Origin of the sequence: Nesterenkonia sedimenti (genome assembly GCF_012641515.1) — a bacterium.
GTDB lineage: Bacteria > Actinomycetota > Actinomycetes > Actinomycetales > Micrococcaceae > Nesterenkonia > Nesterenkonia sedimenti.
Window position 1 is genome coordinate 57,672 of the sequence record NZ_JABAHY010000010.1, and the last position, 42,516, is coordinate 100,187.

At 64.1% G+C, this 42,516-nt stretch carries 42 protein-coding genes and 1 pseudogene (1 of these 43 cut by a window edge); 35 read left to right on the forward strand and 8 right to left on the reverse strand.

Going from position 1 to position 42,516, the window contains the following annotated elements:
• Positions 1-34 (forward strand): annotated as a pseudogene (locus HGQ17_RS10820) (replicative DNA helicase); it begins 1,354 nt to the left of the window's first position.
• 2 nt (positions 35-36) lie between these two features.
• On the opposite strand, the gene HGQ17_RS10825 reads toward HGQ17_RS10820, so the two are convergent.
• The 5 genes from HGQ17_RS10825 to HGQ17_RS10845 form a co-directional block, all read right to left on the reverse strand.
• Entirely contained in the window at positions 37-972 is a 936-nt protein-coding gene (locus tag HGQ17_RS10825) for an alpha/beta fold hydrolase (protein ID WP_168887956.1), read from the reverse strand.
• Between the two features lie 18 nt (positions 973-990).
• The gene (locus HGQ17_RS10830) at positions 991-1,929 is read right to left on the reverse strand and encodes a hypothetical protein (protein ID WP_168887957.1); all 939 of its coding nucleotides are present in this window, start codon (positions 1,927-1,929) and stop codon (positions 991-993) included.
• Between the two features lie 103 nt (positions 1,930-2,032).
• Entirely contained in the window at positions 2,033-2,455 is a 423-nt protein-coding gene (locus tag HGQ17_RS10835) for a hypothetical protein (RefSeq protein ID WP_168887958.1), read from the reverse strand.
• Between the two features lie 81 nt (positions 2,456-2,536).
• A complete protein-coding gene (locus HGQ17_RS10840; protein ID WP_168887959.1) occupies positions 2,537-2,740 on the reverse strand; it encodes a hypothetical protein in 204 nt (67 codons plus the stop codon).
• Between the two features lie 276 nt (positions 2,741-3,016).
• On the reverse strand, positions 3,017-3,223 hold the full coding sequence (locus tag HGQ17_RS10845; protein WP_168887960.1) for a hypothetical protein: 207 nt from the start codon (positions 3,221-3,223) through the stop codon (positions 3,017-3,019).
• Positions 3,224-3,292: 69 nt separating this feature from the next.
• Between HGQ17_RS10845 and HGQ17_RS10850 the strand changes: the two genes are divergently transcribed.
• The 14 genes from HGQ17_RS10850 (at position 3,293) to HGQ17_RS10915 (ending at position 19,771) form a co-directional block, all read left to right on the forward strand.
• A complete protein-coding gene (locus HGQ17_RS10850; protein WP_168887961.1) occupies positions 3,293-4,447 on the forward strand; it encodes a M20 family metallopeptidase in 1,155 nt (384 codons plus the stop codon).
• Entirely contained in the window at positions 4,444-5,268 is an 825-nt protein-coding gene (locus HGQ17_RS10855) for a hypothetical protein (protein WP_168887962.1), read from the forward strand. The genes HGQ17_RS10850 and HGQ17_RS10855 overlap by 4 nt, the downstream gene beginning before the upstream one ends.
• A gap of 130 nt (positions 5,269-5,398) precedes the next feature.
• Positions 5,399-6,901: a CoA-acylating methylmalonate-semialdehyde dehydrogenase gene (locus tag HGQ17_RS10860; RefSeq protein ID WP_168887963.1), complete on the forward strand. Its 1,503-nt coding sequence runs from the start codon at positions 5,399-5,401 to the stop codon at positions 6,899-6,901.
• A 29-nt stretch (positions 6,902-6,930) separates the two neighbouring features.
• Positions 6,931-8,061 carry a zinc-binding dehydrogenase gene (locus HGQ17_RS10865; protein WP_168887964.1) on the forward strand — a complete coding sequence of 377 codons (1,131 nt, stop codon included), beginning with the start codon at positions 6,931-6,933 and terminating at the stop codon, positions 8,059-8,061.
• Between the two features lie 79 nt (positions 8,062-8,140).
• On the forward strand, positions 8,141-8,962 hold the full coding sequence (locus tag HGQ17_RS10870; protein WP_168887965.1) for an IclR family transcriptional regulator domain-containing protein: 822 nt from the start codon (positions 8,141-8,143) through the stop codon (positions 8,960-8,962).
• A gap of 145 nt (positions 8,963-9,107) precedes the next feature.
• Positions 9,108-9,854 (forward strand): 3-oxoacid CoA-transferase subunit A, encoded by a 747-nt coding sequence (locus HGQ17_RS10875; RefSeq protein ID WP_168887966.1) that lies wholly within the window; start codon positions 9,108-9,110, stop codon positions 9,852-9,854.
• Positions 9,855-9,856: 2 nt separating this feature from the next.
• Positions 9,857-10,501: a 3-oxoacid CoA-transferase subunit B gene (locus tag HGQ17_RS10880; protein WP_168887967.1), complete on the forward strand. Its 645-nt coding sequence runs from the start codon at positions 9,857-9,859 to the stop codon at positions 10,499-10,501.
• Positions 10,502-10,542: 41 nt separating this feature from the next.
• Positions 10,543-11,691 (forward strand): glycerate kinase, encoded by a 1,149-nt coding sequence (locus tag HGQ17_RS10885; RefSeq protein ID WP_168887968.1) that lies wholly within the window; start codon positions 10,543-10,545, stop codon positions 11,689-11,691.
• A gap of 211 nt (positions 11,692-11,902) precedes the next feature.
• Positions 11,903-13,462: an ABC transporter substrate-binding protein gene (locus HGQ17_RS10890; protein ID WP_229503492.1), complete on the forward strand. Its 1,560-nt coding sequence runs from the start codon at positions 11,903-11,905 to the stop codon at positions 13,460-13,462.
• A 4-nt stretch (positions 13,463-13,466) separates the two neighbouring features.
• Positions 13,467-14,450: an ABC transporter permease gene (locus HGQ17_RS10895; protein WP_168887969.1), complete on the forward strand. Its 984-nt coding sequence runs from the start codon at positions 13,467-13,469 to the stop codon at positions 14,448-14,450.
• Complete coding sequence (locus tag HGQ17_RS10900; RefSeq protein WP_168887970.1) at positions 14,450-15,331, forward strand: ABC transporter permease; 882 nt, start codon at positions 14,450-14,452, stop codon at positions 15,329-15,331. The genes HGQ17_RS10895 and HGQ17_RS10900 overlap by 1 nt, the downstream gene beginning before the upstream one ends.
• Before the next feature lie 20 nt (positions 15,332-15,351).
• Complete coding sequence (locus HGQ17_RS10905; protein ID WP_168887971.1) at positions 15,352-17,001, forward strand: dipeptide ABC transporter ATP-binding protein; 1,650 nt, start codon at positions 15,352-15,354, stop codon at positions 16,999-17,001.
• Positions 17,002-17,059: 58 nt separating this feature from the next.
• Complete coding sequence (locus tag HGQ17_RS10910; protein ID WP_229503493.1) at positions 17,060-19,138, forward strand: CocE/NonD family hydrolase; 2,079 nt, start codon at positions 17,060-17,062, stop codon at positions 19,136-19,138.
• Positions 19,139-19,168: 30 nt separating this feature from the next.
• The gene (locus HGQ17_RS10915) at positions 19,169-19,771 is read left to right on the forward strand and encodes a TetR/AcrR family transcriptional regulator (protein ID WP_168887972.1); all 603 of its coding nucleotides are present in this window, start codon (positions 19,169-19,171) and stop codon (positions 19,769-19,771) included.
• Between the two features lie 42 nt (positions 19,772-19,813).
• Here the strand turns inward: HGQ17_RS10915 and HGQ17_RS10920 are convergent, their stop codons facing one another.
• A complete protein-coding gene (locus HGQ17_RS10920; RefSeq protein ID WP_168887973.1) occupies positions 19,814-20,551 on the reverse strand; it encodes a GntR family transcriptional regulator in 738 nt (245 codons plus the stop codon).
• A 93-nt stretch (positions 20,552-20,644) separates the two neighbouring features.
• On the opposite strand from HGQ17_RS10920, the gene HGQ17_RS10925 reads away from it, so the two are divergent.
• Together HGQ17_RS10925 and HGQ17_RS10930 are read left to right on the forward strand one after the other, a co-directional pair.
• On the forward strand, positions 20,645-20,884 hold the full coding sequence (locus HGQ17_RS10925; RefSeq protein WP_168887974.1) for a CopG family transcriptional regulator: 240 nt from the start codon (positions 20,645-20,647) through the stop codon (positions 20,882-20,884).
• Positions 20,885-20,893: 9 nt separating this feature from the next.
• Entirely contained in the window at positions 20,894-21,337 is a 444-nt protein-coding gene (locus HGQ17_RS10930) for a PIN domain-containing protein (protein ID WP_168887975.1), read from the forward strand.
• On the opposite strand, the gene HGQ17_RS10935 is transcribed toward HGQ17_RS10930, so the two are convergent.
• Positions 21,334-24,543, reverse strand: coding sequence for a beta-phosphoglucomutase family hydrolase (locus HGQ17_RS10935; protein WP_168887976.1), 3,210 nt, complete (start codon positions 24,541-24,543; stop codon positions 21,334-21,336). The genes HGQ17_RS10930 and HGQ17_RS10935 overlap by 4 nt on opposite strands.
• 97 nt (positions 24,544-24,640) lie before the next feature.
• On the opposite strand from HGQ17_RS10935, the gene HGQ17_RS10940 reads away from it, so the two are divergent.
• The 11 genes from HGQ17_RS10940 to HGQ17_RS10990 all read left to right on the forward strand — a co-directional run bounded on the left by HGQ17_RS10940 (position 24,641) and on the right by HGQ17_RS10990 (position 34,254).
• The gene (locus HGQ17_RS10940) at positions 24,641-25,624 is read left to right on the forward strand and encodes an acyl-CoA thioesterase (protein ID WP_168887977.1); all 984 of its coding nucleotides are present in this window, start codon (positions 24,641-24,643) and stop codon (positions 25,622-25,624) included.
• A gap of 17 nt (positions 25,625-25,641) precedes the next feature.
• Positions 25,642-26,547 (forward strand): CPBP family intramembrane glutamic endopeptidase, encoded by a 906-nt coding sequence (locus HGQ17_RS10945; RefSeq protein WP_168887978.1) that lies wholly within the window; start codon positions 25,642-25,644, stop codon positions 26,545-26,547.
• A 13-nt stretch (positions 26,548-26,560) separates the two neighbouring features.
• On the forward strand, positions 26,561-27,952 hold the full coding sequence (locus HGQ17_RS10950) for an MATE family efflux transporter (RefSeq protein ID WP_324615262.1): 1,392 nt from the start codon (positions 26,561-26,563) through the stop codon (positions 27,950-27,952).
• Between the two features lie 24 nt (positions 27,953-27,976).
• Positions 27,977-28,534, forward strand: a complete 558-nt coding sequence (locus tag HGQ17_RS10955) for a hypothetical protein (RefSeq protein ID WP_168887980.1) — start codon at positions 27,977-27,979, stop codon at positions 28,532-28,534.
• Positions 28,535-28,610: 76 nt separating this feature from the next.
• Positions 28,611-29,006, forward strand: a complete 396-nt coding sequence (locus tag HGQ17_RS15090) for a hypothetical protein (protein WP_211090603.1) — start codon at positions 28,611-28,613, stop codon at positions 29,004-29,006.
• 51 nt (positions 29,007-29,057) lie between these two features.
• Positions 29,058-30,035: an NAD(P)H-dependent flavin oxidoreductase gene (locus tag HGQ17_RS10965; protein WP_168887981.1), complete on the forward strand. Its 978-nt coding sequence runs from the start codon at positions 29,058-29,060 to the stop codon at positions 30,033-30,035.
• Positions 30,036-30,103: 68 nt separating this feature from the next.
• Positions 30,104-31,192, forward strand: a complete 1,089-nt coding sequence (locus HGQ17_RS10970) for a phosphotransferase family protein (RefSeq protein WP_168887982.1) — start codon at positions 30,104-30,106, stop codon at positions 31,190-31,192.
• Positions 31,193-31,285: 93 nt separating this feature from the next.
• On the forward strand, positions 31,286-32,239 hold the full coding sequence (locus tag HGQ17_RS10975) for an NADPH:quinone oxidoreductase family protein (protein WP_168887983.1): 954 nt from the start codon (positions 31,286-31,288) through the stop codon (positions 32,237-32,239).
• Positions 32,236-32,772: a thioesterase family protein gene (locus tag HGQ17_RS10980; RefSeq protein WP_168887984.1), complete on the forward strand. Its 537-nt coding sequence runs from the start codon at positions 32,236-32,238 to the stop codon at positions 32,770-32,772. The genes HGQ17_RS10975 and HGQ17_RS10980 overlap by 4 nt, the downstream gene beginning before the upstream one ends.
• Before the next feature lie 75 nt (positions 32,773-32,847).
• Positions 32,848-33,603 carry an SDR family oxidoreductase gene (locus HGQ17_RS10985; protein WP_168887985.1) on the forward strand — a complete coding sequence of 252 codons (756 nt, stop codon included), beginning with the start codon at positions 32,848-32,850 and terminating at the stop codon, positions 33,601-33,603.
• Positions 33,604-33,621: 18 nt separating this feature from the next.
• The gene (locus HGQ17_RS10990) at positions 33,622-34,254 is read left to right on the forward strand and encodes an HAD family hydrolase (RefSeq protein WP_168887986.1); all 633 of its coding nucleotides are present in this window, start codon (positions 33,622-33,624) and stop codon (positions 34,252-34,254) included.
• On the opposite strand, the gene HGQ17_RS10995 is transcribed toward HGQ17_RS10990, so the two are convergent.
• Positions 34,232-34,708, reverse strand: a complete 477-nt coding sequence (locus tag HGQ17_RS10995; protein ID WP_168887987.1) for a MaoC family dehydratase — start codon at positions 34,706-34,708, stop codon at positions 34,232-34,234. The genes HGQ17_RS10990 and HGQ17_RS10995 overlap by 23 nt on opposite strands.
• 179 nt (positions 34,709-34,887) lie before the next feature.
• Between HGQ17_RS10995 and HGQ17_RS11000 the strand changes: the two genes are divergently transcribed.
• From HGQ17_RS11000 to HGQ17_RS11025, 7 genes are all read left to right on the forward strand, one after another.
• Positions 34,888-36,483 (forward strand): class I adenylate-forming enzyme family protein, encoded by a 1,596-nt coding sequence (locus tag HGQ17_RS11000; RefSeq protein WP_168887988.1) that lies wholly within the window; start codon positions 34,888-34,890, stop codon positions 36,481-36,483.
• The gene (locus HGQ17_RS11005; RefSeq protein WP_324615263.1) at positions 36,476-37,657 is read left to right on the forward strand and encodes an acyl-CoA dehydrogenase family protein; all 1,182 of its coding nucleotides are present in this window, start codon (positions 36,476-36,478) and stop codon (positions 37,655-37,657) included. The genes HGQ17_RS11000 and HGQ17_RS11005 overlap by 8 nt, the downstream gene beginning before the upstream one ends.
• Positions 37,654-38,721: an acyl-CoA dehydrogenase family protein gene (locus HGQ17_RS11010; protein WP_168887989.1), complete on the forward strand. Its 1,068-nt coding sequence runs from the start codon at positions 37,654-37,656 to the stop codon at positions 38,719-38,721. The genes HGQ17_RS11005 and HGQ17_RS11010 overlap by 4 nt, the downstream gene beginning before the upstream one ends.
• A gap of 59 nt (positions 38,722-38,780) precedes the next feature.
• Positions 38,781-39,551 (forward strand): SDR family oxidoreductase, encoded by a 771-nt coding sequence (locus HGQ17_RS11015; protein WP_157322780.1) that lies wholly within the window; start codon positions 38,781-38,783, stop codon positions 39,549-39,551.
• Between the two features lie 48 nt (positions 39,552-39,599).
• Positions 39,600-40,247, forward strand: coding sequence for a TetR/AcrR family transcriptional regulator (locus HGQ17_RS11020; RefSeq protein WP_324615264.1), 648 nt, complete (start codon positions 39,600-39,602; stop codon positions 40,245-40,247).
• Positions 40,248-40,317: 70 nt separating this feature from the next.
• Positions 40,318-40,752 (forward strand): DUF5946 family protein, encoded by a 435-nt coding sequence (locus HGQ17_RS15915; protein WP_407670786.1) that lies wholly within the window; start codon positions 40,318-40,320, stop codon positions 40,750-40,752.
• 220 nt (positions 40,753-40,972) lie between these two features.
• The coding region (locus HGQ17_RS11025; protein WP_168887991.1) for an HNH endonuclease signature motif containing protein at positions 40,973-42,516 on the forward strand (1,544 nt) is incomplete at its 3' end.

Genomic DNA, 42,516 nt, shown 5'->3' on the forward strand with positions numbered 1-42,516 from the left:
CCAGCGCTTCCAGGACATGGCCCGAGATTTTTAGGCTCAGCTGAGGTTGGCGTCGAGGAAGGTGAGGATCTCGTCGGTGACGTCCTCGCGGATGGGCGGCTCGTTATGAACCTCATGACGGAACCCGCTGTAGACGCAGGTGCGGACCCTACGGTTACCGGCCTCGGCGAGCACATTGGCCACGCGGTAGGCGCCCTCCCCGTAATTGGTCACCGGATCCTGGTCCCCCGCCAGAATCAGCACCGGCAGATCAGTGGGGATCCTCGCGAGGGTCTGCGACTCATTCGACTCCCGGTAGAGCGCAACGAAGTCATGCAGAAAGCGCAGTGACAGCGGCTCCCCGAACCTATTGAGCGGATCCACCTTATGGTCGCGGACCACATCACGATCCAGCGCCACCCAGTCCGTGGGACCCTCGACATCCTCATACCGGGAGACGAAGCCCTCGAAGAGGGCAGGCAGGAACTCCTCGGCCGGGCGGGAACCATCTGTATCCCCGATCGCAGCCTGCACAGCCTCAAGATCAAGGGTGTCCATCGAACGCACCTGGGCAGCGATTCCGCATAGCAGCAGACCGGAGATCCCCTTCGGCTCCCGCACGGTGAGCATCCGGGCGATGATCGAACCCCAGCTGTGGCCGAAGACGAAATAGGGCAGCTCCGGGAACCGGGCAGTGACCTTCTCCCGCAGGGTCTGCTCATCGGCGACGACGGCCTCGGCACCCTCAGGTCCGGTATCGGCCCAGATGCCGGAGACCATCGCAGTCTTACCGTGACCGGCGTGATCATCAGCGGCGACGACGAAGCCCTGGTCGAGCAGCTGGGTGATCAGCCGGAAGTACCGGCGGGAATGCTCACCGAGGCCATGGATCAGCTGGACGATTCCCCGCGGTGGGACCACCGGGGTATAGATCCAGGCCTGAATACGATCCCTGCCATTGCGGGAGAGGAAGTCGAACTCTTCTAAAGCCATGCCAGCTCCTTCGCTGAATCAGTGCAGTTTGGCCGCCTGGGCCTCGAGGATTTCACGCAGTTCGTCGTCGTCGAGCTCTGCTGCCTCCACCCAGATGAGGTAGGAGTCATGGTCCATGGTCAGCCGGGCGTTGGTGAAATGCTCGGCATCCTCGGCGTGGACCGACATTCCGTGGAAGTCCCCGTAGTCCAGAACGCTCATCACGCCCCCGGCCTGGGAGGCGACACCATCACAGTCCTCAGCTGCGGCAGCGGTCCAGACCGACTCGGTGTCCTGTGGGGTGTCCAGGGCGACGATCCCGATGGTCACCGAACCGCTGTGCTCATTGCCCAGGGCGGCCTCAACATCGGCGGCAGCAGTATGGGCATCATCAAGATTGCGGATCTCGGCGAACTGGCGCATGCATTCGACCATCGCCTCCTCCGCCGAGGTCATCGACAGCCCCTGCTGCTCGGCCTGCTCGGTGATCTCATCGATCTCATCGGGGGACTCCATGGCCTCGAACCAGCTGATGAACCCGGCATCTCCGACACTCTCGGAGAATCCGGTGACCTCCACCGGGAACTCATCCTCATCCAGCAGCAGCAGTTCGAGGTCCTCATCGCTGAGCTGATCGGGATCCTCGGTCCCATTGGGATCGGGGGTCTCAGTTCCGGTGCCGGCGACCCCGGTGCCGTTATCCGTGGGCTCGGAGGTCGGCTCCTCAGTCTCGGGGTCCTCAGTCTCCTCGGGGCTCGCGGACTCCTCCGGTGATTCCTCAGGGGAGGGAGACTCCTCTGGGCTGGGGCTGGTCTCAGCGGTCTGGCCACTGGTGGGCTCGACGTCGTCGTCGCGGTTGATGAACAGCACCAGTACCGCAAGCAGCACACCCGCGGCTGCGATACCCACCATGGTCAGCAGCACTGACAGCCAGGTCCTGGACTTCTTGGGGTCGTAATCCTCGTTCACGTCGCTCATATCCGTTCCTGCCTGAGACATCCGTTCGGTGACCGCAGGCCACATGTCTCATTCTCACGGCTATATCTCTATCAGCCTCATGCTACGGCAGGAGTGTCGGCCATCACGTGAGGAACGTGATGATTCGGTCCAGGAACACGAATCCGGCAGCACCATAGAGCAGACCGATCCACAGGGATTGGGTGATGCTGAACCAGAACCGGCCGGTGGCGATGAGCAGACCGAAGGCAGCCGGCACACAGGCAAGTCCATATCCGCAGACGATCAGCCATAGGCCCATGAACTCCGCATTGGCGACCATAAAGACGCCCACACCCAGCATCCACACCATCGTGGGTTCGAAGAGCAGGGCCCCGATCACCAAGGCGGTCACCGTTGCCCACAGATAGCGGGCAGCACGCATCGAGCCGTCGGCCATGCGTTGGCCGCGACTGGATGCGGGTTTGGCTTGGGCCGCAGCAGAACGGGAGTTCTTCGCCGGAGCCTTCTGAGGCGACGACGTCGGCTTCTTCTTTTTCTTGCTCATCTTCTCGCAAGCTTAGCCCCAGGTGGGGACACCGCTTGCTGCCTGAGCCGGCCAGTCCACAGACGGTGGATGCACCGAGGTTCAGAGATCGCTGAGGTAGGGAAGCAGCAGGACCAGCAGCATCAGCCCGATGCCGATGGCCAGGGTGATGCTCACTGCCCGATTTGAGGCCGAAGCCCCGAGTTCCTCGGATTTTTCTGAATGGCTTTTACCGTTGGAATCCGCTCTGCGGGCAGAGCGGATGTCGAAACGAGTCTCCGCCTCGTCTGACTCCTGTGACGTCATGGGTCACCTCTCAGCTGCACGCAGGTTAAGTGCTTGTAGGTCTACTGTCAGCATCGACTGTAAGCACCTACTCTGAGAGACACCTGAGCGGAAAGTAAATCTGATCAGGGAATTTCTACACACCTCGAAAATGCGGTCCCATTGCGCTCCGGAGTTAGGGGAGCAGGACGCCGGGGCAGCGGGCGGGGGTTGTGAGTTCAGATAAGCTCAAAGGTATATTCACCCGCATCTTGTGAGACGGAGAGGGACTCACCTGGTACCTGGTGAGCCCGCTGTCTACAGACGTCGGCCGGTGTTCTTCGAGATGATGAACCACCGCCAGGCCAGAAGGGCAGCCCCGGCCAGCGCCAGGGGCACTGCAAGAATGAAAAGCAGCTGGAAAAACGCGCGGATCAGCCCGATCACTACGGCAAGACCCACCACCAGCACAGCGATGATGATCAGGGCCCAGCCCAGCTTCTGCAGTGTGTTCGTATCGTTCATGTCTTAACCCTCCCGTCCAGGTAATCTCCAGTCTACGGCTGATCAGGCGGTGTGGGTAGAGTTACACCCATGCCTGTCATTTCACCGAATCTGCTGAAAACCACCGAGTCACGCATGGATCAGATCCTGGCTGACATCCAGCGACTCATCGAAGTGGAGACTCCCTCGGAGAACAAAGAGGCAGTCGCCCGCGGCGCAGAGGTGGTCGCCGATCTCATCAAGGAACGCCTCGGTGAGGAGCCCGACGTCGTCGTCGTCGATGGTGTCACCCACCTGCGGCTGCGTTACGGGGTTCCCAAGCCCAAAGTGGTGCTGATCAACCACCAGGACACAGTCTGGCCCACCGGGACGCTGAAGCGGATCCCGTTCAGCAATGATGGTGAGAAACTGCGCGGCCCCGGTGTCTTCGACATGCTCACCGGGGTGGTGATGTCCATCCACGCAGCCAAGCTGCTCGCTGATGCCGGCCACTCCCTCTACGGGCTCTCCATTGTCATCACCGGTGATGAGGAGCTGGGCTCGATCAGCTCCAAGGACCTCCTGCTGGATGAATCCGCTGAGGCCCGGGCCGCCTTCGTCATGGAGGGCGCCCTGGACACTTCTTTGAAGGTCGCCCGTAAAGGCACCTCCAACTACACCGTCGCCGTCCACGGTGTGGCCTCCCACGCTGGGCTCGACCCGGAGAAGGGCGTCAACGCCGGTATCGCCCTGGGGCTGCTGCTGCCCGAGATCGCCGCGCTGGGCGATCCAGCCCTGGGCACCACGGTGACCCCCACCGTTCTCGAAGGCGGTAACACCACCAACACCGTGCCCGACTACGCCCAGGTGGTCGTCGATGCCCGGGCCTCCACGATCGCTGAGCAGGAGCGGGTCGATGAGCAGATCCGCGCCCTGACCTCCCCGATGACCGGTGCAACCGTTGAGGTCACCGGTGGGATCAACCGCCCACCCATGGAGCGCAGCTCCGCCCAGACCCTGTTCACCCGGGCTGAGAAGGTCGCCGGTGCCCTGGGCATCGAGACCCCCACGGCAGCCGAGGTTGGCGGGGCCTCCGACGGCAACTTCACCGCCGCAGCCGGTATCCCCACCCTGGACGGCATGGGCGCCTGCGGTGCAGGAGCCCATGCTGAGCATGAGCACGCCCTGGTGGACTACATCGCCCCCCGCACCGCCCTGCTGGCCGGGATGATCGCAGCCCACCTGGACCCGCCTGCCGCCGGATGAACCAGCACGCCGCACCAGCCTCGGAGGTGGAGGTCCGCACTCTGCACAGCGCAGCGGAGATGACCGAAGCCGCCGAGGTGCTGGCTGAGATCTGGAGCCCCGGCGGCACCGGAGAGGCCCCCATGGAGCCGGGGCTGCTGATCGCCATGGAGCATGCCGGCAACTATGTCTCGGCCGCCTTCAGCCAGGACCAGATGATCGGTGCCACCGCCGGGTTCTTCGGTGCTCCCGACTCCGCGGGCCGCAGCTGGATGATGCACTCCCATATCGCCGGGGTGCTGCCTGCCCACCAGGGACTGGGGGCAGGGGCTGCGATGAAACAGCACCAGCGCCAATGGTGCCTGCAGCGCGGGGTCACCGTCATGGAGTGGACCTTTGATCCGCTGATCACCCGCAATGCCCGGTTCAACCTGCACACCCTCGGCGCCCAGCTGGTGGAGTACCTACCGCATTTCTACGGGCAGATGCGCGATGCCACTAACGCCGGCCAGGGCAGCGACCGGGCACTGATCCGCTGGCAGCTGGATGCCCCGACCCCCGGTGCTGAGCCGGAACCAGGGCTGGTGCTGCTGAACATCGACGACGACGGCGTCCCCGTCCCAGCCCACGGCAGTACAGAGCAGATGCTGGCGGCGGCAGCCGATTACGACGTCGTCGGACTTTCGGTCCCGAAGAGCATCCCCCAGCTGCGCGCTGAACGCCCGGAGGCCTCGGCAGCCTGGCGCAGCGCTCTGCGAGAGGCGATGCACCCGCTGATGGAGGCTGGCTGGAAGGTCTGCGGTATGACCCCGAAGGGTATGTACCTCCTTCAACGTGGGTAGTCAGCAGCGAGAATTCAGTGCTCTGGATCACATGTCTGGGCATTTGTCTTGACAAATACCTGGGGTGCCGAGAACAGTGGTGTCTGTATTCGACCTGAACCACCGCTGTAGCCACAGGAGAGCACCCTCAATGAGCATCACTGAGATCAACCACTGGATCAACGGCGCCGAAGACCCCGGTCAGGGTCAGCGCCGCACCGATGTGTACAACCCCGCCACCGGTGAGGTCACCGGCAGCCTCCACCTCGCCGATGCCCAGGATCTGGAGCGTGCGGTGACCATCGCCCGCGAGGCTGCCGACAGCTGGTCCGAGGTCTCCATGTCCAAGCGGATGGCGGTGATGTTCAAATTCCGCGAACTCATCCACGCCCACACCCAGGACCTGGCCAAGATCATCACCGCCGAACACGGCAAAGTGCTCTCCGATGCCGCCGGTGAGGTCGGCCGTGGCCTGGAAGTTGTCGAATTCGCCTGCGCCCTGCCGCAGACCCTCAAGGGCGAATACTCCGACCAGTTCTCCTCCGGAATCGACGTCTACTCCTTCCGCCAGCCCCTCGGCGTGGTCGCCGGGATCACTCCCTTCAACTTCCCCGCCATGGTGCCGCTGTGGATGGCGCCGCTGGCCATCGCCACTGGCAACACCTTCATCCTCAAGCCCTCCGAGCGCGATCCCTCCGCCGCCCTGCTGCTGGCCAAACTCTTCAAAGAGGCCGGCCTGCCCGACGGTGTCTTCCAGGTGCTGCACGGAGATAAAGAAACAGTCGACGGGCTGCTGCGCCACGAACTGGTCGACGGCATCTCCTTCGTCGGCTCCACCCCGATCGCCAAATACGTCTACGAAACTGGCCTCGCCCACGGCAAACGCGTCCAGGCCCTCGGCGGTGCAAAGAACCACGCAGTGGTCATGCCCGATGCCGACCTCGATCTGGCTGCAGATCACCTCTCCGCAGCAGCCTTCGGCTCCGCCGGCGAACGCTGCATGGCCATCTCCGTGGCTGTGGCCGTCGGGGATGCTGCAGACGACCTCGTGGCCAAGCTCCGCCAGCGCGCCGAGGACATCAAGGTCGGCGAAGGAACCCAGGACGATGTCGAAATGGGCCCGCTGATCACGCCGGCCTCCCAGGACCGGGTCAAGCGCCTGGTGACCGAGGCAGAACAGGCCGGAGCCGCCGTCGTCGTCGATGGTCGCGAACTGGTGGTCGAAGGACGCGAAGAGGGCTTCTTCGTCGGCCCCACCGTGCTGGACAAGGTCAAAGAACAGATGAGCGCCTACCAGGAGGAGATCTTCGGCCCCGTACTCGCGGTGGTCCGGGTCGAGACCCTGCAGGATGCGATCAAACTGATCAACGCCAACCCCTACGGCAACGGCACCGCAATCTTCACCGGCTCCGGCAATGCCGCCCGGACCTTCAAACGCGGGGTCACCGTGGGCATGGTTGGAGTCAATGTGCCGATCCCGGTCCCGGCAGCCCAGCACAGCTTCGGCGGCTGGAAGGACTCCCTCTTCGGCGACCTCCACATCTACGGACCCGACGGCGTGAAGTTCTACACCCGCGGCAAGGTCATCACCGAGCGGTGGCCGCATGAGAACGACGAGGTCGCCGCCTCCATGAACTTCCCCTCCCATGATTGAGCCGGTGGACTGAGGAAAGGAACGCGCAGATGCCAGAGGCCGCCTCATTCGTTCTCGAGACCGGGGTTGAGCAGCCCGATGCCCACACCCTGCACCCGGACACCATCACCGTGGCCGAACCCAAGGAGCAGGAAGTGCTCATCGAGGTCGCAGCCTGCGGGGTATGCCACACCGACCTCCACGTGATCAAAGACGAGGTGGCCTTCCCCAAACCGGCAGTGCTGGGCCATGAGGTCTCCGGCATCGTCCGTGAGGTCGGCCCGGGGGTCAGCCATGTGGTCCCCGGGGACCGGGTGGCCTGCAGTTTCATCATGCCCTGCGGGGACTGTCGGCACTGCGCCAAGGGCCTGGAGGACATCTGCGAGAACTTCTTCAACCACAACCGGCTCGGCGGCAACCTCTACGACGGCACCAGCCGGCTGAGCCGCAACGGGGAGCCGATCGCCATGTACTCCATGGCCGGCCACGGCACATACTGCGTGGTCCCCTCCCGCGCAGTCTTCGCCCTGCCCGAGACCGTTCCACTGGCCGATGCCGCGGTGCTGGGCTGCAGCCTCTTCACCGGATACGGGGCGGTCAACACCGTCGCCTCAGTCCAGCCCGGGGAGACTGTGGCTGTCATCGCCGCCGGGGGAGTGGGGCTGAGCATCATCCACCTGGCCCGGGCCGCCGGTGCCGAGCGGGTCATCGCCATCGATATCGATGACGAGAAGCTCGCCCTGGCCCAGGAGCTCGGGGCAACTGATGTAATCAACTCCGCTGAGACCGACCCCGTGGAAGGCGTTACCGAATTGCTCGGTCATGGGGTCGACGTCGCCTTCGAAGCCCTGGGCTCAGTGCCGACCGTACGCCTGGCAGTCGATATCCTCGACGACGGCGGGCGGGCAGTGCTGGCCGGAATCGCACCGGTGGGTCACACCATGGATGTGGATATCACCAAGGTCGTGCGCCGGAAACTGCGGATTCTGGGATCCTTCGGTGCCCCGGCCTCCACCGCAATGCCCGAGGTCATCCGCCTAGCCGCCGAGGGCAAGATCGACCTCGAGAAACTGATCACCCACCGGTTCGCCTTCGAGGAGACCGGACAGGCCTACCAACTGCTCAACGAACGCAAGATCCTCGGCCGCGGACTCATCGAAACCAACCCCGCCCTGAGCTGAGCCGGCTCCCGCCTGCTTACCCTCGGGCTGAGTTCGACAGCGGGTGGGGGCTATCGTCTGCGCACATAGAATCAGGGACATGAGCGAAGAGGAGCCCAGCGGCCAGGGGCGCAATGAGTTCGTCCGATCCCTCTCCACCGGATTGGATGTGCTGGAGGCCTTCACCTCCACCGACCCCCGGCTGACCCTGACCGAGGTGGCCAAAAAGGCGGGCATCAGCAGGGCCACCGCCCGCCGGATGCTGCTGACCCTGGTCGAGCGGGGCTTCGCCTATACCGATGGCCGCAGCTTCGAACTCACCCCACGGGTACTGGGCCTGGGGCACGGCTACTGGTCCGGCCGCAGCTGGCATGAACTGCTCCAGCCAGCCCTGCGCGAACTCTCCGAAGAGTTGAATGAATCCTGCTCGGCGGGGATCCTCATCGACGACGACGTCATGTACGTTTCCCGGGTGCACACGCGCCGCATTATGCGCATCGACCTCGGCCTCGGCACCCGGCTGCCGGCCTTCGCCACTTCTATGGGACGGGTCCTGTTGGCCGAATTGGATGATGCCGCGCTGGCCGGCCGAGTCGAGACCATGCAGCGTGAACAGCTCACTCCGCATACCCTCACCTCCGCGGACCGGCTCGTCGAAGCCATCCAGAATGTCCGGCAGGAAGGCAGCGCCCTGGTGGACCAGGAGCTGGAACTGGGACTTCGCTCCGCGGCGGTGCCCGTCCGCGACTCCCAGGGCCGGGCAGTTGTCGCGATCAACACCTCCATGTCGGCAGGAGCCGAATCCGTGGCTGAAACCACCGAACGGGTCATCCCGGCACTGAAGGACTGTGCCGAGCGGGTTGAGACCATGATCCGCTCCCTGGGCAAAGACTTCGACAGCCTCACTGGCAACGCACACTGAGCACTGTCTTCTCAACCACGCTTTCTCAATCCCGTGAGGGGCGCGGCCTCTCCGGGGTGACTCTTTCCAACTTTGGGCACTCGGGCTTAGACTCACAAGTATTCACGAACAGAAGTTCGCACAGTGAACATTCTTGGAGGTCGATATGCCAGAGATCGCTGAAACTGCCGCCGAGGCAGTATCGGCAGTCCACAGCGGAGCCACCGTACTGCTGGGTGGCTTCGGCAATGCGGGGCAGCCGATGGAACTCATCGACGCACTCTTGGACTCCGAGGCGACCGATCTCACTGTGGTCAACAACAATGCAGGTCAGGCCGATGCGGGGCTGGCCCTTCTGATCAAAGAACGCCGGGTGAAGAAGATCATCTGCTCCTTCCCCCGGCAGGCCGACTCCCGGCACTTCGATGAGGCCTACCGGGCCGGAGAGATCGAACTGGAACTGGTTCCCCAGGGCAATCTCGCCGAACGCATGCGAGCAGCAGGGGCCGGCATCGGAGCCTTCTACACCCCCACCGCCTATGGCACCGCCCTGGCCGAGGGCAAGGAAACCCGCGAGATCAACGACCGCAACTATGTCCTCGAATACGCCCTACCCGGGGATGTCGCGCTGATCAAAGCCCTCTACGCCGATGAAACTGGCAACCTCGTCTACCGCAAGACCGCCCGGAACTTCGGGCCCGTGATGGCCGCAGCCGCCGCCCATACGGTGGTCCAGGTCGAAGAACTGTTACCGGCCGGAGCCTTGGCCCCCGAGGCAGTGGTTACCCCCGGGCTCTTCGTGGACACCGTGACGGTTATCGGCACCGACTCCGGAACTGCCGCAGCCAAAGAACACCACCCCGCGCTGCGCAGCCAAGGATCGAAGACCACCACCGCCGCCGAAGGAGCGTGACCATGAACCAGGGATTGAGTCGGGAAGAGATCGCCCAACTGGTGGCCAGGGATATCGCACCGGGGACCTTCGTAAACCTCGGCATCGGCCAGCCCACCACGGTGGCCGACTACCTCAGGGCCGATCAGGGCATCACCCTGCACACTGAAAACGGCATGCTGGGCATGGGACCCCAAGCGGCACCCGATGAGACCGATCCCGATCTGGTCAACGCTGGCAAAGTCCCGGTGACCGAACTGCCCGGGGCCAGCTATTTCCACCACGCCGACTCATTCGCCATGATGCGCGGGGGCCACCTCGATGTCTGTGTACTGGGTGCCTTCCAGGTCTCGGCCACCGGGGGTCTGGCCAATTGGTCCACCGGTGAACCCGATGCCATCCCGGCCGTAGGCGGAGCAATGGATCTGGCCATCGGTGCCAAAGAGGTCTTCGTGATGATGAGCCTCTTCACCAAGGACGGCACACCCAAACTCGTCCCCGAATGCACCTATCCGGTGACCGGCTTAGGCTGTGTCACCCGGGTCTACACCAACTACGGAATCTTCCACATCGACGACGACGGCGAGCGTCGTCGTCCCCGTCTTGTTGAGGCATATGGGCTCAGTGCTGAAGAGATCCACAACCGTCTGGATGTGGAGCTGGTGTGAGCTGGCCGACGACTGCGCGGATTTCTGGATAGTCTGCAGATATGAAGATCGTCTGCGCCCCGGATTCCTTCAAAGGCTCGGTCACCGCTGCTGAAGCTGCCGCCGCAATGGCCGATGGCGCGGCCGAGGTATTCGGCGGCGCGGAGATCCACCAGCTGCCCTTCGCCGATGGGGGAGAGGGCACCCTGGAGGCCCTGCTCTCCGTATGGGAACAGCAGGCCGAAGAGGTGGAGGTGGTCGATGCCATCGGGCGCAAGACCACCGCCCGATACGGCGTCTCCCCTGATGGGCGCACCGCCATTATTGAGGCCGCTGAGGCCAATGGACTGCCTCAGGTCTCCGATGTGGAACTGCAGCCCCTGCGCGCAGACACCTATGGGGTGGGGCTGATCGCCCAGCATGTCCTGCAGACCCCCGAGGTTGAAGAGATCCTACTGTGTATCGGTGGATCAGCCACCACCGATGGCGGAACCGGCATCCTGCGTGCCCTCGGGGTGCAGTTCCAGGATGAGAGCGGTGAGCAGGTGGCCCCTGGTGGAGAGGGCCTGGGTGAGATCGCCCAGATCACCCTCGATAACCTCAACCCCCGGGCCACTGAGGTGCGGTGGAAAATCGCAGTGGATGTGGACAACCCACTGACCGGGCCACGGGGTGCGGCTGCGGTCTTCGGCCCGCAGAAGGGTGCCGGCGAGGCTGAAATTGAGACTCTCGATGCCGGGCTTGGGGCGCTCGCCGAAGCCCTGGCCGCCACTACAGGCGCCGATGCTGAGGACTATCGGAAAGCTGAGGGTTATGGTGCCGCCGGAGGATTGCCGGTGAGCCTGGTCAGCCTCCTGGGTGCCGAAGTTCTGCCCGGTTCGGCCATGGTTGCCGAAACTGTGGGCCTGGCCGAGACTCTGGCCGATGCGGACCTGGTCTTCACCGGGGAAGGACGCCTGGATTCTCAGTCGCTGGGCGGCAAAGTTGTTGACGCCGTGGCTTCCCGCTCCCCGGAGAATGCCACAGTGGTCGTCATCGCCGGAGCAGTGCAACTGAGTCCTGCCGAGACCCGGGCGGCAGGGATCAGCGCCGCCTTCTCCATCGCCCCCGGAGCAGCCACCCTCAGCGAGCTGCAGGAGAACTCCGCCGAACTCATCCAGCACACCGCAGCCCAGGTCTGCGGAGCACTGAAAGCCGCCGGTCTCCACTGATCCCCGCCCTCTGTTACAGAGGGTGACATTAAGCCTGTTTCCACTGGTCGGGGCCGTTTCTGCGCGTCTTCAAGCCCGAGAATTCGCTGATCGACTTAGGCCTGAGCTGACTATCCGTGATAATCGTTTAAGTGAACGATTAGTTCACAGTACCTGCACCAACGTGGTACCAACTCGCACGAGAGAGTCTGACTTCACAAGGAGTAAGTGGTTGTCTACACGCCTATCGCGGCGCGCGATGCTCGGCGGATCGCTGGGCGCGCTCGCGGCAATGTCACTGTCGGCCTGCGGGGTCCAAGCTCCCATGAGCATCCCCCAGCAGGCCCGCACCGGGACCCCCTCACCCGGCGGGACCATGCGCATCGCCCGCCCCGCCGCCTCCGCGGCCGAAACCCTGGACTCCGCCAGCTCCCTGGGCGCCTATGAATACCTCGGTGCCCTTTTCAATCGCCTGGTGAAGATGGACGAAGAAGGCCAAACCGTCCCCGATCTCGCCGATGACTGGGAATCCGACGCCTCAGCCCTCGTTTGGACCTTCCACCTACGCGGCGGCGTGCGCTTCCACGACGGCAAAGAACTCACCGCCGAAGACGTCGTCTACAGCATCCGCCACGTCCTGGACCCCGATGTGGGCTCACCCCAGGCCGGCACCCTGGAATCGATGTTCGGCCCCGATGACGTCACCGCAGTCGATAAGCACACCGTGCGCTTCTCCCTGCAGACCGCCAATGCCGAATTCCCCTCCCTGCTGACCAGCTACCACTGCTACATCATCCCGGAGGGCTCAGCCGCAGAGATCGGGCGCACCGGAGTGGGCACCGGACCCTTCAAGCTGGAGTCCTACACTCCGGCAGGAGCCGGCGTCGTCGTCGCCAATGAGGACTACTTCGAGGGCCGGCCGGTACTGGACCGCATCGAGTTTTACTCCATCCAGGACACCACCGCCCGGGTCAATGCGCTGTTGGCCGGACAGGTTGACCTCATCGCCCAGACCAACCTCGACCACCCCACCGCCCGAGTGGTCACCGGCACCGAGGGCACCACCGTGGCCCGGATGGAGAACGCCCAGTGGTACACCATCCCGATGCTCTACACCTCCGATGAATTCAGTGACGTCCGGGTCCGGCAGGCGATGAAACACGCCTATGACCCGCAGTCGCTGCTGCAGACCGCATTGCAGGGTGAAGGCGATGCCGGCTGGGACAATCCGGTGCCCCCGGGGCTGGCAGGACGCCTGGAGCACAACCGGGAATACGATCCCGAACGTGCCAAGTCTCTGCTGGCCGAGGCCGGTATGGAAGGCTTCAGCACTAGGCTCTACACCTCCTCCTACGAGGCCAACCTCACCCCGATCGCCACCGCCCACGCCGACCAGGCCGCTGAGGCGGGAATCGACCTGCAGATCACCAATGTCTCGGCCGATTCCTACTACACCGAGACCTGGATGCAGGTGCCGTTGATGGTCAGCTACTTCGCCACCGGCCGGCCCCTGGACCAGCTGCTGAACCAGATCTTCCGCACCGGTTCCGGTTACAACGAATCCGCCTGGGCCAATGAAGACTTCGACAACCTGCTCGATGACGCCCGGGCAGATGTCAACGAATCCAGCCGCATGCAGAAGTACATGGACGCCCAGCAGCTGATCATCGACGAAAGCCCCCATATGACCCCCATCTTCGGGGACCGGCTGGTGGGACTCTCCGAGAAGGTGGTCAACTACCGCGAGTTCAGCTTCGAATTCGACTACCTCAACATCGGATTGGAGGACTGAACCCATGGCCACCTTCATCCTTCGCCGCCTGCTGACCGGCCTGGTGACCCTGCTGATCGCTTCCTTCCTGGTCTACTTCGCCACCGCAGCCCTGCCCGGCGACGTCGCCCAACAGCTTCTCGGGCAGGACGCCACCGAAGAGGCCGTGGCCGCGATGCGCGAAGAGCTCGGCATCGAGCAGTCGGTCTGGCTCGGCTACCTTAGCTGGCTTGGCGGAATCATCACCGGCGACTTCGGAACCTCCCTGGTCAGCCAGGAACCGGTATCCGAGATAGTCTTCGGCGCCTTCGGCAATACCCTGCTGATCGCAGTGCCAGCCATTCTGATCGGCGTCGTGCTCTCCGTTCTGCTGGGTGTGATTGCCGCAGTTCGCCGCGGCCGGGCCGCTGACTCCGGTATCTCAGTGGGAACCCTGGTGGCGATGAGCATCCCCGAATTCGTCATCGCGACCCTGCTGGTGCTCATCTTCGCCATCGCCCTGCCGGTCTTCCCAGCCGTGGTGCTCAGCGGCAGCGAGGCCACCCTGGGCGAACTGCTGCCGGCCATCTGGCTGCCGATCATCACCCTGGTGCTGGCCATGGCCGCCTATATTGTGCGGGCCACCCGCTCCTCCACCATCGACATGATGGCCGGAGAATTCGCCCGCACCGCTGAGCTCAAAGGCCTGCGCCGCCGCCAGGTGCTCACCCGCCATGTGGTGCCCAATGCGCTGCTGCCGGTACTGCCGGTGATCGCCATCAACATCGCCTGGCTGATGGGCGGGGTCGTCGTCGTGGAATCGATCTTCAACTACCCCGGTATGGGCGCGCTGATGATCGAATCCGTCTCCACCCGGGACCTGCCGGTGCTGCAGGCCATCGCCATCATCACCGCCGTGGTCTACGTACTGGCCAACCTCGCCGCTGACCTCCTGTCAATGATCATCGACCCACGTCAGCGCCGCACCTCCGGCACCGTGTCCGCCAAGACCACTGAGGAGGCCGCCTGATGAGCACCGAGGCAACCCCGCAGCAGGACCCCCAGAGCACAGTGGCCAAGAAACCACGACGCCGCCTGCTCACCACCACCGGCGTAGGTCTGGTCATGGTCGGGCTCACCGTACTCATCGCGGTGCTCTCCCCATGGCTGACCCCCTACAGCGCAACGGCCACCAACGCCCATATCGCCTTGATGGGGCCCAGTGCCGAACACTGGCTGGGCACCGACCAATACGGCCGCGATGTGCTCACCCGCACTCTCGAAGGCGGCCGGTACGCATTGCTGGTGGCCTTCCTATCCACCACAATCGCGGTGGTCATCGGCACTCTCATCGGCGCGGTGGCCGCCTATGCCGAAGGCTGGCTGGACGAGATCATCAGCCGGGTCATGGACGCGGTGCTGTCGGTGCCGGCAGTGCTGGCCATGCTGCTGATCGTCACCGTCTTCGGCCAAGGCCTGTGGGTGATCGTCCTGGCAGTCGCCGTGGTCTATGTTCCCGCAGTGGCCCGAGTGGTGCGCGGTGCAGCCCGCCCGGTGGCCAACTCCGGCTATGTCACCGCCGCCAGGGCACGGGGCGAGCGCGGCCTGCCGATCATCATCCGCGAAATCCTGCCCAATGTCCGCGACACCGTCATGGTCGAATTCGCCATGCGCGCCTCCTGGGTCATCCTCCTGGTCTCGACCCTGTCCTTCCTGGGCTTCGGCGCCAACCCGCCGACCCCTGACTGGGGACTGATGGTCGAGGAGAACCGCACCGCACTGACCGTGGCCCCACTGGGCACGGTTGCCCCCATCGTCTCCCTGGCCATCCTGGTGGTCGGAGTGAACCTGGCCGCCGATGGGCTGGCCAAACGCATGGGTGTTGACCGAGCAGCCAGGGCCGCCGGATGAGCGAGGAGAGAACAGCTTCGATGAGTACACAACCGACAGAACAGACTGAAACCCCCGTCGTCGAAGTGGAGGGGCTGTCCATCTCCTACTCCGCCGGGACCCGGATGGTGCCGGTGACCCGAGAGGTCAGCTTCACCCTGGCCGCCGGTGAGACCGTGGCCCTGGTCGGCGAATCCGGTTCCGGCAAAACCACCGTGGCCACCTCACTGCTGGGCGCGCTGCGCCCCGGATCCCAGATAGTCAACGGGGCCGTTCGGATCGAAGGCGAGGATGTCTTCGCCCTCGATGCCGAGAAGCTCCGGGCCCTACGCGGGGGCCGAGTCGCCCTGGTCGCTCAGAACGCCGGGCACGCCCTGACCCCCTCCATGCGTGTGGGCACCCAGATCGCCGAGGCACTGGCAGCCCACGGGCTCGACTCCTCTGCCGAGAAGGTCCAACAGCTGGGCCGCCGGGTCCACCTCGACGACCCCGAACTGCTGCGCCGCTACCCCCATGAGCTCTCCGGCGGTCAGCAGCAGCGGGTCGCCATCGCCATGGCCATCGCCGCCGAACCCAAGGTGCTGGTCCTCGATGAGCCCACCACCGCCCTGGATGTGATCACCCAGCGGGCCATCCTGGACCTCATCGCCGAACTGCGCGCCGAACTGGGCGTGGCCGTGGTCCTGGTCAGCCATGACCTCGGGGTGGTCGCCGAGATCGCCGATACCTCCCTGGTGATGCAGGACGGCGATGTGGTCGAAACTGGGCCTACTGCGGAGGTGCTCTCCGCCCCGGCCCATGAATACACCCGCAAACTGGTTGCAGCCGCCCCGAAACTCAAGACCGGTGGGGCCGCCTCCACCAGCACGGAACCGGGTTCAGTCGAACCCCTGCCAGCCACCGAACCCGTACTGAGCTGCCAGGGGCTGTCCATCCGGTACAAACGCTCCGCCCCGCTGGCGGTGGATGGTTTCGCCGCAGAGATCGGTGAGGGCCAGACCCTGGCCGTGGTCGGCCAGTCCGGCTCCGGGAAGTCCACAGTGGCCGCCGCCCTGGCCGGACTGCTGCCAGCTGAACGGGGAACGATCAGCTTCAGCACCACCGCGGGTGAGGGAGAAGGCGCTGACCTGCTGAAACCAGCCGGCAAACGCAGCCTCGAAACCCGGCGCGCAGTGCAGCTGGTCTTCCAGAACGCCGATCTCGCACTGAACCCCCGGCGAACTGTCGGCGATGCCATCGCCCGCCCACTGAAGTACTTCTCAGTGGCCAAAAGCCGCAGCGAGATCCAGGATCGGGTCGGCGCCCTGCTGGAAGAGGTCGGCCTGGACCCCAGCTACGCCCGGCGGCTGCCCGCCCAGCTCTCCGGAGGCCAGCGCCAGCGCATAGGTATCGCCCGGGCCCTGGCGGCCGAACCCCGGTTGCTGATCGCCGATGAGATCACCACCGCCCTGGACGTCTCAGTCCAGGCCGAGGTTCTCGACCTGCTCGCCGATCTCCAAAAGCGCCGGGGCCTGAGCTGCCTGTTCATCAGCCACGACCTGGCAGTAGTCCAGCGGGTGGCTGATCACGTGGTGGTCATGAAGGACGGCGTCGTCGTCGAACAGGGGCCGGTGGAGACCATCCTTACCTACCCGCAGCAGCCCTATACCCGGCAGCTGCTGGAGGCCACTGTCCATATCGACGCCGCCTAAGCCGCCTGAACCAGCGCCCCACCCCGAGACTTTCGCCACCACTTTTGAAAGGACAGCGTTGAGCTCCCCGCTGACCCCCGATGCCGAGGGCATCATCGATCTGGACCCCGACAGCTACCTCCTCCGCGATTTCTGGATCCCGATGCCCGACGGCGTCGAACTGCACGCCCGGGCCTGGATGCCCACCGATATTGATGAGAAACCTGCGCCGGTGCTGCTGGAGTACCTGCCCTACCGGCTGGATGACTGGACCTCAGTGCGGGATACCGAACGGCATCCCTTCTACGCAGCCCACGGCTATGTCTCCGTCCGGGTCGATATCCGCGGCACCGGAAGCTCCCAGGGCCACTTCGCCGATGAATACTCCCAAGACGAGCTCGACGACGGCGAAGAGGTCATCCGCTGGCTGACCAGCCAGCCCTGGAGCACCGGAAAACTGGGCATGTTCGGCATCTCCTGGGGTGGATTCAACTCCCTGCAGCTGGCCGAGCGGGGAGTGCCCGGCCTCGATGCCATCGTCACCGTGTGCTCCACCGATGACCGCTACGACAACGATGTCCACTACATCGGCGGGGCCATGCTGGGAATTGATATGGCCGCCTGGGCTGGGACCATGCACGCCTTCGCCTCCCGGCCCCCACGCCCGGAGGTTGTGGGGCCTGACTGGAAGCAGATCTGGGCTGATCGCCTGCAGAAACAGCAGCCCCTGGGCCCGCTGTGGATGGGTCACCAGGAACGCGATGACTACTGGAAACGCGGATCCGCCTGCGAGAACTACCCCGGCATCAAGGCCGCGGTCCTCGCCGTGGGCGGCTGGGCCGACCCCTATCACGACACCATTTTCCGGCTGCTGGAGAACCTGGAATCGCCCCGTAAAGCCATCCTGGGTCCCTGGTCGCATCAGTACCCCGACCGCGGACTGGCACCGGGACCCGGTATCGACTTCCTGGGTGAGACCCTGCGCTGGTGGGACCGGTGGCTCAAGGACGAGGACACCGGGGTCGAAAATGACCCCGACCTGCGGGTGTGGATCAACGATTCCGAACCCCCGGCTACCTATTACGAGAACCGGCGCGGCCACTGGGCCGCGGTTTCCCAGTGGCGGCAGGGTCCGGAACCGGCGGTTTACCCCCTGACCGAACTGGCTGATGCCAGTGCAGCCGGCCGGGTGCAGCTGGCCAGTCCTCTGGCCACCGGCCAGGACGCCGGCCGGTTCTTCCCCTTCGGCAACCCCACCGACCTCCCCCCGGATCAGCGGGCCGAGGACGGACGCTCCCGCTGCGTGGACCTCGAGGTGGATCACACCGGGCTTGCCTTCCTCGGTTCACCGAAGGTACGGCTGCGGGTGCGCAGCAGTGGCCGCCGCGGACATATCATCGTCCGGCTCTGCGATATCGCCCCTGATGGGTCCAGTACGCTGATCACCCGCGGGGTGCTGAACCTCATGAAGCGCCATGGCATGGACCGCGCCGATGAGATGCAGCCGGGCCAGTGGGAGGATGTCACCATCGCCCTGGTCTCCGGTGGCTATCGGGTCGCCCCCGGCCACCGGTTGCGGGTCGCAATCTCTGATCAGTACTGGCCCTGGGTCTGGCCCCATGGTGAGAAGTCCCTGATTGAGATCGACGCCAACGCATCGGTTTTGGAGCTGCCGCTCTACGAGTACGACGACGACACTGCCGTGGAGTTCGCCCCCGCACGCCGGGCGAGGTCGCTGCCCATCGGTAAACCCGAGACCTCCGCGGAGGCTGATGCCTCCGACCGGATCGTTCAGTACGACGTCGCTACCGGGGAGACTCTGCTGTCTGTGGACCCCGACTACGGCGGAAGCCGGATCTACCCCGATGGACTGGTGTTCATGGAGGACACCCGGGAGAACTATCGCATCCGGGAGGGTGACCCCACCTCGGCCTCAGCAGAATCAGTATGGACCCTCTCCCTGCAGAATGAGCAGGCGGTGGGTCAGGCAGAGCAGCCCTGGCGGGCGGAGATCCACACCCGCCAGCTGGTTACCGCTGATGCGCAGGAGTATCGGATCCAGAACTGGGTCACCGCCGTGGCCCAGGAGGGTCAGGGGGAGCCCGAGACGTTGGCCGAGCACCACTTCGACACCCGGGTGCCGCGCACCTCGGCCTGAGCACCAGTGAGCATGAGGTAGATATAGAGAATGGCAACTCCACGTCTGTCACCCAGCGACCGGCGTCGCCTCATTGTGGCTGCTGCACGCACCGTGATGCTCAAATCCGGGCTGACCGGGGCCTCCCTGCGGGATATCGCCCAGGCAGCTGATGTCTCTGTGGGGACAGTGACCTATCACTTCCGCAGTGTCAACGAGATCCTGCAAGAAGTGGTCACCCAGGAATCGCAGGGGTTCTATGCCTCCGTGGTGGCAGAGGCCAGGGCAGCCGAAGACCCTCGGAAGGGGCTTCGCGCGTTGATGGAACCGATGTTCGCCGATACCGACACTGTCCGCGAACACTGGAAGATCTGGGCCGACTACTGGGGACTGGTCGGCCGGCGTCCCGAGATCGCTTCAGCCTATGCCGACCAGATCCGGCTCTGGGAGGACGCCTGCACCGAGGTGATCAGCCAGGGTGTGGAGGCCGGAGTCTTCAACGATGTCCCGCCCCGGGAGACGGCCCTGAAACTGGCCGCCTACTCCGATGGGATCGGGGTCCAGCGGGCCCAGTCAGTGCCGAGCCTGGACTCCGAGCGCTCCATCACCTGGATGCTGGAATTCGCCTCTCACCTGCTGGGCTGCGAATTCTGACTCGCGGCCGTCCACCCCGAACCAGCGCTGGTGCAGCAGCGGCTAGTCGTGCATCAGGGTCACATCGAAGGAGTAGAGATCGGCCCGGTAGACATGCCGGCCCAACTCCACCGGGCTGTCCCGGGAGTCCAGAGCGATCCGCTGAACGGTCACCAGGGGCGCGCCCGGTTCAATACCCAGCAACTGGGCCTGAGCCTCGGTGGCGGCTGCCGCCCCCACTGTCTGCTGGGCCATATGGAACTCTACGCCATATCGGCGCAGCACATTGTAGAGACCGTCATGCTCCAGCTCGGCCACCGTCATATCGGCCGCCGTACGGGGGATCCAGTTCTCCATCAGACCCAGGGGGCGCTGGCCGATACTGCGCAGCCGCCGCAGGTGATGCACCTCAGTGCCCTCGGCCAGTCCCAGCAGTTCCCGGGCGTCGTCGTCGGCTGTTGTGACCTCTAGGCTCAGCACCTCAGTCTTCGGCTCGGCCCCGACCTCCTGGAGGTCGTTGTAGAGACTGGAGAGCTTCAGGTTCCGGCGAACCCGCGGCCCCACCACCTGAGTGCCGACCCCGCGGCGGCGGACCACCAGGCCCTCACGGACCAGTTTGTCCATGGCCTGACGGATAGTCGGCCGGGAAATGTTGAACTGATCAGCCAGGGCGATCTCATTGTCCAGCTTGGTGCCGGGGCTCAGTGCACCGTCCCGGATGGCCCGCTCATAGGCCTCAGCGATCTGCAGGTACAGCGGCACGGGGGAACTGCGATCGACCTCGATCTTCAGTTCACCCACCGGGCCTGGGCCTCCCTCACTTATCACCTGTCTGCCTGGGCTTGATAGGCCCAAGTCTGTCACAGCAGGTTATGACACCGGTATCATAACTACATGGGACTGAAGCGCACTACAGTCATGGTCGAGGAGAGCGACCTCGAAACCATCAAGGCTGCCGCTAAACGTGAAGGCCGTGCAGAAGCTGAGTACATCCGCGAGGCCATCCATCTGGCTGCCCTGAATGCGCAGAGTTGGACTGAGCAGGAGTGGGACATCCCCGTTTTCGACTTCGGCCGGGAAGTGACCCAAGCCGAGATCGACACGTCCATCCGAGAATCGATCTCCAATTCGTGATGGTCCCCGATGCTTCTCATCGCAGATACTGGCGGACTGATCACTGCATTCAATCGGTTCAGCAGCAATAACGCGGCAGCACAGGAGGCCCTGTTCGCTGCCTCCGTCGCCGTGGTGACACCTCTGGTAATGCTAGAGGTGGAACACATCATGACCCGGGATTTCGGGCGACAGGCAGCTTATTCAGTCACCGATTGGCTGCTCAAGAGTGCCCAGCAGCAACGGGTTGTGGTTCCCGAGATCCCAGTAGCTACCTTGCAAGAGGCCCGGATGGTCCAAAACCGGTATGCAGACCTCGACCTAGATCTCACAGATGCCGTGAATGTGGTGGTGGCCCAGCGTTATCGTACGAACCGTCTGCTCACTATTGATGAGCGAGACTTTCGAGGCATCCGGCCGCTGAGCCACCACGAAGCCTTCCACCTGCTGCCGGCAGATGGGCCAGGAGGCTAGGCAGGTTCCTTCTGGTGGACCCGGGCGCTGTGCTCGAGCTTGACCGTCCAGATCTCGCCGGGCTCCAGCTGCTTATGCTTACCCTCCACATTCACATCAATCGGCTCCGCTGAACCCTCAGAGAGATTCAGGGTCACGTGATCATGGTTGATTCGCACCAGGATTGGCTGGTTGCGGTAACGCATCCGGAAGGTGACCTCTGGGACCTCATCGGGCAGCAGCGGATGCAGCCACAGGGCATCAGCACGGGTCTCGATGCCGCCATAGCAGCGGATGACCATATCCACAGTCCCAGCCATCGCGCCCAGGTGGATACCCTCGCGGGTGGTCCCGCCCTGAGTGTCGGAGAGATCCGCCTCCAGGGCCTCCTTGAACAGGTTCCAGGAGCCGGCGCGGTCGAACCGGGCGGCCACCCAGCCGTGCACCACGCGGGAGAGTGTGGAGCCGTGCGAAGACCGCGCCAGGTAGTACTCGATGGTGCGGCCGAAGTCCTCGATGGTCAGCTCATAGCCCATGTACTTCAGGGAGTCGATGAGCTCATCGGAGGAGAAGATGTAGCAGAGCATGAGCACATCAGCCTGCTTGGAGAGCTTATATCGGTTGGTGGCATCTCCCTCGGCCTGCAGGATCAGATCCAGGCGGCCGATATTGCCGTATTTGGCCTTATAGCCCTCCCAGTCGAACTCCAACAGATCTTCGTAACCTTCGAACTGGGAGATGATCCCATCCTCATGGAAGGACACTCGTAGCCGCTGGGCAATGTGCTCCCAGCTGTCGAGCTCGTCCTCGAAGATATCCAGCCACTCTGAGAGCGGATCATCCCGGGAGTCCAGCTCGCGCACCAGCTGGGCGGTATGCCGCAGCATCCAGGAGGTCAACACATTGGTGTAGGCGTTGTTCTTCACACCCGAGCCCGGGGTATCGGGGTAACCGTCGTGGTACTCATCGGGGCCCATCACGCCCTCGATGTCGTAACGGTTCGCGGCGTCGTCGTACTTTGCCAGCGAGACGAAGAACCGGCTGACCTCCACCAGCATCTCCGCACCGTAGTCGGAGAGGAAGGTGTAGTCCTGGGTGGCCTCAAAGTACTGCAGCACCGAATAGGCAATCGCCAGGGAGACGTGGCGCTGGCGGTGGGAGTTATCTGGCATCCACATCTGGCTGCGCGGGTTCCACAGCTCGGTGGGAGTCTCCTCCCGGCCGTCGGAGCCGGACTGCCAGGGGAACATCGCCCCGGCGTAGCCCTCGGCGCGGGCGGCGGCCCGGGCCTCGGAGAGCCGGCGGAACCGGTACATCAGGATTCCACGGGTCAGCTCCGGGCGGCGCAGGGTGAGCATGGGGTACATGAACAGCTCATCCCAGAAGATGTGACCGCGGTAGCCCTCACCGGAGAGGCCGCGGGCCGGCAGGGAGGCGTCCAGATCCCGGCGGGCGCCGAAGGCAGTCTGCAGCACGTGGAAGGTGTGCAGGTTCAGTGCCAGCTGCTGGCGGGAGTGCCCGGCTCCGATGGAGACAGCAAACCGGTGCCAGAGCGAACCCCACATCTCCTCGTGGTAGGTCAGCATCTCCCGGAAGCTCGAGGCCCGCTGGACCCGCTTGACCGCGTTATGCCAGACCGTGGAGATCGCGTGGTCATGGGAGTTCGAGGCTGCGGCGATCTTCTCGATCTTCACCGGCACCCCGGCCTCCAGGTGCAGGGAGATGTCATGGCCTGCCACCAGATCCGATTCCATCACCGGCCGGCGCATGGGATTGTTCTTGGTCTGCACCCAGGTGCGGGTGGCCACCGCGATCTGGACCTTGGACTGGTTGGTCTGGGTCTCCAGCAGCACGGTCTGGCCATCCACCTCGCGGGAGTCCACCGGCTCCAGGTGGTTACCGGCTAGCTCCCGGTCGGCCGAGACGTTCCGGTTGGCCACCCGGCCCTCGATCATCGAGCGGACGTTGACATTGCCGGACCAGTTCTCGGCCTCGATCTTGGTCTCCATAGCCGCCAGATGCACCCCGGCCAGGGACTGGAACTGCCGGGTGGTGACCTTAGTGCGGCGTCCGTGGAGGTCCTGGAAGCGGGCGATGCGGGTGACCAGACCGCGGCGCATATCGAGTTCCTGGCGGTAGTCCACCAGCTCCGGGGAACCCGGCAGCAGGGGATTGCCAGCCTCGGGGGTGATCTGCAGGAAGGTCCAGTCCGGGATGTTGACCATATGCTCGGTCTCCACCGTCTTGCCCATGATGTCGGTCTTCAGGCGGTTGAACACCCCGGCGATGTAATTGCCCGGATAGTGGGTGGCATCAGCGCTGGTGCCCGGGTAGTTCGCCCGAGTGCCCCAGTAACCATTGGCCATCGAGCACAGCACCTCGCGGGTGGGCTCCTCCTTGGGGTCGAAGGAGTCGTAGGTCAGCACCCAGTTGGGGTCATAGGGGCGGGTGGTGCGGGTATGCAGTTTGGCCACCGAGAGGTCCTTGACCACAATGTCGGCCCCGCCCTCCTTCAGGCGGCGGGGGTCCTCGCCCCGGTTGAGACCGACCACCATGCCGAAGTTCCCGGCACGGCCGGCCTGGACTCCGGAGACCGCGTCCTCGATGACGATTGCATCCTCAGGCTCGACACCCAGCTGGGTGGAGGCGTGCAGGAACATATGCGGATTCGGTTTACCCGGCAGGCCCAGCTCCTGGGCGTCGGTGCCGTCGACGATGATGTCGAAGGCCTCCAGCAGATCCGCCCGGCGCAGCACCTCGCGCCCATTTCGGGAGGAGGTCACCAGTGCGGTGGGGATCCCATCCTCACGCAGCTGTGTGATCAACTCCACAGTAGTTCCGAAGACTTCGACACCGTCGCGGTTGAGCACAGTCTCGAAATAACCCTGCTTGCGGGCGGCCAGACCGTGGACTGTCAGCTGCTCGGGCCCATCGCCCATGGCACCCTCATCCACGTTGAGATTGCGGGCAGCCAACAGGGACCGGACACCCTCTTCACGGGGCCGGCCATCGACGTAATTGAGGTAGTCCTCTTCGGTGAACTCCGGCTGCGCAGAGCCCGCGATCTCCGCCAATGCAGCGTCGAAGAGCTCCTTCCAGGCCTTGGAGTGCACACCGGCGGTGTCCGTAACCACGCCGTCCATATCGAAGAGAACGGCACGGAAATGACGCAGGGCGTGCCGCTTGGCCTCTGCGCTGTGACGGAAGGGGTTTTCGAAGGGGTGCATTCAATACCTCACGGTCATCGGTGAAGAAGGGTCGAGGACTGTCGTTTCCTACTGCACGCGAGACCATACTATGGCCGCTTGGTGCTACGGTCGACTCATGCCGCGTCGTTCCGCCATTGAATTGACCTTCCGAGAGGTCTCCTCGACCTCCCGGGAGACAACGGTGGCTGCCGGCGTCGTCGTCGACTGGATCGATAAGACAGCATATGCCTGCGCTGCCACCTGGTCCCGTAAACAGTGTGTGACCTCATATGTGGGGAATATGCACTTTCAGGTTCCGGTACCCCGGGACACCCCGGTGACCGTCCAAGCCCGGGTGGTGCATACCGGCCGCACCAGTGTCCACGTCCAGACCCGGGTGCTGATCAAATCCGAGGCCACCGGCGAATGGCAGACCTGCACCGAATGCTTCATGGTCTACGTGGCCATCGGCGAGGACGGTACTCCGGTCCCGGTCCCGCCGCTGGAGCCGCAGACCGAACTGGAACGACGCCGCGCCGCCGACGCCGCCCGGCGGATGGACTACCGCAAACAGATCGAGGAACAGATCCAGTCCCTGCCGGAGGCCTTCGCCCCCTCCGAGGCGCTGACCCTGCGGTTCCTGGTCGACACCGAGGAGCGCTACCCCGACGGCAAAGTCCGCGGCGGTGCGGTGATGAAATGGATTGACCTGGCCGCTGAGATCTGCGCCGAACGCTACTGCCGCTACGATGTCGCCACCGTCCTCTCCGGAGGGGTCCGGTTCTACCGGCCCATCACCATCGGAGACCTCGTGGAGGTCGATGCCCGCCTGGTGCTCACCGGCTCAAAGTCCATGCATGTGCTGGTCCGCGTCCGCGCTGGCGACCGCCGGGAGAAGAAGCCCGAGGTGGTCGCCTATGGGCTGCCGGTGATGGTCTCACCCGATGGCACCGGCACCGCCCGCCGGATCGTGCGCTGGGAGCCGATGAGTGATGAGGACTTCCTGGTCGCCGATAAAGCCCGGCAGATCCGGGACCTGCGCAATGCCACCCTGCTGAGCCCCTCGCCCCACTCCGGGCCCAATGAGGGCCTAGTGGACGAGACCCAGCTGCCCGGCTGAGGGTTAGGCTTAACCCAATGACTCAGAACCCCTATCTCTACGGTGCCGCGTCTGCTGAACCACCCGGCTACAGTACCCGGCAGCCGGAGAAACGTGGGCCCGATGGCGGGAAGACCATCTGGGGCCAGCCGGACTCCAAACCCGGGAGATTCCTGTGGTGGGACCTGCTGCCGGTGCTGCCCTACTTCATCCTCACGGTGGTTCTGCCGCTGGGGATCTGGCTGCTGCTGGGCCCGGCAGAGATCCCCGACGACGACGCCTCCGGCCCGATCCTGGCCGACCCCCAGGCCGCATTCCTGGAGAACGCCCTCTACTTCGTGGTGCTCACCGCACTGTGTCTGGCCGTCTCGGCCAAAGCGCTGTGGCGCTCGCTGAGGGTCTTCACCCACACCGGCCTGGCCTGGCTGAAGATCCTGCTGATCCCGGCCCTCTACGTCGGGGCCCTGCTGACCAATATGATCCTGGGCATGCTCGCCATGGGCGTCACCGGAGTCGAGCCGGAGGTCAGTGCCAACCAGATGGGCATCCAGGAGATGACCGGGGTGATCCCCTTCTGGGCCGCCCTGGTGGTCTTCGGTCTGCTGGGTCCCTATGTGGAGGAGTACTTCTTCCGCCACCTGCTGATCGGCAAACTCTCCCGGCATATCAACATCTGGGTCTGCGCGGTGATCTCGATGGCGATCTTCGCGCTGATGCATGTCTGGGAGGAGTTGGTCTCCGGGGAGTTCACCCTGCTGATCATCACTCTGGCCCCCTATCTGGGGCTCTCGGTGATCTTCACCCTGACCTATATCTTCACCGGCCGGTCCCTGATGTTCGTCTGGCTGCTGCACGCCTTCAACAACTCCATGGCCCTGGTGATGACCTACTTCGTGCTCCCGCATGTTGAGGACATCATGCCGGTGGGCTTCGGCATCTTCTGATCCGGGGCATGATGTGAGCACAAAACATCAGCCCCCGCCGTCCTCGTCGGGATCTGACCCCCGGCCCCTGCCGCGCCAAATCCTGGCCCTGGCCGTACCCGCCCTGGGCGCCCTGGTGGCCGAACCGGCCTTCCTGATGGCCGATACCGCCATCATCGGCTGGCTGGGAGTGACCGAACTCGCTGGCTCCGCCCTCGGGGTCACCGTGATGCACACCGTGGTGGGACTGATGATCTTCCTGGCCTATTCCACCACCCCGGCTGTGGCCCGGTATGTGGGGGCCGGCAAAACCGCCAAGGCCCTGGCCGCCGGTCGCGATGGTGTCTGGCTGGCCGTGATCCTCGGGGCGCTGCTGGCCTTCGCCGGCTGGGCCTTCGGCGAGGAGGTCCTGCAGGCCATGGGCAGTGCCGGGGAGGTCCACGACCATGCCCTGACCTATCTGCTGTGGTCACTGCCGGGGCTGCCGGCGATGCTGCTGGTCTTCGCCGCCGTCGGAGCCCTCCGCGGATTCCAGGACACCAAGACCCCGCTGGTGGTCGCCGCAGCCGGCTTCGGCGGAAACGCGCTGCTGAACCTCATCCTGGTCCACCCCGTGGGGTTGGGCGTGGCCGGGGCCGCCATCGGCACCTCCATCGCCCAATGGGGTATGGCCATCACCTACCTCTGTATCCTCATCCCGCGGATGCGTGCCGCCGATGTTCCCCTGGGCCCGGAACCTGCCGCACTGCGCTATGCCGCCCGGGTCGGGGGTTGGATGCTGCTGCGCACAGCGACCCTGCGCATCGCGGTGGTGGCCACGGTCATCGTCGCCACCGATCTGGGCCCCGAGACCCTGGCCGCCCACCAGGTGGCCTTCACCTTCTTCTCCACCCTCGCCTTCGCCCTAGATGCCCTGGCCATTGCCGCCCAGGCACTGATCGGCCGGGAACTGGGCGCCGGCCAGGCCGATGCCGTCCGCCGGATGGTACGCACCATGATCTGGTGGGGCCTGGGCTTCGGCGTGATCGTCGGGGCGCTGACCGCGCTGGCAGCCCCCTGGGTTCCGCATCTGTTCACCCCCGATGACCAGGTCGCCTCAATGATCACTGTGGCCCTGTTCGTGCTGGCTGCCGCCCAACCACTGGCCGGCTATGTCTTCGTCCTCGACGGGGTGCTCATGGGTGCCGGAGATGTCCGCTATCTGGCCCTGGCCGGTGTGGTGAATCTCGTCATCTATCTGCCGGTGCTGTGGCTGGTCCACCAGGCGGCAACGGGACAGATGTTCACCGATCAGCAGCTGACCGGGGCAGCCGTCATCGCCTGGCTGTGGCTGGCCTTCGCGGTGGCGTTTATGGGTGCCAGGGCCCTGACCCTGGGGGTGCGCAGCGCCACAGGCCGCTGGATGGTTCTGGGCGAACAGCGCTGAGCCCCCAGTAGTAGACTGGGCGCCGTGCCCGTGACCCGAACTGATGCCAAGACTGCCTCTGCCCTGTTGCGTCCTGCCTGGACGCGTGCGGTGATCACCGCGGTCTTTGCAACCTTCACCATCTTCTGGACTGATGAGACGTTGACCCTGGCCCGGATCGCCCTGGCCGCGTTCTTCGTGCTCTGTGCAACCGCCATCTGGGACTACCTCAAGGCTGAGGAGGTCCCCGTGGCCATGCGCTCGGCCGGCGCCCTGGGTGCTGCCGCCTGGGTGCTCTCCGGCATCGCAGCGATCTTCGCCGGTTCTGCGGCAGTGCTGGCGATCATCGCCGGGGCCGGGTTCTTGATCATGGGTGTGGCCGAACTCTACGGCGCACTGAAGGTCCGCGGGGAGTTCGTCCCGGCACGCGATCACATCATCGTCGGAGCCGTCGGCATCCTCACCGGCATCGGGCTGTTCCTGGGCGCTGGCCTGGATCCGCACGGCATTCTGGGCATCTCCGGAATGGGCGTTGTGGTCATGGCCGTGCTGCTGCTGATCTCGGCGGCGGGGCTGACCCATGAGGCGAAGAAGTCCAGTTAGCCCCCGATTTCGACACAGCGTAGAATTAGCACGACGACGCACCCGCTAACTCCCTGCGCAAAGGAAACCTCTCACTGTGCCCGAAGAACCTCAGCAGAACCGTTCTTTCCTGGAGACGGTCAAGGCACCGCTGATCTTTTCCTTCGCATTGGCCTGCGTGGCCGGGTTCATCACCCTGATCGTCTCCTCCGGAGGCTCGGATAACCCCGACGTCGACCACGACACCGCTGGCGTCGACAACCCCATCAACCTCGCGCTGCTGGCCTTCGGCATCGCCTTCATCGCCTCGCTGCTGATCGTCTCGATGCTGCAGCTGGCCTCCCGGGAGAACCCCGAGTACCTCTCCCAGGGCGCCGGGGTGAACCGCAACTCCGAGGAGCTCTACCGCAAGCAGGTGGCCGAGCGCCGCGAGAAGGAACGCCGCCGCAAGGCTGAGGAAGAGCAGAAGGGCTCACCCAGCGAAAACGAGTGAGGCGCCACTCACTGTGTACAGTGAAAGCTGCACAGTGAGAGGAGTATCACAATGACACTGCCCCCCGCGCTTTCTGGGCCGCTGGCCCTGCCCGTGGTGGCCTCACCGCTTTTCATCGTCTCCGGACCCCAGTTAGTCGCCGCCCAATGCGCGGCAGGCGTCATCGGGTCCTTCCCCGCCCTGAACGCCCGCCCGGCCTCCCTGCTGCGGGACTGGCTGGCCGAACTCACCGAGGGCCTGGAGTCATCCCGGGCGCAGGGGAAGACCCCCGCCCCCTTCGCGGTCAACCAAATCGTCCACCGTTCCAATGACCGGCTCGAAGAAGACCTCCAGGCCTGTGTGGACTATGAGGTGCCGATTGTCATCACCTCCCTCGGCGCCCGTGAGGAGGTCAATGAGGCCGTTCACTCCTACGGCGGCATCGTCCTCCACGATGTGATCAACAACCGCTTCGCCCAAAAGGCCATCGAAAAGGGCGCCGATGGGCTCATCGCCGTAGCCGCAGGTGCTGGTGGGCACGCCGGAACCACCTCACCCTTCGCCCTGCTGCGCGAGATCCGCGAATGGTTCACCGGCCCCCTGCTGCTCTCCGGAGCCATCGCCGACGGCCGCTCCATCCTGGCGGCCCAGATCGCCGGAGCGGATATGGCCTATGTCGGCTCAGCCTTCATGGCTACCGAAGAGGCCAATGCCGTACCGGCCTATAAGCAGATGCTGGTGGAGGGAAACTCCGCCGATATCGTCTACTCCAGCCACTTCACCGGAGTCCCCGGCAACTATCTGCGCGCCAGTATCGAAGCCGCTGGCCTGGATCCGGACAACCTCGAAGGCTCCGATCCCAGCAGTATGAACTTCGGCAGCGGCCGGACCAAAGCCTGGAAGGACATCTGGGGTGCCGGCCAGGGCATCGGCTCCATCAAGGAGGTCACCACGGTCAGCGCCGTCGTCGAGCGTTTGGCAGCCGAATACCGTGCTGCCCGCCAGGCCCCGGTGTGGACCGGAGAGGCGCTGGAGTCGCTGCCTGTGTGATATGAATTACCTGAAACTGGATTCAAGTTAAAGGTGATTCCGGTCAGCCGACGGAAAGGCAAGGCACTATGACAAGCGCTGAAATCGTCCAGACTGCCGAAGAGGCCCGCAGCCTCAGCATGCCCCCGCTGCTGATCCTCGACGAGGTGGAGAAATACCTCGACCAGCAGGGACTCGGCGCCGGGGATCTGACCGTGGACCGCATCGGTGATGGCCGCTCCAACATCACCTACCGCATCTGCCGCAGCGGAGTGGACCTCGTACTGCGCCGCGGCCCGCGACCCCCGCTGCCGAAATCCACCCATGACATGGTCCGCGAGGCCAGGGTCCAGCAGGCCCTACGTGGCCAGGGCTTCCCGGTCCCCGAGATCCGGGCGGTCTGCGAGGATGAAGACCTCCTCGGAGTCCCCTTCTACCTCATGGACTACATCGGCGGAGAGGTCGTCACAGATTCGGTGCCCAACCAGTTCGACGACGCCGACACCCGCCGCGGGCTCACCGCCGAACTGGTCCAGGTCCTGCAGAAACTGCACACGGTAGATGTCAGCCAGCCCGAGATCAGCGCCCTGGGCAAACCCGAGGGCTACCTCCAGCGGCAGGTCGAGCGCTTCGCCAAACTCTGGCCGATTAACACCCAGCGGGATATCCCACTGGTCGCTGAGCTCGCCGAGACCCTGCATAAGAACCTGCCGGCCACCCAGCAGCATGCGGTCATCCACGGTGACTACCGTCTGGGCAATGTGATGTACGACGACGCCGTCCCCGCCGGAGGTCAGCCCCGAATCGCCGCAGTTCTGGACTGGGAGATGGCCACCCTCGGTGACCCCCTCTCCGATCTGGGCTACCTCACCGCCACCTACTCCCAGGGTGGGGAGGGCAATGTGCTGGCGGCCAGCCCCGTCACCGCCGAACCCGGCTTCCACACCCGGGATGAACTGGTGGAGGAATACGCCGCCGACTCCTCCCTGGACCTGGAGATGCTGCCCTGGTACCAAACCCTGGCACTGTGGAAATCAGCCATCTTCTGCGAGGCCATGTACACCCGCTGGCTGCGCGGAGAGCGCCCCGGCGATAGCTTCGCCGAATCCCTGGAACAGGGTGTGCCCCGGCTGCTGGATGGAGCCTTGGGGTACGCACGCAAGATCCCCGGCGCCTAAGGCATAGAGGCTGCGCGGTCTTGCTCGGGCCGCGCTGGGACCGAGGGCCAGATGAGGGTTGAATCTGGCGTCAAGTTCACATAATCTGACGCTATGCGTGCGATCCAGATCACAACCCTCAATGGGCCAGAAGCCGTCGAGCTCAACGATATCCCCGGCCCCCCAGAGGGCAAACAGGTCATCATCGAGACCAAGGCCGCCGGAGTGGCCTTTCCCGAACTTCTGCAGACCCGCGGGCTCTACCAGGTCAAACCCGATCTGCCTTTCACTCCCGGGGCCGAGGTGGCCGGAGTGGTCAAATACGCCCCAGAAGGCTCCAATCTGAACCCCGGAGACCGGGTGGCCGCCCTCTGCCTGCTCGGCGGCTTCGCCGAAGAGGTCGCCGCAGACCCCAATCTGACCTTCAAACTGCCCGATAACGTCAGCTTCGAACAGGGAGCAGCCTTCCTGTTCAACTACTGCACCGTCCACTTCGCCCTCCTCGACCGCGGCAACCTCCGCGAAGGCGAACGAGTCCTGGTCCACGGCGCAGCCGGCGGAATCGGCACCGCCGCCATCCAGGTGGCCAAAGCCTTCGGCGCCGGCCAGGTCATCGGCGTGGCCTCCACCGAAGAGAAGGCCAAAGTCGCCACCGAGGCCGGAGCCGACCGCGTCATCTCACCCGAGGGATTCCTCGAGACCATCGGACGCGGCTCAGTGGACATCGTGCTGGATCCGGTCGGTGGCGACCGGTTCACCGACTCCCTGCGCGCCCTCGACGCCCAGGGCCGGCTACTGGTCATCGGATTCACCGCCGGTGAGATCCCCGAGGTTAAGGTCAACCGGCTGCTGCTGAACAATATCTCCGTCGTCGGCGTCGGCTGGGGCGCCTATGCCCGCACCCGGCCCCAGTACATCCCCGGCCAGTGGGAACAGCTCCAACCCCATCTGGCCTCCGGGGCACTGGCCCCACCGCTGGGCCCGACCTACCCACTGGAAAAGGCCAGCGAAGCCATCGGAGTCCTCGAGCAGCGCTCGGCCACCGGAAAGGTGCTGCTGACAGTATGAGTGAATCAACCCAGGCCAAACCGGCCCGCAGGCAGCGGCCCACCCTGCCGACCCTGGCCGAACTCGATGAACTCGGCGCCGTGGTCACCATGCCGGCACCCCCGGAATGGGAAGACCTCAATGGGCATGTCAACGTCACCCACCACTACGGCTTCCACTTCAAGATCCTGCACAAAAGCTTCCAGAACCTAGGGATCGACGGCGACTACATCAACCAACATCAGCTGAGCACCTTCACCGTGGAGCAGCACCTGAGCTTCTACAGCGAAGTGCTCATCGGCCAGGAAGTCAGCGGACACTTCCGACTGCTGGACCGCAACTCCAAACTGCTGCACGGGATCTGCTTCATGGCCAACCGGGAAAGCGGGCAGATCGCCAGCGTCATCGAATTCATCGAAGCCCATGTCGACCTCAAAACCCGGCGCACAGCCGGCTGGCACCCGGATCTCGCCGAAATCGTCGACGGGGTGCTGGCCAAACACCGCCAGCTGAGCTGGGAGGCCCCACTCTCCGGCTCCATGGGCCTGCACTGAATCGGACTGTGCTGAATCGGTGTGTGCTGAATCGACACTCCGCTGAACTATAACCACGTATAAGGAGAACCTCTGATGAGTACCCAGCGAACAGCAGTTGTGACCGGAGCGGCCCGCGGCATCGGAGCCGCCGTCGCCCGTCGCTTCGCCCAGGACGGACTCCAGGTCGCCATTCTGGACCTCGAGGAGGAGGCCTGCCGCAAAGTCGCCGATGAGATCACTGAAGCAGGCGGCAAAGCCCTCGGGCTCAGCTGCGATGTCACCGATGAGGAATCGGTGGCCACAGCAGTCGCTGCCGTGGCCGAGAAACTCGGTGAGCCCACTGTGCTGGTCAATAACGCCGGGATCATCCGCGACAACCTGCTGTTCAAAATGTCGGCAGCAGACTGGGACCAGGTGATGAACGTCCACCTGCGCGGATCCTTCCTGGTCACCCGAGCCTGCCAGGCCTTTATGACCCAGGCCGGGTACGGGCGCATCGTCAACCTCTCCAGCACCTCGGCACTGGGCAACCGGGGTCAGGTCAACTACTCGGCGGCGAAGGCCGGACTCCAAGGTTTCACCAAGACCCTGGCCCTGGAGCTGGGCAAATTCGGGGTCACCGCCAATGCCATCGCGCCGGGCTTCATCGAAACGGAGATGACCGCAGAGACCGCCGCCCGGGTCGGAATGGACTTTGAGGACTTCAAAAAGGCAGCCACCGCCCAGATCCCGGTTGGCCGCTCCGGCAAACCCAAGGACATCGCCCACCTCGCCTCCTTCCTGGTCAGCGAGGGGGCAGGTTTCGTATCCGGGCAGGTCATCTACGCCGCCGGCGGCCCCAGGGACTGAGCTGGAGAACCGAAACCCATGGAGAAGAAATACCAGGCAGTCCTCTTCGACTTCGGCGGGGTCATCACCACCAGCCTGCTCAAAGCCTTCCGGGAATTCGGCGCCGGTCTAGGGGATGAGAAGCTCCCCCTGAAGCTGCTGGGGGATAAGCGGTCCCGATCGGCCCAACTGCTGGCCGCCCATGAAGAAGGCCGGATCAGCGCAGCAGATTTCGAAGCCGGCTACGCCCGCGAACTGGGCGAATACGGCGTCGTCGTCGAACCCGAGGGTTTGATCACCCGGATCCAGTCCGGACTGCAGACGGACCCCGACTCAGTGCAGCTGGTCGCTGACCTCCGCGAACAGGGCTATCCGGTCGGGCTGCTCTCGAACTCCTTCGGGGATAACTGCTACGCCGGCTACGATCTGGACTCCATGTTTGATGCGGTGACCATCTCCGCCGATATCGGAGTCCGCAAACCCTCCCGTAAGGCCTACCAGCTGGCCTGCGAGAAACTCGGCGCCGACCCCGGCCACACCGTGATGGTCGACGACCTGCAGCATAATCTCGACTCCGCAGCTCGCCTGGGCATGGCCGGGGTGCTGCATACTCAGGCAGCAGCCACCCGTACCGAGTTGGTGGGCCTGCTTAGCCAGCCGGGTGCTCGGTGAACCGGCCCAGGGATTCGGCCACGCACAGCGGCTTCTCAATCCCCTCGGCCTCGAAGACCTGAGTCGAGACCACCTGAGCGGCGCCCTCGCCGACCTCCTCCACCGAGGAGAGTGTCGAACGCATCCGCACCCGGGAGCCCACGGGGCTCGGATGGGGAAAGCGCACCTTGTTATAGCCGTAGTTTAGGCTGTGCATGAAGCCGTCGAAGGCCATCAGTTCTTCGGTGAAGGCAGGCCCCAGAGACAGAATGAACAGGCCGTGGCCGATAGTGCCGCCGAAGGGCCCCTTGGCAGCCCGCTTCGGATCCACATGGATCCACTGATGATCATGGGTGACATCGGCGAAAGTATTGATGTCCTCCTGGGTCAGGGTGTGCCAGGCGGTGGGGCCTAGCTCCACGCCCTGCAGATCCTTGAGTTCCTGAATGGATGTGGGACGGGGCTTCTGGCTCACGGGGCCTCCTTGGTGGGTGATATGTCTCACACATCGTAAGAGAACCTGACGTCAAGTTCAATAACAAAATCAGTTGAAACTGACGTCAAGTTAGGTATAGGGTGAGACCTACGTCACACCAAGTGAATGTCACCAAGAGTCCACATCGAGCCCCACACCTTTCACCCAGGGGAGAGCAGATGACTAACCTCGTTGAGAATATTTGGCGTCACGCAGACCAGACACCTGAAAAATCCGCCCTCCGTGAGGGCACCGGAGACCAGGAGCGATCCTGGAACTACGAGAAGCTGCGTCTGAGTATCAGTACAGTCATGGATCAGTTCACCGAACGTGGCATCGGCCGCGGCGATCGGGTCCTGCTGGTACTGCCCACCAGTGCCGAATTCGTCCTGACCTACCACGCCATCCTGGGTCTGGGGGCCACCGTAGTCACCGCCAACCCCCTGTGTGCACCGCGGGAACTGGAGTACTTCATCGAGGACGCCGGCTGCAGCCTCGCCCTGGGATGGCGGGAGGGCCCCTTCGCCACCGAAGCCCTGGATGAGGCAGCCGCCAAAACCTCCACCCCGGTATGGAATCTCCAGCCCGGGGACCTCGATGAGATCACCGCTGAGGCTCCGGCAACCCTGGCGGAAGTGAAGCCCGACGACGCCGCCGCACTGCTCTACACCTCCGGAACCACCGGCAAACCCAAAGGCGCGGTGCTGACCCACGAGAATTTCCGGGCCACCGGCCGACTCCTCTCCAGCACGATGGACCTCCTGGACGAAGAACATCTGGGCACACCCCTGCCGCTGTTCCACGTCTTCGGCCAGGCCTCAGTGATGTCCTCGGTCTACACCGCAGGCTCATCCTTCAGTGTGATCCGGCCTTTCGACCCCCAGCTGACCCTCAAAGTCGCCGTCGAGCATAAACTCACCGGCCTGGCCGGAGTCCCGACCATGTGGAACGCGATGCTCTACGCAGACTCCCCCTATACCCCGGAGGACTTCTCGCATATGCGACTGGCCTCCTCCGGCGGGGCCGCCCTGCCCCTGGAGGTCGCCCGGGCCTTCCAGCAGCGCTTCGGCGGCGAAGTCCTCGAAGGCTACGGACTCACCGAGACCACCGGCGCGGCAACTTTCAACGTCCCCGGCGGGGAACGGAAGGAAGGCAGTGTCGGCCGAGCCCTGCCCGAGGTGGATATCGCCGTCATCGGGCCCGATGGCACGGAACTGCCCACAGGCGAGGTCGGTGAGATCGTCATCGACGGTCCCGTGGTGATGAAGGAGTACTGGAACCGTCCCGAGGCCACCGCGGGCTCCCGGCACGGCCGCTGGTTCCTCACCGGAGACCTCGGAAGAATCGACGACGACGGGTTCGTCTTCATCGTCGACCGGAAGAAGGACCTCATCATCCGCGGCGGCTACAACGTCTACCCGCGCGAGGTCGAAGAGGTCCTCTACACCCACCCCGATGTGCAGGAGGCCGCCGTCGCCGGTGTTCCCGACGAACGGCTCGGGGAGGAGGTGGCCGCCGTCGTCGCCCTGCGTCCCGGAGCAGAGGAGGACGCCGCCGCACTGAAGGCATGGCTGGGCAAGGAACTCTCCGCCTATAAGGTCCCGCGGATCTACCGCTTTGTGGAAGCCCTTCCCAAGGGGGCCACCGGCAAGATCCTCAAACGCGCCATCAACCGCGACGATCTGGCCTCCCACGGCATCCGGCCCAGCCGCGAGACAGAAACGTCAGCAACCCAGAACCAACACCAGGAAAAAGGGGATACCGCCAGTGTCTGATCCCAAGACCATGTTGAGACAGCGGGTGGACGAGCTGCTCGCCGCCTATGACCCAGCCACCGTCTCCGCCACCGAGTTCCTCGGCGCCCGCTTCGACGCGGGGCTGGCCTGGGTGCACTTCCCCGAAGGCCACGGCGGGCTGGGACTGCCCCAGGAGTACAACGAGGATGTGGCCAATTGGCTGGCCGAAGCCGGCGCTCCTGAGCCTGACCGCAGCCGCAACGGCATCGGACTGGGCATGGTCGCACCGACCATCATGGCCATCGGCACCAAAGAGCAGCAGGAGAAATACCTCCGTCCGCTCTACACCTGCGAGGAGATCTGGTGCCAGCTCTTCAGCGAACCCGGGGCCGGCTCGGACCTCGCCGCCGTGGCCACAAAGGCCGTGCTCTCCGGGGATACTTGGACGGTGGACGGCCAGAAGGTCTGGACCTCCGGGGCGCACCACGCCAAGCGGGCCATCCTGGTGGCCCGGACCGATATCGAAGTCCCCAAACATGCCGGGATGACCTACTTCCTGGTCGATATGGAGGACCCCGGCATTGAGGTGCGGCCGCTGCGCCAGATCACCGGTGAAGCCGAGTTCAACGAGGTCTTCCTCAACGGGGTCAAAATCCCCGACGCCGACAGGGTCGGTGAGACCGGCGAGGGCTGGAAGGTCGCCACCACCACCCTGAACAACGAGCGGGTGGCCATCGGCTCCGGTGCCGACCGGGAGGCCGGGCATATTGGGGTGCTGGCCGAGAAATGGCGGAAGTACCCCGCCATCCGCAGTGAGGCCGCCTACCACGAGCTGATGCACTGGTGGATCGAAGCCGAGGTCACCCGGCTGACCGGTGAACGGCTGCGCCAACAGCTGGAGGTCGGCCAGCCCGGCCCCGAGGGATCAGCCATGAAACTGGCCTTCGCCACCCAGGCCCAGGCCATCACGGGACTGGCCATTGAGCTCGATCCCGACCACGGCCTGCTCTACGACGACTGGACTATGCATCGCCCGGACTCCACGGATTTTCTGGGCCGCGACGTCGGCTTCCGCTATCTGCGGGCTAAAGGAAACTCCCTGGAAGGTGGATCCAGCGAGATCCTGCGCAATGTGGTGGCCGAACGTGTCCTCGGGCTGCCGGCCGAACAACGACTCGATAAGGGAATTCCCTTCAAGGATGTGCCGCGATGACCAATCTGCTCTACACCGATATCGAAGACGCCCTGCGTGAAAGCGTCCGCGGGGCCATGGAACGCCACCTCGATCCGCATTCCACCACCGGGATCTACGATGAGCCCAAACCATGGGAGGCCAAAGCCTGGCAGTCGCTGACCGAGGAACTCGGCGTGGCGGGGCTTCTGGTTCCCGAAGACCGTGGGGGAGTGGGGGCAGGGCCCCGGGAAGCCGCTGTCGTACTCGAGGAGATCGGCCGCGCAGTGGCACCGGTGCCGTATCTGACCAGCTCCGTGATTGCCACGCAGGTGCTGCTTGAGCTTGGTGAGAGCGAGCATATTGCTGCACTGGCCGCCGGTGAGGCCACCGCCGCCCTAGTGCTGCCCTGGTCAGCCCGGCCCGGACACTGGTCCCCGGTACAGGGAACGGAGCCGGTCAAGCCCGTGGCCGGGGCAGTGGGTGCTGATCTGCTGCTGATCCCGGTGGCAGATGCCGGCGGAGTGCAGCTGCACCTGGTCAAGGCCGCCGAGACCACTGTTGAATCCCTGGTCTCCTTCGATATGACCCGGCCGCTGGCCGCGGTGACTCCGGCAAGCGGGGAAGTGCTGGCAACGGGCGATGACGCCCATCGTGCAGTCGAGGCCGGACTTCAGGCTGGGGCTGCGCTGTTAGCCTCCGAACAGTACGGACTGGCCCGCTCCTGCTTGGAGACCACAGTGGACTACGTGAAGAACCGCATCCAGTTCGCCCGGCCCATTGGTTCCTTCCAAGCGATCAAGCACCGCCTGGCCGACCTCTACCTCGAGGTCACCCAGGCTGGGGCGGCCGCCCGGTATGCGGCCGCGACCCTGGCCGATGACGACGCCGATAAGGCGGTGGCCATCTCCGTAGCGCAGGCCTACTGCTCCGACGTCGCCGTTCATGCCGCCGAAGAGGCCGTGCAGCTCCACGGCGGTAATGGTATGACCTGGGAGTACCCGGTCCACCTCTACCTCAAACGCGCCAAATCCAGTCAGCTGGCCTTGGGCACCCCTGAGAAACACCGACAGGACCTCGGCCCACTGGTGAATATCACCACCTGAGCCGGTCCCCGGGGACTGAACCCTGTCACAGCTGAAGGATGACGAATAAGGAGACAACGATGGACATCAAGGCACTCTTCTCACTGGAAGGACGGACAGCGCTGGTCACCGGTGGATCACGGGGAATCGGCAAGATGATCGCCGAGGGGTATGTCCGTAGCGGCGTGCGTACTTACATCAGCTCCCGCAAGGCGGAGGTCTGCGACCAGACCGCTGAGGAGCTGTCCCAATGGGGTGAATGCATCTCCCTGCCGGCGGACCTCTCCACCGCCGAGGGCGTGACCAGCCTGGTCAGCGCGTTCCGCGAGCGGGAGGGCAAACTCGACATCCTGGTCAACAACGCCGGTGCCGCCTGGGGTGCACCCTTTGAAGAGTTCCCCGAAGGAGGTTGGGACAAGGTGATGAACATCAACCTGAAATCGCCCTTCTTCCTCACCCAGGCCCTGCATAAGGACCTCCAGGCAGCCAGTGGCGACCACCCGGCGAAGGTCATCAACATCGCCTCCATTGACGGGATCTCACTGAACCCCCTTGAGACCTACTCGTACCACGCATCCAAGGCCGGCCTGATCCACCTGACCAAGAAACTGGCAGTGCGACTGGCCCAGGACGGCATCGTGATGAGCGCCATCGCCCCGGGTGCGTTTGCCAGCGAGATGAACTTTGAGGCTCGGGATCACGCTGATGAGATCAAGGACAATATTCCGGCTGCCCGAATCGGCCGGGACGAGGATATGGCAGGTGCGGCGATCTACCTCGCCTCGGCCGCCGGAGACTACGTGCTGGGGTCGACTCTGATCGTCGACGGGGGAGTTGCATACGCGCGCTGAGGCTCAGTCTGCCCTGCGGATAATGTGACATTTGCTACCGTGACTGGAGTGAACGAGAAAACCGTCGAGGAGGGGCCCCGGAAACCGCTGACCCCGCGGGGTGAACGTACCCGGGGATCACTGGTGGCCGCCGCCCGCGTGGTCTTTGAACGCGATGGCTACCTGGATGCCCGGCTGACCGATATCACCGCCGAGGCTGGATGCTCCACTGGCACCTTCTACACCTATTTCACCAGCAAGGAAGAGATCTTTGCTGCCCTGATGGAAGCAACGAAGAACGAGATGCTCCATCCGGGACTGGACCATGTGGAAGGCGATGACCCCGCCGCGGTCATCGAAGCCAGCAACCGTGCCTACCTCGAGGCCTACCGGCGCAACGCGAAGCTCATGCGCCTGATGGAAGAGGTCGCCAATATCGACCCCAAATTCATGGTGCTGCGCCAGGAACGTGCCCGCACCTTCGTGGAACGCAATGCCCAGAGTATTGCCGACCTGCAGGAACGGGGGCTGGCCGATCCCGAACTGGATCCCATGATGGCTTCCCGGGCGCTGTCCGGCATGATCAGCCGACTGGCTTTCGGCGCCTTCGCCTTGGGGGATGAAAAGGAGTACTCCTTCGAAGAGCTGCTCTATACGGTCACCCGGATCTGGTGCAACGGGCTGCGCATCGATCATCAGCTCGGTCGCGAGGACTAGGACGTCTCGACCACTTCTGATCTGACCCCGATCAGTGTGGTGCCGAGGACGAAGTTCGTAGACTGAACTCGTGTCGGAGTGCGCGGACTGTCATGCGGTGGGGAGGTTCGGAAGCTGTGAGGACCTCTTTCATGTGCTGCTCGCTCTTGACCATCAACGACTAGCTCCATGGGGCCCGCATCACGGGGTGAACGTCGCCTGTTATTACCTTCAGCACCCGTCGACGGCACCGAAAAACACCGACGACGGGCAGTGGGCGATGATCGAGGCTTACGGCACCGGCGGCTTGGAGGCAGTGAATCAGATCCAGAGCCGCCGAGTCGCTGAGAATCGGCACGGTCTCTTCAAACCCCACGACGCAATGCCTGCTCCTGCTCGGATTCACCCTCCCAGTTTCACGATCGAGGACCTCAGCGTCGATGGATCCTTTCCGGCCGAGGGGTATGAGCGGCGAATGAACAGATGGGTCTCCTCGGTCATCTCTGAGCGTTTAGGTCCAGTCTGATCTGGTTCAGAGGACAGTCCAGTACAGGGCGGTTAGGCAATCGCACTGAAGGCGGTCTGCCTGCTCGTTTCACCTGCCGTTGGGCATAGGGCGCAGCACCTCAAGTACTTTGCTCTGGCCACACGCCCCTACTCCTCTCAAGTCGCTTCACCCCAGTAAAATTTCGCAGATTTTCCCCTGGACTATTGAATTCGAATCTATGTTCTATTACACTTGGAACATGGGCAAGAAACTATCGACTCCTGAGGCGCACTCGGAGCTCGAAGCTGCCCTCGAACATCACAAGCGTGAACTCCGCGAGCAGGCTGGGAAAGTTTCCCGCCTGCTGGCGTATAAGGAACTTCGCGTGGAAGAGATCGAGGAGAGTCGCTCTTTCCGGAAGAATGCTCGGATCAAGGAGATCTATCAGGAGTGCGCCGAGTTTCTCGGTGTTCCGGTTCCTGAGGTCCGCCGACTCATGGACAGTGTGGAGAAGCTATCGGAGAAACTTCCTGAGACCTATGAGCTTTATCAGCGGGGTGAAACAGGTCTCGGTTCCGTCCAGAAGATCAACCGGGCAATTGAAGGGATTCAGCATCGGCCTGAGCTGATGGAGAAACTGGATTCGGAGCTGATTACGAAGGCTCGTGATCTGAACTCCGCGGAACTGGGGAACTGGTTGAACCAGCGGGTTCCTGAGCTGGACACTAAGGCTTATGAGGAACGCTATGAGCGGTCGAAAGATAAGCACTATGTGGCTTTCGAGCCCCAGGGTGATGGCTCCACGAAGTTCCATGGACTGATCTCCACGGTGGCTGCTGCGCGGATTGAGCAGATGCTGTATGCGATGGCGCGGAACATGCCCCGCAAAGCCCGTGGCACTAAGGCCGAGGGGCCTGTTGAGGAGCGGACTCATACCCAGCGGATGGCAGACATCTTCACCAACGCACTCACCAGAGGGCTACAGGGTGGTCCCGCAGTACCTCCTGCGGAAACCGCCTCACCGGAAGACACCGCCTCTCGGGACGGGCAGCTACCGATTCCCGTGACTGGCAGTGAGGGGACCACCGCCACAGGTGAAACTTCCGCCGGCCTAAGTTCCAGTAGCAATAGCGTTGGCCACCCAGCTGACTCAGGAACCTCTCTCACCACTGAGCCCACCCCAGGTGCCGCAGTCGACTCCGGAAATCCTCTCGCCAGCGAGATGACTCCAGGATCCACTGGGGCAGGTGCCGTCAAGATCGGCATTCTTATTCCGGTGAAGACACTGACTGGTGAGTCTGATGATCCTGCCATCAGTTGGGATAGGACCTGGATGCTGCCCGCCAGTGAGGCTCGCGCCATCGCAGCTGACACCAGCGCCAAGCATGACTGGTACGCCGTAGGCGTCACCCACGACGTTGCCATCGAAGATGCAGCTTCCACTGGGGTTGGTGAAGTCCTGACGGTTACCAAGTCCCGGACAGGCCCGGCCTCCACCACTGCCGAGGATATTGACCGGTGGATCGCTAAGACTGACCCCGAGGCCAACAATCTTCTGACTAAGACGTATGAATCCCGCACAGCCCGAACGCACCAGCGCAACGCGGTCCTGATCCGTGATGGGCAGTGCCAGACCCCCGGGTGCACTCAGCCTGGTTGGTCAGCAGAGATCGACCACAAACAGTCATACGAGACCGGTGGGGCAACCACCGGTGAGAATCTCCAGACTCTCTGCAAAGCCTGTCGTGCGCCACGAGGCGCTGTTGGATCGAGTGGGGGTGAGAGACCTCTGCCGCTGTGTTG

Coding starts and splice junctions, on each gene's coding strand:
- HGQ17_RS10825 (WP_168887956.1), bottom strand. CDS start 972: ATGGCTTTAGAAGAGTTCGACTTCCTCTCCCGCAATGGCAGGGATCGT.
- HGQ17_RS10830 (WP_168887957.1), bottom strand. CDS start 1,929: ATGAGCGACGTGAACGAGGATTACGACCCCAAGAAGTCCAGGACCTGG.
- HGQ17_RS10835 (WP_168887958.1), bottom strand. CDS start 2,455: ATGAGCAAGAAAAAGAAGAAGCCGACGTCGTCGCCTCAGAAGGCTCCG.
- HGQ17_RS10840 (WP_168887959.1), bottom strand. CDS start 2,740: ATGACGTCACAGGAGTCAGACGAGGCGGAGACTCGTTTCGACATCCGC.
- HGQ17_RS10845 (WP_168887960.1), bottom strand. CDS start 3,223: ATGAACGATACGAACACACTGCAGAAGCTGGGCTGGGCCCTGATCATC.
- HGQ17_RS10850 (WP_168887961.1), top strand. CDS start 3,293: ATGCCTGTCATTTCACCGAATCTGCTGAAAACCACCGAGTCACGCATG.
- HGQ17_RS10855 (WP_168887962.1), top strand. CDS start 4,444: ATGAACCAGCACGCCGCACCAGCCTCGGAGGTGGAGGTCCGCACTCTG.
- HGQ17_RS10860 (WP_168887963.1), top strand. CDS start 5,399: ATGAGCATCACTGAGATCAACCACTGGATCAACGGCGCCGAAGACCCC.
- HGQ17_RS10865 (WP_168887964.1), top strand. CDS start 6,931: ATGCCAGAGGCCGCCTCATTCGTTCTCGAGACCGGGGTTGAGCAGCCC.
- HGQ17_RS10870 (WP_168887965.1), top strand. CDS start 8,141: ATGAGCGAAGAGGAGCCCAGCGGCCAGGGGCGCAATGAGTTCGTCCGA.
- HGQ17_RS10875 (WP_168887966.1), top strand. CDS start 9,108: ATGCCAGAGATCGCTGAAACTGCCGCCGAGGCAGTATCGGCAGTCCAC.
- HGQ17_RS10880 (WP_168887967.1), top strand. CDS start 9,857: ATGAACCAGGGATTGAGTCGGGAAGAGATCGCCCAACTGGTGGCCAGG.
- HGQ17_RS10885 (WP_168887968.1), top strand. CDS start 10,543: ATGAAGATCGTCTGCGCCCCGGATTCCTTCAAAGGCTCGGTCACCGCT.
- HGQ17_RS10895 (WP_168887969.1), top strand. CDS start 13,467: ATGGCCACCTTCATCCTTCGCCGCCTGCTGACCGGCCTGGTGACCCTG.
- HGQ17_RS10900 (WP_168887970.1), top strand. CDS start 14,450: ATGAGCACCGAGGCAACCCCGCAGCAGGACCCCCAGAGCACAGTGGCC.
- HGQ17_RS10905 (WP_168887971.1), top strand. CDS start 15,352: ATGAGTACACAACCGACAGAACAGACTGAAACCCCCGTCGTCGAAGTG.
- HGQ17_RS10915 (WP_168887972.1), top strand. CDS start 19,169: ATGGCAACTCCACGTCTGTCACCCAGCGACCGGCGTCGCCTCATTGTG.
- HGQ17_RS10925 (WP_168887974.1), top strand. CDS start 20,645: ATGGGACTGAAGCGCACTACAGTCATGGTCGAGGAGAGCGACCTCGAA.
- HGQ17_RS10930 (WP_168887975.1), top strand. CDS start 20,894: ATGCTTCTCATCGCAGATACTGGCGGACTGATCACTGCATTCAATCGG.
- HGQ17_RS10935 (WP_168887976.1), bottom strand. CDS start 24,543: ATGCACCCCTTCGAAAACCCCTTCCGTCACAGCGCAGAGGCCAAGCGG.
- HGQ17_RS10940 (WP_168887977.1), top strand. CDS start 24,641: ATGCCGCGTCGTTCCGCCATTGAATTGACCTTCCGAGAGGTCTCCTCG.
- HGQ17_RS10945 (WP_168887978.1), top strand. CDS start 25,642: ATGACTCAGAACCCCTATCTCTACGGTGCCGCGTCTGCTGAACCACCC.
- HGQ17_RS10965 (WP_168887981.1), top strand. CDS start 29,058: ATGACACTGCCCCCCGCGCTTTCTGGGCCGCTGGCCCTGCCCGTGGTG.
- HGQ17_RS10970 (WP_168887982.1), top strand. CDS start 30,104: ATGACAAGCGCTGAAATCGTCCAGACTGCCGAAGAGGCCCGCAGCCTC.
- HGQ17_RS10975 (WP_168887983.1), top strand. CDS start 31,286: ATGCGTGCGATCCAGATCACAACCCTCAATGGGCCAGAAGCCGTCGAG.
- HGQ17_RS10980 (WP_168887984.1), top strand. CDS start 32,236: ATGAGTGAATCAACCCAGGCCAAACCGGCCCGCAGGCAGCGGCCCACC.
- HGQ17_RS10985 (WP_168887985.1), top strand. CDS start 32,848: ATGAGTACCCAGCGAACAGCAGTTGTGACCGGAGCGGCCCGCGGCATC.
- HGQ17_RS10990 (WP_168887986.1), top strand. CDS start 33,622: ATGGAGAAGAAATACCAGGCAGTCCTCTTCGACTTCGGCGGGGTCATC.
- HGQ17_RS11000 (WP_168887988.1), top strand. CDS start 34,888: ATGACTAACCTCGTTGAGAATATTTGGCGTCACGCAGACCAGACACCT.
- HGQ17_RS11010 (WP_168887989.1), top strand. CDS start 37,654: ATGACCAATCTGCTCTACACCGATATCGAAGACGCCCTGCGTGAAAGC.
- HGQ17_RS11015 (WP_157322780.1), top strand. CDS start 38,781: ATGGACATCAAGGCACTCTTCTCACTGGAAGGACGGACAGCGCTGGTC.